At 71.9% G+C, this 57,090-nt stretch carries 45 protein-coding genes and 1 tRNA gene (1 of these 46 running past the window's edge); 23 read left to right on the forward strand and 23 right to left on the reverse strand.

All coding sequences use genetic code 11. From position 1 onward, the window contains the following. Window positions 1–366: 366 nt before the first annotated feature. From ACFYY2_RS21990 to ACFYY2_RS22005, 4 genes are all read left to right on the forward strand, one after another. Window positions 367–912, forward strand: a complete 546-nt coding sequence (locus ACFYY2_RS21990; protein WP_388745375.1) for a methylated-DNA--[protein]-cysteine S-methyltransferase — start codon at window positions 367–369, stop codon at window positions 910–912. A 60-nt stretch (window positions 913–972) separates the two neighbouring features. Then, complete coding sequence (locus ACFYY2_RS21995; RefSeq protein WP_388745377.1) at window positions 973–2,289, forward strand: MFS transporter; 1,317 nt, start codon at window positions 973–975, stop codon at window positions 2,287–2,289. 65 nt (window positions 2,290–2,354) lie between these two features. After that, window positions 2,355–3,314 (forward strand): pseudouridine-5'-phosphate glycosidase, encoded by a 960-nt coding sequence (locus ACFYY2_RS22000; RefSeq protein ID WP_388745379.1) that lies wholly within the window; start codon window positions 2,355–2,357, stop codon window positions 3,312–3,314. Beyond that, window positions 3,311–4,249, forward strand: a complete 939-nt coding sequence (locus ACFYY2_RS22005) for a carbohydrate kinase family protein (protein ID WP_388745381.1) — start codon at window positions 3,311–3,313, stop codon at window positions 4,247–4,249. The genes ACFYY2_RS22000 and ACFYY2_RS22005 overlap by 4 nt, the downstream gene beginning before the upstream one ends. Here ACFYY2_RS22005 and ACFYY2_RS22010 read toward each other — a convergent pair whose 3' ends face one another. From ACFYY2_RS22010 to ACFYY2_RS22020, 3 genes are all read right to left on the reverse strand, one after another. Further along, window positions 4,250–4,891: a uridine kinase gene (locus tag ACFYY2_RS22010; RefSeq protein WP_388745383.1), complete on the reverse strand. Its 642-nt coding sequence runs from the start codon at window positions 4,889–4,891 to the stop codon at window positions 4,250–4,252. 95 nt (window positions 4,892–4,986) lie between these two features. Continuing rightward, on the reverse strand, window positions 4,987–5,514 hold the full coding sequence (locus ACFYY2_RS22015; RefSeq protein ID WP_388745385.1) for a cupin domain-containing protein: 528 nt from the start codon (window positions 5,512–5,514) through the stop codon (window positions 4,987–4,989). 40 nt (window positions 5,515–5,554) lie between these two features. Then, window positions 5,555–6,259 carry a winged helix-turn-helix transcriptional regulator gene (locus ACFYY2_RS22020; RefSeq protein ID WP_388745387.1) on the reverse strand — a complete coding sequence of 235 codons (705 nt, stop codon included), beginning with the start codon at window positions 6,257–6,259 and terminating at the stop codon, window positions 5,555–5,557. An 86-nt stretch (window positions 6,260–6,345) separates the two neighbouring features. Between ACFYY2_RS22020 and ACFYY2_RS22025 the strand changes: the two genes are divergently transcribed. Next, on the forward strand, window positions 6,346–7,557 hold the full coding sequence (locus ACFYY2_RS22025; RefSeq protein ID WP_388745389.1) for a pyridoxal phosphate-dependent aminotransferase: 1,212 nt from the start codon (window positions 6,346–6,348) through the stop codon (window positions 7,555–7,557). Here the strand turns inward: ACFYY2_RS22025 and ACFYY2_RS22030 are convergent. After that, entirely contained in the window at window positions 7,517–8,677 is a 1,161-nt protein-coding gene (locus tag ACFYY2_RS22030) for an RNA-guided endonuclease InsQ/TnpB family protein (RefSeq protein WP_388745575.1), read from the reverse strand. The genes ACFYY2_RS22025 and ACFYY2_RS22030 overlap by 41 nt on opposite strands. A 224-nt stretch (window positions 8,678–8,901) precedes the next feature. Between ACFYY2_RS22030 and ACFYY2_RS22035 the strand changes: the two genes are divergently transcribed. Continuing rightward, window positions 8,902–9,531 carry a peptidase gene (locus ACFYY2_RS22035; protein WP_388745391.1) on the forward strand — a complete coding sequence of 210 codons (630 nt, stop codon included), beginning with the start codon at window positions 8,902–8,904 and terminating at the stop codon, window positions 9,529–9,531. A 94-nt stretch (window positions 9,532–9,625) separates the two neighbouring features. Here the strand turns inward: ACFYY2_RS22035 and ACFYY2_RS22040 are convergent, their stop codons facing one another. The 3 genes from ACFYY2_RS22040 to ACFYY2_RS22050 all read right to left on the reverse strand — a co-directional run bounded on the left by ACFYY2_RS22040 (window position 9,626) and on the right by ACFYY2_RS22050 (window position 14,910). Then, on the reverse strand, window positions 9,626–10,903 hold the full coding sequence (locus ACFYY2_RS22040) for an SWIM zinc finger family protein (protein WP_388745393.1): 1,278 nt from the start codon (window positions 10,901–10,903) through the stop codon (window positions 9,626–9,628). Further along, window positions 10,900–13,794, reverse strand: a complete 2,895-nt coding sequence (locus ACFYY2_RS22045) for an SNF2-related protein (protein WP_388745394.1) — start codon at window positions 13,792–13,794, stop codon at window positions 10,900–10,902. The genes ACFYY2_RS22040 and ACFYY2_RS22045 overlap by 4 nt, the downstream gene beginning before the upstream one ends. Window positions 13,795–13,923: 129 nt before the next feature. Beyond that, window positions 13,924–14,910 (reverse strand): SPFH domain-containing protein, encoded by a 987-nt coding sequence (locus ACFYY2_RS22050; RefSeq protein WP_388745396.1) that lies wholly within the window; start codon window positions 14,908–14,910, stop codon window positions 13,924–13,926. Window positions 14,911–15,157: 247 nt separating this feature from the next. Here ACFYY2_RS22050 and ACFYY2_RS22055 point away from each other — a divergent pair, with 247 nt between their 5' ends. After that, window positions 15,158–15,511 (forward strand): hypothetical protein, encoded by a 354-nt coding sequence (locus ACFYY2_RS22055; RefSeq protein WP_388745398.1) that lies wholly within the window; start codon window positions 15,158–15,160, stop codon window positions 15,509–15,511. A gap of 25 nt (window positions 15,512–15,536) precedes the next feature. Here the strand turns inward: ACFYY2_RS22055 and ACFYY2_RS22060 are convergent, their stop codons facing one another. Beyond that, on the reverse strand, window positions 15,537–16,241 hold the full coding sequence (locus tag ACFYY2_RS22060; protein WP_388745400.1) for a class I SAM-dependent methyltransferase: 705 nt from the start codon (window positions 16,239–16,241) through the stop codon (window positions 15,537–15,539). 37 nt (window positions 16,242–16,278) lie between these two features. Then, window positions 16,279–17,427 (reverse strand): ADP-ribosylglycohydrolase family protein, encoded by a 1,149-nt coding sequence (locus ACFYY2_RS22065; RefSeq protein ID WP_388745401.1) that lies wholly within the window; start codon window positions 17,425–17,427, stop codon window positions 16,279–16,281. Window positions 17,428–17,509: 82 nt separating this feature from the next. Between ACFYY2_RS22065 and ACFYY2_RS22070 the strand changes: the two genes are divergently transcribed. Next, window positions 17,510–17,836 carry a DUF6343 family protein gene (locus ACFYY2_RS22070; RefSeq protein WP_388745403.1) on the forward strand — a complete coding sequence of 109 codons (327 nt, stop codon included), beginning with the start codon at window positions 17,510–17,512 and terminating at the stop codon, window positions 17,834–17,836. A gap of 32 nt (window positions 17,837–17,868) precedes the next feature. Here the strand turns inward: ACFYY2_RS22070 and ACFYY2_RS22075 are convergent, their stop codons facing one another. The 4 genes from ACFYY2_RS22075 to rpsA form a co-directional block, all read right to left on the reverse strand. Then, on the reverse strand, window positions 17,869–18,237 hold the full coding sequence (locus ACFYY2_RS22075) for a tetratricopeptide repeat protein (protein ID WP_327119677.1): 369 nt from the start codon (window positions 18,235–18,237) through the stop codon (window positions 17,869–17,871). A gap of 74 nt (window positions 18,238–18,311) precedes the next feature. Then, the gene (gene coaE, locus ACFYY2_RS22080; protein ID WP_388745405.1) at window positions 18,312–18,914 is read right to left on the reverse strand and encodes a dephospho-CoA kinase; all 603 of its coding nucleotides are present in this window, start codon (window positions 18,912–18,914) and stop codon (window positions 18,312–18,314) included. Between the two features lie 156 nt (window positions 18,915–19,070). Then, complete coding sequence (locus tag ACFYY2_RS22085) at window positions 19,071–20,009, reverse strand: PAC2 family protein (RefSeq protein WP_388745407.1); 939 nt, start codon at window positions 20,007–20,009, stop codon at window positions 19,071–19,073. A gap of 468 nt (window positions 20,010–20,477) precedes the next feature. Then, window positions 20,478–21,995, reverse strand: coding sequence for a 30S ribosomal protein S1 (gene rpsA, locus ACFYY2_RS22090; RefSeq protein WP_327119668.1), 1,518 nt, complete (start codon window positions 21,993–21,995; stop codon window positions 20,478–20,480). A 395-nt stretch (window positions 21,996–22,390) separates the two neighbouring features. On the opposite strand from rpsA, the gene ACFYY2_RS22095 reads away from it, so the two are divergent. Then, window positions 22,391–23,215, forward strand: coding sequence for a class I SAM-dependent methyltransferase (locus ACFYY2_RS22095; RefSeq protein ID WP_388745410.1), 825 nt, complete (start codon window positions 22,391–22,393; stop codon window positions 23,213–23,215). 77 nt (window positions 23,216–23,292) lie between these two features. Continuing rightward, complete coding sequence (hrpB, locus tag ACFYY2_RS22100) at window positions 23,293–25,794, forward strand: ATP-dependent helicase HrpB (RefSeq protein WP_388745412.1); 2,502 nt, start codon at window positions 23,293–23,295, stop codon at window positions 25,792–25,794. Between the two features lie 107 nt (window positions 25,795–25,901). On the opposite strand, the gene ACFYY2_RS22105 is transcribed toward hrpB, so the two are convergent. Next, window positions 25,902–27,593, reverse strand: coding sequence for a lytic transglycosylase domain-containing protein (locus tag ACFYY2_RS22105; protein ID WP_388745414.1), 1,692 nt, complete (start codon window positions 27,591–27,593; stop codon window positions 25,902–25,904). Window positions 27,594–27,781: 188 nt separating this feature from the next. Between ACFYY2_RS22105 and ACFYY2_RS22110 the strand changes: the two genes are divergently transcribed. Beyond that, the gene (locus ACFYY2_RS22110) at window positions 27,782–28,657 is read left to right on the forward strand and encodes a DUF4184 family protein (RefSeq protein WP_388745416.1); all 876 of its coding nucleotides are present in this window, start codon (window positions 27,782–27,784) and stop codon (window positions 28,655–28,657) included. A gap of 4 nt (window positions 28,658–28,661) precedes the next feature. Here ACFYY2_RS22110 and polA read toward each other — a convergent pair whose 3' ends face one another. Beyond that, window positions 28,662–31,373: a DNA polymerase I gene (gene polA, locus ACFYY2_RS22115; RefSeq protein ID WP_388745418.1), complete on the reverse strand. Its 2,712-nt coding sequence runs from the start codon at window positions 31,371–31,373 to the stop codon at window positions 28,662–28,664. A 217-nt stretch (window positions 31,374–31,590) separates the two neighbouring features. Here polA and ACFYY2_RS22120 point away from each other — a divergent pair, with 217 nt between their 5' ends. From ACFYY2_RS22120 to ACFYY2_RS22150, 7 genes are all read left to right on the forward strand, one after another. Next, entirely contained in the window at window positions 31,591–33,861 is a 2,271-nt protein-coding gene (locus ACFYY2_RS22120) for an FdhF/YdeP family oxidoreductase (RefSeq protein ID WP_388745420.1), read from the forward strand. Window positions 33,862–33,978: 117 nt separating this feature from the next. Continuing rightward, complete coding sequence (locus ACFYY2_RS22125; RefSeq protein ID WP_388745578.1) at window positions 33,979–34,449, forward strand: PaaI family thioesterase; 471 nt, start codon at window positions 33,979–33,981, stop codon at window positions 34,447–34,449. Window positions 34,450–35,044: 595 nt separating this feature from the next. After that, a complete protein-coding gene (locus ACFYY2_RS22130) occupies window positions 35,045–36,280 on the forward strand; it encodes a branched-chain amino acid ABC transporter substrate-binding protein (protein ID WP_388745422.1) in 1,236 nt (411 codons plus the stop codon). A gap of 99 nt (window positions 36,281–36,379) precedes the next feature. Then, entirely contained in the window at window positions 36,380–37,312 is a 933-nt protein-coding gene (locus ACFYY2_RS22135) for a branched-chain amino acid ABC transporter permease (RefSeq protein WP_014156835.1), read from the forward strand. Window positions 37,313–37,317: 5 nt separating this feature from the next. Next, window positions 37,318–39,054 carry a branched-chain amino acid ABC transporter permease gene (locus ACFYY2_RS22140; protein WP_388745580.1) on the forward strand — a complete coding sequence of 579 codons (1,737 nt, stop codon included), beginning with the start codon at window positions 37,318–37,320 and terminating at the stop codon, window positions 39,052–39,054. Between the two features lie 5 nt (window positions 39,055–39,059). Further along, window positions 39,060–39,977: an ABC transporter ATP-binding protein gene (locus ACFYY2_RS22145; protein WP_388745582.1), complete on the forward strand. Its 918-nt coding sequence runs from the start codon at window positions 39,060–39,062 to the stop codon at window positions 39,975–39,977. Beyond that, entirely contained in the window at window positions 39,974–40,690 is a 717-nt protein-coding gene (locus ACFYY2_RS22150) for an ABC transporter ATP-binding protein (RefSeq protein ID WP_329036356.1), read from the forward strand. Before ACFYY2_RS22145 ends, ACFYY2_RS22150 begins: the two co-directional genes overlap by 4 nt. Window positions 40,691–40,765: 75 nt before the next feature. Here the strand turns inward: ACFYY2_RS22150 and ACFYY2_RS22155 are convergent, their stop codons facing one another. Beyond that, window positions 40,766–41,422, reverse strand: coding sequence for a response regulator (locus ACFYY2_RS22155; protein WP_329036359.1), 657 nt, complete (start codon window positions 41,420–41,422; stop codon window positions 40,766–40,768). A 97-nt stretch (window positions 41,423–41,519) separates the two neighbouring features. Here ACFYY2_RS22155 and ACFYY2_RS22160 point away from each other — a divergent pair. Next, window positions 41,520–41,594 (forward strand) — tRNA-Leu (locus ACFYY2_RS22160). Between the two features lie 458 nt (window positions 41,595–42,052). Here the strand turns inward: ACFYY2_RS22160 and pyk are convergent. Further along, on the reverse strand, window positions 42,053–43,486 hold the full coding sequence (gene pyk, locus ACFYY2_RS22165; RefSeq protein WP_329036363.1) for a pyruvate kinase: 1,434 nt from the start codon (window positions 43,484–43,486) through the stop codon (window positions 42,053–42,055). 257 nt (window positions 43,487–43,743) lie between these two features. Here pyk and ACFYY2_RS22170 point away from each other — a divergent pair, with 257 nt between their 5' ends. Next, on the forward strand, window positions 43,744–45,555 hold the full coding sequence (locus ACFYY2_RS22170; RefSeq protein WP_388745584.1) for a bifunctional metallophosphatase/5'-nucleotidase: 1,812 nt from the start codon (window positions 43,744–43,746) through the stop codon (window positions 45,553–45,555). Window positions 45,556–45,805: 250 nt separating this feature from the next. Here the strand turns inward: ACFYY2_RS22170 and ACFYY2_RS22175 are convergent, their stop codons facing one another. The 5 genes from ACFYY2_RS22175 to ACFYY2_RS22195 form a co-directional block, all read right to left on the reverse strand. Beyond that, on the reverse strand, window positions 45,806–46,144 hold the full coding sequence (locus tag ACFYY2_RS22175) for a hypothetical protein (protein ID WP_388745425.1): 339 nt from the start codon (window positions 46,142–46,144) through the stop codon (window positions 45,806–45,808). Between the two features lie 110 nt (window positions 46,145–46,254). After that, entirely contained in the window at window positions 46,255–47,685 is a 1,431-nt protein-coding gene (locus ACFYY2_RS22180; protein ID WP_388745427.1) for a lysine N(6)-hydroxylase/L-ornithine N(5)-oxygenase family protein, read from the reverse strand. After that, entirely contained in the window at window positions 47,682–49,082 is a 1,401-nt protein-coding gene (locus ACFYY2_RS22185; RefSeq protein WP_388745429.1) for a pyridoxal phosphate-dependent decarboxylase family protein, read from the reverse strand. Before ACFYY2_RS22185 ends, ACFYY2_RS22180 begins: the two co-directional genes overlap by 4 nt. A gap of 246 nt (window positions 49,083–49,328) precedes the next feature. After that, a complete protein-coding gene (gene pepN / locus ACFYY2_RS22190; RefSeq protein ID WP_388745431.1) occupies window positions 49,329–51,881 on the reverse strand; it encodes an aminopeptidase N in 2,553 nt (850 codons plus the stop codon). A 174-nt stretch (window positions 51,882–52,055) separates the two neighbouring features. Further along, the gene (locus tag ACFYY2_RS22195; RefSeq protein ID WP_388745433.1) at window positions 52,056–52,379 is read right to left on the reverse strand and encodes a chorismate mutase; all 324 of its coding nucleotides are present in this window, start codon (window positions 52,377–52,379) and stop codon (window positions 52,056–52,058) included. A 153-nt stretch (window positions 52,380–52,532) separates the two neighbouring features. Here ACFYY2_RS22195 and ACFYY2_RS22200 point away from each other — a divergent pair, with 153 nt between their 5' ends. Then, on the forward strand, window positions 52,533–54,341 hold the full coding sequence (locus ACFYY2_RS22200) for a beta-galactosidase family protein (RefSeq protein WP_388745435.1): 1,809 nt from the start codon (window positions 52,533–52,535) through the stop codon (window positions 54,339–54,341). A 6-nt stretch (window positions 54,342–54,347) separates the two neighbouring features. On the opposite strand, the gene ACFYY2_RS22205 is transcribed toward ACFYY2_RS22200, so the two are convergent. Then, on the reverse strand, window positions 54,348–55,124 hold the full coding sequence (locus ACFYY2_RS22205; RefSeq protein WP_388745437.1) for a S1 family peptidase: 777 nt from the start codon (window positions 55,122–55,124) through the stop codon (window positions 54,348–54,350). Between the two features lie 248 nt (window positions 55,125–55,372). On the opposite strand from ACFYY2_RS22205, the gene ACFYY2_RS22210 reads away from it, so the two are divergent. Both ACFYY2_RS22210 and ACFYY2_RS22215 read left to right on the forward strand, forming a co-directional pair. Continuing rightward, window positions 55,373–56,275, forward strand: a complete 903-nt coding sequence (locus tag ACFYY2_RS22210) for a hypothetical protein (RefSeq protein WP_388745439.1) — start codon at window positions 55,373–55,375, stop codon at window positions 56,273–56,275. A 38-nt stretch (window positions 56,276–56,313) separates the two neighbouring features. After that, on the forward strand, window positions 56,314–57,090 hold the 5' portion of the coding sequence (locus ACFYY2_RS22215; RefSeq protein WP_388745441.1) for an ankyrin repeat domain-containing protein. The gene runs 294 nt beyond the window's last position; 777 of the gene's 1,071 nt are visible here — the first part of the coding sequence; the start codon lies at window positions 56,314–56,316; its stop codon lies off the right edge, out of view.

The following is a 57,090-nucleotide window of genomic DNA, read 5'->3' on the forward strand; positions in this document are numbered from 1 at the left end:
CCGCCCCTCGGAGGGTGGCCGGGGGCCTCCGCGCACCCGGGTCCCGACGCGGGCGGCGGGCCGCGCCGCACACGGCACGGCCGCCGGGAACAGCTTCCGGAGATCGAGCACCCCGAGGCTCCGGCGCCCCTCACGGCGCGGGACGCCGGACGACTCCCCCTGGGTGCCGGGGTCGCGACCGCGCCCGCGTCCCCCGGCCGGCCGGACCTCGGTGCAGAGAGTGTGAAAGCTGTCGCCCGGACCTCGTCACCGGCTTCCGCGCGCCCCGGGTGGAGGCCGGCCCCGGCGGCCGCCCGGAACGGTGCGGGACTCCACCCCGCGGCCCCGCACCGGGGTGTTGTCGGTGGCCGGTCGTACGGTTGGCCCATGGAGAGCAGCGAGCAGGTCGTGGAGTGGTCCGTCGTGCCGAGCGCCATCGGGCCCCTCCTGCTCGCCGCGACCCCGGCGGGGCTGCTGACCGTGGCCTTCCACGCGCGCCCGGCGGTCCGGGACAGGACACTCGCGCAGCTGCGGACCCGGCTCGGCGCGGAGCCCGTCCGGGCGCCGGATTCCGCGCTGCTGGCCGAGCCGGTGCGCCAGCTCGCCGCGTACTTCTCCGGGGACCTGCGGAAGTTCTCGCTCCCGCTGGACTGGTCACTGGCCTCGGGCTTCCACCGTGAGGTCCTCCGCGAGCTCGCGTCGAGCGTGCCGTACGGGGCGGTCGTGGGGTACGGCGACCTGGCCGCCCGGGTCGGCCGGCCCGACGGGGCGCAGGCCGTGGGTGCGGCCATGGGGTCCAACCCCCTGCCGGTGGTGGTGCCCTGCCACCGGGTGGTGGAGAGCGACGGAGGCCTCGGCGGGTTCGGCGGAGGGCTGGAGACGAAGCGACAGCTGCTGGCCATCGAGGGCGTGCTCCCGCAGCCACTGTTCTGAGCCCGGCGGGGCGGCGAGGCGGCCCGGCGCCTTTCACCCGGGGCCCGGGCGAAAGGCCCGATGTCGCACGCGGGTGCGAGCTGGCACACTGCGGCGGTGACGACAGCCTCTTCCGCCTCCCGGATCACCGCCGCCGATCTGCCCGCGCTCCAGCGCCGGACCTCCGCCGTGCTGATCGGCAGCCAGATACTCGGCGGCCTCGGCGTGGCCGTCGGAATCGCCCTCGCCCCGGTGCTGGCGGCCGACGTGAGCGTCTCCGAGGCCCTGTCGGGGCTCGCGCCCACCGCGTCCGTGGCGGGCACGGCGCTCCTGTCGCTGCCCCTGGCCGCTCTGATGGCGTCACGGGGCAGGCGCCCGGGACTCGTCCTCGCCTATCTGGTGGGGTCGGCCGGGGCCCTCCTGGTGGTGACCGCCGCCGTGGTGGGCAGTTTCCCGCTGCTGCTGCTCGGGATGGCCGGTTTCGGGGCCGGCTCGTCGGCCAACCTCCAGGCCCGGTTCGCGGCCGCCGACCTCGCGGAGCCCGACCGGCGCGGCCGCGCGATCGCCACCGTCATCTGGGCCACCACGATCGGTTCCGTGCTGGGTCCCAACATCGCCGCCCCGGCGAGCCACGTCTTCAGGGACACCTTCGTGCCGGAGACGGCGGGGCCCTTCGCCTGGGCATCGGGGATCTTCCTGGTCACCGGCGTCCTGGTCGCCGTGCTGCTGCGCCCGGACCCGCTGCTGACCGCCCGGGCACTCGCTCCCCAGGACACGGCGAGCGCCGCGAACCGCTCGCTGCGGGCGGGCGTCGCGGCGGTCCGGGCCTCTCCGATGGCGAGGCTGGCCCTGGTGACCGTCGCCGTGTCCCACACCGCGATGGTCTCCATCATGGTCATGACGCCCGTGCACCTCGGGCACCACGGGGCGGACATCCAGCTGATCGGCCTGGTGATCAGCGGGCACATCGCGGGGATGTACGCCTTCTCCCCCGTGATGGGCCGGCTCGCCGACCGCGCCGGACGACTGGCCGTGATAGGGCTGGCAGCCGGACTGCTGTGCTGCGCGGCGCTGCTGGCCGGCACGTCGGGCGGCGGGCACGCCCGGACGGCGGCGGGTCTGTTCGTCCTGGGACTCGGCTGGTCCGCGGGGCTGGTCGCCGGTTCGGCACTGCTCACGGACTCCGTGCCGCAGGCCGCCAGGGCGGCCGTGCAGGGGCTCTCCGATCTCACAATGAACACGGCGGCGGGCGTGGGCGGCGCCCTGGCCGGGGTGATCGTCTCCCGGCTGGGATACGGCTGGCTCAACGCGGCCGCCGCGTGCCTCCTCCTGCCGATGGCCGCGCTGGCGCTGCGCAGGTCGCTCGCACGGCCGGACGGGGACGCCGCGAAGGCGTGACCTCCGGTCGCGAATGACCCGGCCGTACGGGTTTGCGGCCGTGACCCCCGCGACAGGGATGGGGCATGCCTCTGAACCCATCGTCATCGACGACGTCGGACCATCAGAAGACCGGCCCCTGGACCCCGTTGCTCTCCGCCGAGGTGCGCGAAGCCCTCGGCGCGGGGGCACCCGTCGTCGCCCTGGAGTCGACGATCATCGCGCACGGCCTGCCACGCCCCCGCAATCTCCGGGTCGCGGAGGAGCTGGAGGAGGCGGCACGCGAGGAGGGAGCCGTGCCGGCGACGGTCGCCGTGCTGGACGGACGCGCGCACGTGGGCCTGACCGCGGCCCAGTTGGAGCGGGTCGCCGTGGACCCGGAGGTGCGCAAGCTGGGCCACCGCGACCTCGCGCCCGCGCTGGCCCTGGGCGCGAGCGGGGCGACCACCGTGTCGGCGACGGCGTTCCTCGCGGCCGGGGCGGGCCTGCGCGTCTTCGCGACCGGCGGGCTCGGCGGTGTGCACCGCGAATGGGCGCAGACCCAGGACGAGTCCGCCGACCTCCGCCTCCTCGCGCGTACCGGCATCACGGTGGTGTGCGCGGGCGTGAAGTCGGTCCTGGACGTCCCGGCCACCCTCCAGCGCCTAGAGACGCTCGGCGTGGGTGTGCTGGGTTACGGCACGGCGTACTTCCCCGGCTTCTATCTGAGCAGTTCGGGCGAGCCGGTCGACTGGACGGTGCGCACGCCCCAGGAGGTGGCGGACGTGATGCGGGTCCGGGAGGGGCTGGGCGGCGCGCAGGCCGCCCTGATCGTCGCCAATCCGGTCCCGGAGAAGGAGCAGTTGGATCCGGAGCTGCACGACCGGGTGCTCGCCCGCGCCCTGGACGCCTGCCGGAGCGAGGGCGTCACGGGGCAGGCCGTCACCCCCTTCCTCCTGGAGTACCTGATGCGGGAGACCGGCGGTGCCTCCCTGGAGGCCAATCTCGCGGCCGTACGCGGGAACGTGCGGCTGGCCGCGCGGATCGCCGTCGCGGCGGCTCGATGAGCGACGGTGCGGCGAGCGGCGGCGCGGTGGGCGGCGGCGGGCTGCTCGTCGTCGGGGAGGTGGTCACCGATGTGGTCGTCCGGCACGCCTCGGCACCGGTCCACGGCACGGACACGCCCGCGCGGATCACGACGCTGCCCGGTGGCGCGGGTGCCAACGTGGCCTGCTGGGCGGCGCGTTCGGGGTGCCGGACCGTCCGGCTGCTCGCCCGCGCGGGTGCCGAGTCGGCGTCCTGGCACGGTGAGGTGCTGCGGAGGGCGGGTGTGTGCCCGTCGCTGGCCGTGGACGCCGAGGTACCGACCGGCACGGTGGTGGCCCTCGTCGACCCCTCGGCGGAGCGCACCTTCCTCTCCGACAGCGGCGCGGTCCTGCGCCTGAGTCCCGGCGACTGGTCCCCCGCTCTGCTCGACGGTGTCGCCCGCCTCCACGTCTCGGGTTACCTCCTGTTCGGGGAGCCCAGCCGGACGACGGCGCTGCGGGCCCTGCGCGAGGCACACCTCCGGGGCGTACCGGCGAGTGTGGACCCGGCGTCCGCGGGCTTCCTGGCGGAGCTGGGCGCGGGGGCGTTCCTCGGCATGGTCGGCGGTGTGGACCTGCTGCTGCCCAACGCGGACGAGGCCCGTGAGCTGACCGGACTGCCGGACCCCGCGGACGCGGCCCTCAAGCTGAGCCGTCACGTCGGCCGGGTCGCCGTCACACTCGGGGACCGGGGTGTCGTCCTGGCGTCGGGCGGCGCCGTGACCGCTCGCGTGCCCGCCGCGACGGGAGCGGTGCCGGTGGACTCGACGGGGGCGGGCGACGCGTTCACCGGGGGCTTCCTCGCGGCCCTCGTCGCCGGGGCGGACGAGGTCTCGGCGGCCGCGGCGGGCTGCCGGGCGGGGGCCGAGGCGGTGGCCACGGTGGGCGGGCGTCCGGGGCCGGTCCGGCCCGCTTAGTCACCCGCCGAGCCCGGTCCACGCCGGATGCCGGGGGTCGTCGGCGCGTACGACCACGTCCGCGCGGGCGGCCGGCGCGACCTCGGCGTCGTACCGGGCGAAGGCGGGCAGCGTCCATCGCTCGTCCTCCGCGGTGCGCCGTCGCAGCGCGCCCGGGGTGAGGCTCAGGTGGATGCCGAGGTCGAAGGGGAACCACTGGCCGAGGAGCAGCGGGCCGTGCAGGACGAGCACCCCGCCCTCGGGCAGCTCGACGTACGGACTGCGGGTCGCCCGGTCCGTGACGGGGTCCCAGAGGTCGGGCAGCACGCGTCCGCTGCCGCCCGGGTCCAGCGGACGCAGCACCTCCCGCCACAGCGCGCCGTTGTCGAACCAGCCGTCGGCGTACGTGTCGGGGTCCTTCTTGCCGTACTCGTAGCGCAGGCTGGCCGGGCGCAGGAAGCCGCCGGTGGAGACGGTGAGCACGGGGCGCCCGAGGGAGCGCAGCGCCTCGGCCAGGCGCGCGGCGGGCTCCTCCGGGCGGGCCGCGGGCGCACCGTCGACCCCGATCCGCAGCCAGGGCCCGCCGTCGGCCGGTTCGAGCGCGTCGGCGTGGGCCGCGAGGGCGCCGGCCAGCTTGTCCCAGGTGATGGCTTCATATCGCACGTACGCATCATCGCCCCCTGCCGCCTCGTGGTGCGCGGGGACCTCGCGTCCGCCCCGCGGCGGGGCCGGGGCGGTCCGCCCCGGCCGTCAGTGGCTCAGCCGGCGGACGCGCCGCGGGCGGCAGGACAGTCCACCGCGTCCGCGTCGTCGGAGAGCGCGCTGCCCGCGGGGAGCAGGTAGGTCACCCACAGCACGACGGGCTCCGTCCCGAGGTTCTGTCCGATGTGCCGGTGGCGGGTGCCGGACGGCTCGATGAAGGACGTCCCGGCGGGTGTCACCTCGACGGAGCAGTCGTCGAGGGTCCTGGTCAGCGTCCCGGACTTGACGACGGCGATCAACTGCCCGCTGTGGGTGTGCCAGCCGGTGGACCCGCCGGGCGCCACGGTGATCTCCCTGAAGGTCACGTCGGTACGGCCCTTCGGCGTCCTGACCTCCAGCTTGGCCCGGGACGTGCCGACGGCGACGACCGTCGCGCTCACCCCGCTGCCCGGTGTGGCGACCGCGGCCGCCGGCACCAGTCCCAGCACGCCGACAACCGCACCGACGAGCAGGGCTCTGCGTCCCGCCCGCAGGTTCCTCGCACCGCTCCCGCTCTTCGCACCGATCGTCCCGCCGAACCCCATGACCGACTCCTCAGCATCCGCGCCCGTGAACGCCCACACGCTACAGCCGAGTTGGGCTCAGGCCGTCAGGCGCGCTGCCGTCGTCCGCCCGGAGTCCGTCGGCGAGGGGGCCGTCGCCGAGCACCTGCGCGGTTCCCTCCCGCACCGCTTCGGCGAGCGTGCGTTCGCCGCGCCCGATGGCCAGGGCGACGTCGGTGGTGAGCGTGATGCAGGCGTCCGGCTGCCCGGCCGGGCCGTAGCCGTACACCTCGACACCGGCCGCCCGGGCGCCCGTACGGATGTGGAACTCGCCTTCCTCCAGCCTGACTTCGACGACCCCTTCGTGGATGACGCCGTCCAGGGCGCGCAGCAGGGGCAGCGCGAACCAGTGCGCCCTGACCGCGTCGGTGGGCCGGCGTTCGGCGAGCGCGGGCGCGCCCCACCGGGCGAGCGCCGTGAGGACGGGGAGCAGCCCGCGGCCGTGCTCGGTCAGTTCGTAGACCGCCGCCGCGGCGGGAGGCGGAAGCCTGCGGCGCACGGCGAGGCCCCCCTGCTCCATGTCCTTCAGCCGGGAGGCCAGCACATCCGTGCTCACACCGGGCAGATCGGCGTGCAGATCGGTGTACCGGCGCGGGCCGGCCAGCAGTTCACGGACGATCAGCAGCGTCCACCGGTCACCGACCGAGTCGAGGGCCCGTGCGGCGGCGCAGAACTGGTCGTAGCTCCGGCGGCGGGCGGGGCGTGCGGGCTGTTGCTGACGAGGCATGAGACGCAGTCTAGACATGTTGTTGGACTTTCCAAGCCCGAGCTTGGTAAAACCAAGTATCGCAATCAGGGTTGGGGAGGCACCGCATGGAGTTCCGGCAGTCCAGCAAGCTCGACGAGGTCTGCTACGAGATCCGGGGTCCGGTCATCGAGCAGGCCAACGCCCTTGAGGAAGCCGGCCACAGCGTCCTGCGGCTCAACACCGGCAATCCGGCGCTCTTCGGTTTCGAGGCACCCGAGGAAATCGTCCAGGACATGATCCGGATGCTTCCCCGGGCGCACGGCTACACCGATTCACGCGGCATCCTGTCCGCGCGCCGCGCCGTGGCCCAGCGCTACCAGGCGATGGGGCTCGCCGACGTCGACGTGGACGACGTCTTCCTCGGCAACGGTGTGTCCGAGCTGATCTCCATGGCCGTGCAGGCGCTCCTGGAGGACGGCGACGAGATCCTGATCCCGAGCCCCGACTACCCGCTCTGGACCGCGGTCACCACTCTGGCGGGCGGCAGGGCCGTCCACTACACCTGCGACGAGGGGGCGGACTGGAACCCCGACCTCGCCGACATGGCCTCGAAGATCACCGACCGCACCCGGGCCCTGGTGATCATCAACCCGAACAACCCGACGGGCGCCGTCTACTCCCGCGAGGTCCTCGACGGGATGCTCGACCTGGCCCGCAGGCACGGCCTGATGGTCTTCGCCGACGAAATCTACGACCAGATCCTCTACGACGACGCCGAGCACCACAGCGCTGCGGTCCTGGCACCGGACCTGCTCTGCCTCACCTTCAGCGGGCTGTCCAAGACGTACCGCGTCGCCGGGTTCCGCTCGGGCTGGATGGTCGTGTCCGGGCCACAGCAGCACGCCCGGAGCTACCTGGAGGGGCTGACCACGCTCGCCTCCATGCGGCTGTGCCCCAACGCCCCCGCGCAGTACGCGATCCAGGCCGCGCTCGGTGGCCGGCAGTCCATCCGGGAACTCGTCGCCCCGGGCGGCAGGCTCCGCGAGCAGCGCGACCGGGCGTGGGAGCGTCTCAACGAGATCCCGGGGGTGTCGTGCGTGAAGCCGAGGGGCGCGCTGTACGCGTTCCCGCGCATCGACCCCGAGGTGCACCCCATCGTGGACGACGAACGCTTCGTCCTCGATCTGCTGCTGCGTGAGAAGATCCAGGTGGTGCAGGGCACCGGCTTCAACTGGCCCCGCCCGGACCATTTCCGCATTCTCACACTGCCGCACGCCGACGACCTGGACGCGGCGATCAGCCGGATCGGCCGCTTCCTGAACGGATACCGCCATTGACATCCTCCCCGCCCTGAAGGACGGGGATTCCTGGCTCACGTTGGCCGGGGACCAGCGGTCCGCCGGCTCTTACACGATCAGCACCAGCCGGGTTGAGACCAGCCCGGACCAGCATCACGCGGGCGGAGTTCTTGTCCCGGGGGGACACGGCTCCGCACGCAGTGCAGGCGTAGGTACGTTCCGAAAGGGGCAGTGCGTGCTTGGTTCTCGCTCCGCACGCCGCGCAGTCCATGGTGGTGTGCGCGGGGTTTACGAGGCGGATGTCCCGCCCGTGCTTGCGACCCATCTCGATCAGGGTCGCCTTGGTGGCGCCGATCGCGGCGTCGGCGGCCTTACGGGCCATGGTGGACTTGGCGAGGAACTTCGGGCGGAAGTCCTCGACGGCGATCACGTCATGGTCGCGGACGACGGCCTTGGCCCACTTGCGGCCGGTGTCCTGGCGCTGCCGGGCGATCTTCCTGGAGACCTTCGCGGCGGCGGTGCGGGCCTTGCGGTAGCCGGCGGTGTCGGGCCGGTTCTTCGGGGTGGCGCGGCGGGCCATTATCCGCTGGTAGCGGGTCAGCTTCGCCGCGGCGGACTTCCCGTGCTGCGGGTGGGGGAGGTCGTGGGCGTCGGAGGTGGTGGTGGCTGTCTCCCTGACGCCCCAGTCGATGCCGATCACCCGGCCGGTCGCGGGCAGCGGCTGCGTCTGGACGGCGACGACGAACGAGGCGTACCAGTGGCCGAGGCTGTCGCGGTGGACGCGAACCGATGTCGGTTCGGTGGGCAGGTCACGGGACCACACCACCGTCAGGACGATCCCGCCGGCCAGGTGCAGGCGCCGGTCCTTGAGGCGGAACCCGCGGCGGGTGTAGTTCAGCGACGGCGCGGCCTCGCGCTTGCGCTTGATCCTCGGCATTCCGGCCCGCTGCCGCATCGGCAGACCGGCCTTGATGTCGCCCAGCGCCTTGGCGCGGGACTTGGCGAAGTCCCGGATGATCTGCTGCTGAGGGACAGACGCGCCCTCACGCAGCCAGGTCATCGACTGCCGGGCCTCAGTCAGCAGCCTGTCGAGCTGCGCCGGACCGCACGTCGTCTTCTCGGCGGCGCCCCGGTTCGCGGCGTGGACCTTGCGGGACATGGCCACACACTCGTTCCACACCCACCGGCAGCGCGCCCACTCGGCCTCCAGGCCCGGCCCATCGGTCACTCAACTCCGAGATCGTCCACCGACTCGAGGGCGACCGTGCCACCGCCCGGGATCACACCGAATCGCCCTGACAGCGATTCGACTTTCCCCGCCCTGCTCCGCAGGAGTCCGATTCCTCCCCGACCTGAAGACCGGGGCACCCTCGAAGGAACCCAGTGACGACCTGCCGGACCTGTCGCACCCCCGTGCTCACGCAGTTCGCCTCGCCGGACCTGGTGGGCGCGATCGTGGAGGGCGGCCTCGACCCGGCGCAGGACCCCCGCTGGGCGGAGTCGGGCGCCTCGTCACCCGCCGAGTACGCCCGCTGGTCCCGGCATCTGTGCGGCATGACGTGCATGCGTATGGCACTGGGCCCGGACTCACCGGACCTGTTCGCGCTGCGGGACGGGGCGGTGAAGTACGACGCCTACACCGAGGACGGCGACGGCGTGATCAAGGGGCTGGTCTACGCGCCCTTCGCCCGGTACGCGTCCGAGGTGCACGGCCTCGACGCCGTCGTCCACCGCGAGCTGTCCCCCGCCGGGCTGCTCGGACTGCTGGACGAGGGCCGGAGCGTCATGGCATCGGTGCACCACGGCATCAGGCATCCGCGGACACCGGCCCCCGGGCGGGGCGGCCATCTCGTGCTGGTCACCGCCCGCGGGCCGGACGGGGACGGCGTGCACTTCCACAACCCTTCGGGGACAACGGCGAACACGCGTACGGCGACCCTTCCGCTGCCCGTCTTCGAGCGGTTCTTCGCCGGCCGCGGGGTCTCGCTGCCCGGCCGTACGGACACCTGCTGACGGCCGGTGCCGCGAACCGGCCGTGCGAGCGGCCGTCACGACGGCCGGGCGCCGTCGGGGTCGCGTCGCTCCATGCCGCCGGGGGCCGGACGACTCAGCGCCGGAGCGCGCCCAGGGCGGCGACCGGGTCCGGGTCCGGTGCGCCGCGGGGCCACCAGTCGTCCTCTCCGGGGTCCGACTCGTAGCCGTACCACCGGCCGTCGTGGCCGAAGCGGAGCTGGAGCGTGCCCGCCGCGTTGGTCAGGTGGTTGCGCCGGGGCTGGAAGCGCGGGAGGTCGGCCGCGGCGAGGGCCGGTCTGGCCCGGTCGAACGGGCCGGCCGGCGGGTCCCAGGGGGTTTCCAGCACCGCGAGCCCCTCGGCGCCGCCCTGCCGCCAGGCGGCCACCGCCCGGGCCAGGTCGGTGGTGCTGCGGCCGGTGGCGAAGGCGAGCTCGCGATACAGCGCCCTGGTCGTGGCGGTGAGCCCGGCGGTGGGCCTGGACGCGGCGATCCGCACGGCGTCCTGCCAGGTACCGAAGCCGGCGAGCGGGTCCTCCCCGGTGGTCAGGAGGGCATGGGCACGGGCGGCCGCGTCGGAGGCGAGGTGTTCCAGGCCGAGCGGGTCGCGGGCACCGGGCAGCTCCGGGTAGGCCGGCGGTTCCCCTGGATACGGCGGGACGGGCAGCGGCGGGGGAAGAGGCGGCAGGAAGCGTCCGGCCCACGCCTCACCGGCGGGGACGGAGGGCATCATGGCGGCTTCGGGACGCTCGCGGGCGGAGTGTTCGGCGTTGCGGCGGCCCAGCTCGTCGATGAGTTCGCGCTCGCCCCGGCCGCGCATCAGCAGCAGGACGAACGGATCGCTGTCCAGCAGCCGTGCCGTCTGGTAGCAGAGCGCCGCCACGTGTTTGCAGGGCCGGCCCCGGTCCGGGCACGAGCAGTCCGGGTCCAGGTCACCGGCGGTGGGCAGCAGCCGGATACCGATCCCGTCGGCCGTGTCCACCAGGGAGTGCGGCATCTCCTTGCCGAGCAGTGCGGAGATGTGCCCGGGCCTGGCCGCCACGGCGTCGAGGAAGGTGTCCCAGTCGGCCGCCGAGAACGCACGCAGGTTGAGCTCGGCCCGGTAGGGGCGGGGGCGGCTGCCGTGGACGTAGGCGATGACCCTGCCGGGGGTGACGGTGACGGCGGCGACGTGACCGCCGTCGGCGTACGCACGGCCGCGGGCGAGCCTCGCCCCGTCCATCGACAGGGACTCCAGGGCGTCGACCCAGGCCCGGCCCCACCAGCTGTCCGCGAAGGGCCCGTCGGCGGCCACGGCACGGGCGGGCACCGCCTCGAAGGTGCGCCGCAGACCGTCCGGGCCCGGACGCGCCGCCGGGCCGGCGCCGGGGCTCACGGGGTCCGCCTCAGCGACACGAGGTCGGCCAGGTCGCGGTCGCTGAGCTCGGTCAGCGCCGCCTCGCCCGAGCCGAGCACGGCGTCGGCGAGGGCCCGCTTGGACTCCAGGAGCTCGCCGATCCGGTCCTCGACGGTGCCCTCGGCGATCAGCCGGTGCACCTGCACGGGCTGGGTCTGCCCGATGCGGTACGCACGGTCGGTGGCCTGCTCCTCGACCGCCGGGTTCCACCACCGGTCGTAGTGGATGACGTGGGCGGCCCTGGTCAGGTTCAGTCCGGTGCCCGCCGCCTTGAGGGAGAGGAGGAAGACGGGGACCTCGGCGGACTGGAAGCGGTCCACCATCAGCTCCCGTTCGGCCACCGGTGTGCCGCCGTGCAGCAGCTGGGAGGGGATCGCTCGGGAGGCGAGGTGTGCGGAGAGGAGCCGCGCCATCGACACGTACTGGGTGAAGATCAGGACGGAGCCGTCCTCGGAGAGGATCGTGTCGAGCAGCTCGTCGAGCAGGGCGAGTTTGCCCGAGCGTCCGGCGAGCCGGGTGGGCTCCTCCTTCAGATACTGCGCGGGGTGGTTGCAGATCTGCTTGAGCGACCCCAGCAGTTTCATGATCAGCCCACGCCTGGCGATGCCCTCCGACTGCTCGATGAACGCCATCGTCTCGCGGACCGCCGCCTCGTACAGCGTGGCTTGTTCCCGGGTGAGGAAGACGGGGTGGTCGGTCTCCGTCTTGGGCGGCAGCTCGGGTGCGATACCGGGGTCGGACTTCTTGCGGCGCAGGAGGAAGGGGCGCACCAGCCGGGAGAGCCGGTCGACCGCTTCCTCGTTGCCCAGGCCGGCGGCCGTGCCGGTGTTCTCCACGATCCGGGCGTGCCGGGAGCGGAAGGCCTTGAGCGGGCCGAGCAGACCGGGGGTCGTCCAGTCGAGCAGGGCCCAGAGCTCGGAGAGGTTGTTCTCGACGGGGGTGCCCGTCAGGGCGACGCGAGCCGGGGCGGGGATGGTGCGCAGCGCTCTGGCCGTGGACGAGTGCGGGTTCTTGACGTGCTGCGCCTCGTCGGCGACGACGAGCCCCCAGGTGTGGCCGGCCAGCTGCTCGGCGCTCGACCGCATCGTGCCGTAGGTCGTCAGCACGAAGCCGCCGTCGGTGCCGTCGAGTGTGCGGTCGGCGCCGTGGAAACGGCGGACGGGCACGCCGGGCGCGAAGCGGTTGATCTCGCGGTGCCAGTTGCCGAGGAGGGAGGCCGGGCAGACCACCAGGGTGGGGGCGGTGTGCGCACGGTGCAGGTGGAGCGCGATGACCGTGATCGTCTTGCCCAGGCCCATGTCGTCGGCCAGGCAGCCGCCGAGGCCGAGGGACGTCATCCTGTCCAGCCAGGCGAGGCCGCGCAGCTGGTAGTCGCGGAGGGTGGCGTCGAGGCCGGGCGGGGCGGGAAGGGTCGCGTCCTCGTCGAGGATGCGTGCGCGCAGGGCGGCGAGCGCCCCGGCCGGCACCGCCTCGACCTGCCGGCCGTCGACCTCCGCGGTGCCGGTCAGTGCGACGGCCAGCGCGTCGACGGGGTCGAGGAGACCGAGCTCCCGCTTGCGTGCCTTGCGGACGAGGGCGGGGTCCACGACGACCCACTGGTCCCGCAGCCGCACCACGGGGCGGTGCGCCTCGGCCAGGGTGTCCATCTCCGCCTCGGTGAGCGGGTCGTCCCCCAGGGAGAGCTGCCAGTCGAAGGCGAAGAGCTGCTCGGCGTCGAAGAACGAGGTGCCGTCGGTGGCGGAGCCCGGCGCGGGCCGGACCACGGCCGCCGCGGTGAGCGAGCGGGCGAGCTCCCGCGGCCAGTGGAGCGCGACCCCCGCGTCCGCGAGGCGGGCTCCCGCCGGGCCGATCAGCTCGTAGAGCTCGTCCTCGGTGACGGCGAGCACGTCGGGCACGGGCTGGTCGAGCAGCCGCTCCAGTGGCGGCCAGACGCGTGCGGCGCGGCGCAGCGCGAGCACGGCGTCGATCCGCGCCCTCGGCCCGAACGGCTCCCCCGCCGCACCGGCCCACAGCGCGGCGGCGTCGGTGACGTACGTCGGATCGGCCAGGCTGTGCACCTGGGTGACGGCCGCGGCGGCGTGCCGTGCGGTGCCCGCGCCCTCCCCCGCCCCCTCCGGAGCGTCTTCGGCCGTGTCGAAGAGGTCGTAGGACGACAGGTCCAGGCGGAGCGAGATCCGCACTCCCGCGTCGAGTCCGGCGGCCACGTCGACGGCCCATGCGCGGGCGTCCGGCAGGTGCTGCGCCTCGCGGGCGGCGAAGGGCGCGCCCATGGCGTGGGCGGCGGCCGGTGTCCGCGGCAGGGTGTCCGCGACGGCGTCGAGGAACGCGCCGAGCAGCGCGCGGGGTTCGGGGACGCTCAGGGGTGCGGTCCGCATCGGGACGGCGTGCCCCTCGGGCGGCATCGCGGCGGCGACGGCTCTCAGATGGGCGACGTCCTCGGCATCACGCGGTCCCGCCCGCCACGCGTCGTGGTCGCCGGCGGTCAGGCCCGGCAGGAGCCTGCCGCGGGCCACGAGGGTGAGGGCGTGCAGCGCGGCGGCTCCCCAGGCACGGGTCGCGGGGTGGGCGACGGCCCGGTGCCGGGCACGGGCGAGCAGCGGGACCGCGTCCGCGAGGGGGAGTTCCACGGCGGGCACCGTGCGGGTGCGGGCACCCCCGTCGCCGTCGGGCACGACGACCGTGAGCTCGGTGACGGTGTACGGGGTCCCGCCCGGGGCCGGCTCCCCGAAGAGGCTCATCGGGCCGACCGTCCCGTCGGGGTCCCAGAAGGCGACCCGGCCGTCCCTGGGCAGCACGTCCGGCACGAACACGGCGGCGCACCGCAGCAGCCGGTCGGCGGTCTCGTCGTATCCCTGCCGCGCCACGTGCACCACCCCCTCCTGCCTCGGTCCGGTCGCGCTTGTCCTGTCCGGACGAGTCTAGGCGGGGGCTGTGACAGCCTTCCGCCCCGGCCGTGACCCCCACGGGCGGGGCGGGTGGGATCCACTGGCCGGCGAAGGTCAGTGGTGGGCGAGGGGTCGCGCGCCGGCCTCCCGCTCCGCGGTGGACTCCGGTTGATCCGGGGGGCCGAATTCCGGCAGCCCGTCCGCCTCCGGCCCGGCCCCGTCGAAGGCCGGCACCACGTCGGAGAGATCCGGTGCGGCGGAATCCGGCGGTGCGGCGGAATCCGGCGCCGGTCCGGTGGGCCGCGCAGCCCGGACGGCGTCCCCGGACGCCTGGGGCAGGTCCTGCTGCGCGCGCTCCAGGAAGCGGAGCAGTTCCACGGGGAAGGGCAGCACCAGCGTGGAGTTCTTCTCCGCGGCGACCGCGACCACGGTCTGCAGCAGCCTGAGCTGCAGCGCCGCGGGCTGGGTGGACATCTGCCGGGCCGCCTGGGCGAGCTTCTTCGACGCCTGCAGCTCCGCGTCGGCGTTGATGACCCGTGCGCGCCGCTCACGGTCGGCCTCGGCCTGCCGGGCCATGGAGCGCTTCATCGTCTCCGGCAGGGAGACGTCCTTGATCTCGACCCGGTCGATCTGCACGCCCCAGCCCACGGCCGGGCTGTCGATCATGAGTTCCAGCCCCTGGTTCAGCTTCTCCCGGTCCGACAGCAGGTCGTCCAGGTCGCTCTTGCCGATGATCGACCGCAGGGACGTCTGTGCCATCTGGGAGACCGCGAACCGGTAGTCCTCCACCTGGATGACCGCACTCGCGGCGTCGACCACCTTGAAGTAGATGACCGCGTCCACCCGCACCGTGACGTTGTCGCGCGTGATGCCGTCCTGGGCGGGCACGGGCATCGTGACGATCTGCATGTTGACCTTGCGGAGGCGGTCGACACCCGGGACGATCATGGTCAGTCCCGGGGGGCGCACCTCGTCGTGGAGCTGCCCGAGCCGGAGCACGACACCTCGTTCGTACTGCTTGACGATCCGCATCGCGGCCATCGCGTACAGCGCGCAGACCGACAGCACCGCCACCACCGCGATCACGAGAACCTGGACCATCACGGCCCCCTGCGTCCGGGAGCGCGTCGCGGTACTCCCGTCCGGGAATGCGCTGCCGCGCTCTTCCATCTCGCCCCTATTACCACGATATGCCCGATCTCCGCATCCTCGAACCCCTGTCCGGGTGTCACCTGCCCCGGCCGGCCGCCCACCGGATGCCGAGACCGGGCGGACCGGGCAGGGTGGCCAGCGCCAGCACGTCTCTGTGACGTACCGATGAGCCGGACGAGCAGATGAGGACCCGCCCATGTCCCTCAGCGCGACCCCCACCGTTCTCCGCCGACGTACCCGCATCGCGGTCGGCGCGGCCGTCCTCACCCTGACCGTCACGGGCTGTTCCGGCCTCGGACGCACCGCGGTCGGCCCGGTCAGCTACGTCACCGAGGGGGACGAGGTCGTCACCGTGCACAGCCCGTCGGTGAAGGGCTGCCACAAGCTCACGCCAGGCGGTGCGAGCAAGGTCGACAACCAGACCCTGATCGACATGGTCATGTACCCCACCCGCGACTGCTCCGGGCGCGGCACCGCCTATGTGGCGACGACTTTCACCGACACCAACACCCCGCGCACCCTGTGGCGCAGCTACCGCTTCATCCACTGACCGGCACCGGCCTCCCGGGGCGCGCTCAGCGCTCCCCCGGCCTGGCGAGCGCCCAGACGCCGTCCGGGGTGAGATAGCGGTCGACGACGAGGCCGGCTTCTCCCAGATACGCCTCGAACCGCTCCACGGACAGCCGCCGCGACCGGAAGGTCTGGGTCCAGCGCGCGTCCGCGAAGACGTACTCCGCGCGCACCTCGTCCACCCCGTCGCCGACGGGGTCCGCGGACAGGATCCGGATGACGCAGCCGGCCCCGGAGTCCTCCCGCTCCCGGGGCACGTCCGTGTGGTAGTCCGCGCCCTCCCGCTGCACGAGCACGACTCCGTCGTCCTTCACGTACGTACGGCAGGTCCGCAACAGCCCTTCCCGGACCCGGTGTTCGCTGCTGTGGACCAGGAAGGACCCGAGCACGACCGCGTCGAAGCGCTCCGCCCCGAGGTCCAGCGACTCGATGGGGCTCCGCACCGTGCGGGCGCCACGGACGCGTTCCAGCATCTGCGCCGACTCGTCCACCGCCGTCACGGCACAGCCGAGTGCGACCAGCGGATGCGTCACCCGGCCCGCTCCGCAGCCGAGTTCGAGCACGCTCGCCCCCGGCGGCACGGCCGATCGGATCACCTCGGGTTCCGTACCGGCGGACAGGCGGGCGTACAGCTCGACCGCGCAGCCGTCCGGGGTGATCGAGCCGGGCCCGGTCCCCGCGTGCCCCTGACGTGCCTGGTGTCCAGTCATACCGTCACAACGTCCCGGCGTTACGCGGCGTTCCCTCTCAGCACTCCGGGTAGCGGCCCTCCGGCCACGCGACCGGGTGCTCGAACTCCATGCACAGGTCGTCCGCGAGCTCCGCGATCACGGACCTTCCCTCGGTCGCCGCGAGCCACGACGCCGGCAGCTTCACGTCCCCGTGGAGTGCGCCCAGCAGGTTGCCGCAGACCGCGCCGGTGGAGTCGCTGTCGCCCGAGTGGTTGACCGAGAGCAGCAGGGCCTCGGCCACCTCGCCGGCCTCCGGCAGCGCCAGCATGCAGTACACGGCGATGGCCAGGGCCTCCTCGGCGACCCAGCCCGCGCCCAGGGTCTCGACCCGCTCGGCCGTCGGCCGGCCGCGCGCCGCCAGGCCGACCGCGGCCCGCAGCGCGGCGGTCGTCTCCTCGTGGCCGGGGTGGCGGCCCAGCAGTTCCAGGGAGCGCAGCACGGCGCCCTCCGGGGAGTCGCCCTCCAGGAGGTGGGTGACGATCGCCGCGAACGCACCCGCCGCGTACGCCCCGGTGGGGTGGCCATGGGTGATCGTCGCGCACCTCGCGGCCAGGGCGAAGCCGGTCGCGGCGTCCTCGCCCAGCAGACCGAAGGGCGCCGACCGCATCACGGTGCCGCAGCCCTTGGAGTGCGGGTTGACCGGTCCGGGCAGCGCGAGCGGCGCCTCCGGGTCCGGTGCGCGGCCGGACGCCAGCCCGGTGAGGCACGCGTTGCCGGGGGCCCGGCGCGCGTACAGCCAGGGCTGCTGCCTGAGCCACCCGTTCCGTACGCGGTTCTCGCCGCCGCGCAGCGGGGGTGACGGGTGGTTCTGGGTGTCGAGCCAGCGCAGGTAGGCGTTGCGGACGAACGGGGCCTCGGCGCCCGCGACGCCCGTGGAAGCTGCGTGGACATGGGCCCTGATCAGGCCCTCGACGGTGAAGAGGGTCATCTGGGTGTCGTCCGTGACGCGCCCGGTGACGCCGTCCTCGTCGGGGACGAGTCCGCGTACGCCCCGCTCGCCGTGCGCGCGGCGGATCCCGGCCAGCGAGAGGAATTCGACCGGGTTGCCCAGCGCGTCCCCGACCGCGCCGCCCAGCAGCGCGCCCCGGACCCCGGCCCGCCGGACGGCGGTATCAGCCCTCGATGCCGCACCCGGCGCCGCACGTCCTCGTCCCGCAGCCGCCACAGTCCGCTCCCCGCCGTCGTCGAGCCCTCATCGGTTTCCCTGCGCAGCTCCGCGGGGTCATGCTGGAGGGGAGGCGATGGCGATGCGTACCGGAAGTGAACCGTCCACTGCGCGCAGCCCCCTGCGGATGCGGCTCTGGCTGAGTCTATGGGGCATGCTCTGGGCCGCGTTCGGCCTGGCGGCCTTCCTGGCCGTCGACCGCGCCGGCTGGGCGACCGCCTGCGGCGTGCTGCTGGTGGTCACGGTCACCGACTTCTGCCTCGTGGTCCGCCACATGCGGCAGGGCGCGCGCTTCCAGCCCGGCAGGGACGTCCCTCCGTACGTCCCCGACCCGGTCGGCCGGAGCCGCCACGGCCGGGGGAGCCCGCCCCGTCGGGTGAGCGCGGGAGGCCCCGGCCGGCAACCGTGAGCGGGCCGCCGGACCACGCGTCGCGGTGGCTGTCAGGGCCTGTCGTCGAAGCGCGCGGCCTGGAGGTACTCCGGCTTCGGGTCGAGCGCCGCGGCCAGCCGGAAGTGGCGCATGGCCTGCTCCGGGCGGCCCGCCCGCTGGAAGGTCCGGGCCAAGGCGAAGTGCGCGAAGGCGTTGTCGGGTTCGCGCTCCAGGACGAGCTCGAATTCGAGCTCGGCCGGACGCAGTTGAGCGGCGGCGAAGAAGGCCCGGGCTCGCAGCAGCCTTGCCGCCGTGTTCTCCGGGTGGGCGGCGATCACGGAGTCGAGCAGTTTCACCGCACCCCGGGGGTCCCGTGCGGCGAGCAGCTGCTCCGCCGCGCGGAAGTCGATGACATGTGTTTCCGGGTTGCTCTCGGGCACGGTCCTATCCTTCCCCTCGCGTTCCGCTTCTCAACATCCGGTCGCGGGCCGGTATTCCGGGCCGGGTCGTGGGGTCAGGTGGCGGCGGCCCTCGTGGTGAGCTCCGACCAGAGCGTGCGGACCTGCGGTTCGAGCTCGTCGAGCGGGCCGTCGTTGTCGACGACGAGATCGGCGACGGCCAGCCGCTCCTCCCGGGTGGCCTGCGCGGCCATCCTGGCCCGCGCGTCCGACTCCGTCATGCTGCGCAGCGTGACGAGCCGGTGGAGCTGCGTCGCGGGACTCGCGTCTACGACCACCACGAGGTCGTAGAGCGGGGCCAGGCCGTTCTCGGTGAGCAGCGGCACGTCGTGGACGACGACGGCGCCGGCCGCCGCGGCCCGTTCCAGCTCGGCGGACCGGGCCCCGACCAGGGGGTGCACGATGCCGTTGAGCGTGGCCAGGCGGCCGGAATCGGAGAACACGATCGCGCCGAGCGCGGGACGGTCGAGCGAGCCGTCGGGCCTGAGGATGTCCGCCCCGAAGGCCTCGACGACGGCCGTGAGCCCCGGGGTGCCGGGTTCGACGACCTCGCGCGCGATCCGGTCGGCGTCGATCACCACGGCCCCCAGATGTGCGAGCAGCCGTGACACTTCGCTCTTGCCGGCGCCGATCCCGCCGGTCAGGCCCACTTTCAGCATGCGCCGAGCATAGGGGCTGTCCTCCATCGCTCCGCCGGGACACCCCCTGGTCTCCCGGCCGGGGAGCGGAGCGGGGGCGTCGGTGACGGCCGTCCCGTCACCGGGAGGCGGGGGTGGCGCGGCGGGCGTGACCCGCCGCCGGCCGAACGCCCGGGCTCAGGAATCACCCTCGCGTTCGGCGAGGAAACGCTCGAATTCGAGACCGATCTCGTCCGCCGACGGAAGGTCGACCGGCTCCGCCACCAGGTTGCCGCGGCTCTCGGAACCCGCCACCGCGTCGTACTGGTGCTCCAGCCCCTCGACGAGCGAGACGAGCTCCTCGTCGCCCTGGCCGATCTGCCGCTCGATCTCGGTCTGGGTGCGGTGCGCCTCGGTGCGCAGCGCGTGTGCGATGGCCGGCAGCACGAGGCCCGTCGCGGCGGTGATCGCCTCCAGGACGGTCAGCGCGGCATCGGGGTAGGCGGACCGGGCCACGTAGTGCGGGACGTGGGCGGCCACACCGAGGACGTCGTGCCCGGCCTCCATCAGCCGGTACTCGACGAGCGCCTCGGCCGAGCCCGGTACCTGCGCCTCGTCGAAGGGGCTGCGGTGCCCGGGCATCAGGTCGGTGCGGTTGCCGTGCGGGGTGACACCGACCGGGCGGGTGTGCGGGACGCCCATCGGGATGCCGTGGAAGTTGACCGCGAGGCGCACTCCGAGCCGCTCGACGATCTGTTCCACCGCGGCGGCGAACCTCTCCCACTCCACGTCGGGCTCGGGCCCGGACAGCAGCAGGAACGGGGCGCCGGTGGCGTCCTGCACGACCCGGACGTCCAGCGTGGGCGCCTCGAACGCGGTCCACCTGTCGCGCTTGAACGTGAGCAACGGGCGGCGTGCCCGGTAGTCGACGAGCCGGTCGTGATCGAAGCGGGCCACGACCTGGTGCGGCAGCGTCTCGAGCAGGCCGTCGACGATCTGCTCGCCGGTCTCACCCGCGTCGATGTATCCGTCGAAGTGGTAGAGCATGACCAGACCGGCCGACTCCTGGGCGAGCGCCATGTCGACGACGGCCAGGCCCTTCGGCTCCCATTCGTACAAACTCTGCGGTTCAGGCACGGTTACCGCTCCTCCTTGTGTTCCCCGACAAGAACACCCCGCCTGGCCACGGCATTCCCGCCCTGACGTCATTCACACGCGGGTCGCGCGACGACGGGGCTGTGCGAGACGGGTGTACGGCCCGGTGGCGGCGGGCGGGGCGCAGGAGACGTGTCCGGCCCGCCGGGTGCCCGCCCGGCAGGCCTGCCCGCCGGCGAAGTCCGCGCGCGAGCAGGCGTGTTGGGTGGACCCGAAGCGGCCCGTCGCCGGAACCGCGCGGCCCACCGGCGGAGTTGTGCCACCGGGCGTGCGCCCTGTGCGCGGCGCGGGCGGCGTCCTCACGGGTGCCGCAGCGCCTTTACGGGGGCCGCGGAACTCGTCGTCCTCCCCCGCCGACCCGGAAACGAGTGAGGCCCGCCCCCCGAAGGGGACGGGCCTCACCTACAGCTCTACAGCTACCGCAGCCGATGAGCGGTCGGGGTCAGAGCGTCAGCTCTGGCCGCCGGCCAGCTTCTCGCGCAGCGCGGCCAGGGCCTCGTCCGACGCCAGGGCGCCGGAGTTGTCCGCGGACTCCGAGGAGTACGAGCCGCCGCCGCCACCGCTGCCGCCGGAGGCGGCCGGGGCAGCGCCGGCCGGGGCTGCAGCGCCCTCGGCCGCAGCGGCCTCGTCGGCCTCGCGGGACTTGATGACCTGGGCCTGGTGCTGCTCGAAGCGCTGCTGCGCCTCGGCGTACTGCGTCTCCCAGACCTCACGCTGCGACTCGAAGCCCTCGAGCCAGTCGTTGGTCTCGGGGTCGAAGCCCTCGGGGTAGATGTAGTTGCCCTGGTCGTCGTAGGACGCGGCCATGCCGTACAGGGTCGGGTCGAACTCGACCGAGGCCGGGTCCCCACCGAAGGCCTCGTTGGCCTGCTTCAGCGAGAGGCTGATGCGACGGCGCTCGAGGTCGATGTCGATGACCTTGACGAAGATCTCGTCGTTGACCTGGACGACCTGCTCCGGGATCTCCACGTGGCGCTCGGCCAGCTCGGAGATGTGGACCAGACCCTCGATGCCCTCGTCGACGCGCACGAACGCACCGAACGGAACGAGCTTGGTGACCTTACCGGGAACGACCTGCCCGATCTGGTGCGTGCGGGCGAACTGCTGCCACGGGTCTTCCTGCGTCGCCTTGAGCGACAGCGAGACGCGCTCGCGGTCCATGTCGACGTCGAGGACCTCGACGGTGACCTCCTGGCCGACCTCGACGACCTCGGAGGGGTGGTCGATGTGCTTCCAGGACAGCTCGGAGACGTGCACGAGACCGTCGACGCCACCCAGGTCCACGAAGGCACCGAAGTTGACGATCGAGGAGACGACGCCGGAGCGGACCTGACCCTTCTGGAGGGTCGTGAGGAACGTCTGGCGGACCTCGGACTGGGTCTGCTCGAGCCAGGCACGGCGGGACAGGACCACGTTGTTGCGGTTCTTGTCCAGCTCGATGATCTTGGCCTCGAGCTCCTTGCCCACGTAGGGCTGGAGGTCGCGGACGCGACGCATCTCGACGAGCGACGCCGGGAGGAAGCCACGGAGGCCGATGTCGAGGATGAGACCACCCTTGACGACCTCGATGACGGTACCGGTGACGATGCCGTCTTCTTCCTTGATCTTCTCGATGGTGCCCCAGGCACGCTCGTACTGAGCGCGCTTCTTCGAGAGGATCAGGCGGCCTTCCTTGTCCTCCTTCTGGAGAACCAGGGCCTCGATCTCGTCGCCGACCTTGACGACCTCGTTCGGGTCGACGTCGTGCTTGATCGAGAGCTCGCGGCTCGGGATGACGCCTTCGGTCTTGTAACCGATGTCGAGGAGGACCTCGTCCCGGTCAACCTTGACGATGACGCCGTCAACGATGTCGCCGTCGTTGAAGTACTTGATCGTCTCGTCGATCGCCGCGAGGAACGCGTCCGCGTCGCCGATGTCGTTGACCGCAACCTGCGGAGTGGTGGCGGTGGTCTCGGTGCTGCTCGTCATGTGGGAAAGGGCTCCGGTACGGACAGTGAGTCGTAGGTACTGCTACGCCGAAAGCCCGTATCGCCTCTGCGGAAGCCGGACAGCCGGGAAAGCACCTGCCCGTTTCCGGAAAGGCGCCTCGACAACCGAGGGGACAGCAACAGACGCGAGCGCGGCCTGCTAGGTCTGAGGCGCGCAGGCTCGCAGCGCAACTTGTAGCATACGGGGGCAGCCGGACAGGGTCAATGCGCGAAGGCGCACACCCGGGGCAGAACGCCCCATTCCCGGCACAACTCACGTTCACCGAGGCCACATCGGCCGCGGAGAAGTGTCGCGCGCACGCGGGCGTACTCACCCGTACGGTCCGTGGAGGCACCGCGCGCAGCGGGTGAAGGCAAACTACAACGACGGGCACGATGAGCCAAGACATCCACGGGTCCGAACCCGAAGCAACCCGCCGGGAGGCCGGCGGGGCCGAGAGCAGCCGGGCGAACCGCGGCTGGTGGGACCGCAACGCCGACGAGTACCAGAGCGACCACGGGGCCTTCCTCGGCGACGACCGCTTCGTCTGGGGCCCGGAGGGCCTGGACGAGGCCGAGGCCGCGCTGCTGGGGCCCGCAGCCGCCCTGAAGGGGCTCGACGTCCTGGAGATCGGCGCGGGGGCGGCCCAGTGCTCCCGCTGGCTCGCCGCGCAGGGGGCCAGGCCGGTGGCCCTGGACCTCTCCCACCGGCAGCTCCAGCACGCCCTCCGCATCGGCGGCGACGTCCCCCTGGTGGAGGCCGACGCGGGCCGGCTCCCCTTCCGCGACGGCTCCTTCGACCTGGCCTGCTCCGCCTACGGCGCGGTGCCCTTCGTCGCCGATCCGGTGCAGGTGTTCCGGGAGGTGCACCGGGTGCTGCGGCCCGGCGGGCGCTGGGTCTTCTCCGTCACCCACCCGATCCGCTGGGCTTTCCCCGACGAACCGGGGCCCGAGGGCCTCTCCGTCGCGGCCTCCTACTTCGACCGGGTGCCGTACGTCGAGCAGGACGAGGCGGGTGACGCCGTGTACGTGGAGCACCACAGGACGCTCGGCGACCGCGTGCGGGACGTGGTGGCGGGCGGTTTCCGCCTGCTCGACCTGGTGGAGCCGGAGTGGCCCGCCTGGAACCACCAGGAGTGGGGCGGCTGGTCCCCGCTGCGCGGCAGCCTGATCCCCGGGACCGCGATCTTCGTCTGCGAGCGGGACGGGCGGGCCGGCTGAGGCATCCGCAGGCGCCGGCGGACCCGCCTGCGGCACCGGCCGCCGGCCTCGCGGGCACGGCGTACGAGACTGGGGGCGTGATCCGTAGCGACGCCCTGGACCGGCTGCCCGTCCGCACCGCTGTGCCCGCGCTGGAACTGGCGCTCGACGAGCACGGTTCCGCGGTGCTCTGCGCCCCGCCGGGGACCGGCAAGACGACCCTCGTGCCCCTGGTGCTCGCCGGCCTGACCGGGGACGGACCCGCCCGCCGTGTGCTCGTCGCCGAACCGCGCCGGATCGCGGCCCGGGCGGCGGCGCGGCGGATGGCGTGGCTGCTCGGCGAGCAGCCCGGCGGCCGGGTCGGGTTCACGGTGCGCGGGGAGCGGGTGGTGGGGCCCGGGACCGTGGTGGAGGTCGTGACCACGGGTGTGCTGCTCCAGCGCCTGCAGCGCGACCAGGAGCTGGCCGGCACCGATGTGGTGGTCATCGACGAGTGCCACGAACGCCACCTGGACGCGGACACGGCCGCGGCCTTCCTCCTCGACGTACGCGGGACGATCAGGCCGGAGCTCCGGCTGGTCGCGGCGTCGGCGACCACGGACGCGGAGGGCTGGGCACGGCTGCTGGGCGACGCCCCGGTCGTGGAGGCGCAGGGGGTGGCCCATCCGGTGGAGGTGGTGTGGGCGCCGCCGTCCGCGCCGGTGCGGCCGCCGCACGGGATGAGGACCGACCCGGCCCTGCTGACGCATGTGGCCGCCGTGGTGCGCCGCGCCCTCGCCGAGCGGGACGGCGACGTGCTGTGCTTCCTGCCCGGCGTCGGGGAGATCGCCCGCGTCGCCGGGATGCTCGCCGGGGCGGGGGCCGAGATCCTCCAGGTGCACGGCCGCGCCCCGGCGGCGGTGCAGGACGCCGTGCTCGCGGGGTCGTCGGGCGGGCGCCGGGTGGTCCTGGCCACGTCCGTAGCCGAGTCGTCCCTGACGGTGCCCGGGGTGCGGGTCGTCGTGGACGCGGGGCTGGCCAGGGAGCCGCGCACCGACCACGCGCGGGGGCTGAGCGCGCTGACGACCGTACGGGCGTCACGGGCCGCAGGCCGCCAGCGCGCGGGCCGCGCGGGGCGTGAGGCCCCGGGCACGGTGTACCGCTGCTGGGACGCGGCGGAGGACGGGAGGCTGGCCGCCTACCCCTCCCCCGAGATCAAGGTGGCCGACCTGGCGGCGTTCGCGCTGCAGGCGGCGTGCTGGGGCGACCCGGACGCCTCCGGGCTCGCGCTCCTGGACGCCCCGCCCGCCGGGGCGATGGGCGCGGCGCGCGAGGTGCTGAGTGCGGTCGGCGCGGTGGACTCCGCGGGCCGGGCGACGGACCGGGGCGTACGGATGTCCCGGCTCGGTCTGCACCCCCGGCTGGCCCGCGCCCTCCTGGACGGCACGCGGGAGGTGGGCGCGCGCCGGGCGGCGGAGGTCGTGGCCCTGCTGAGCGAGGAGCCTCCGCGCGAGTACGGCGACGACCTGGCACACGCGTTGCGCACGGCGCGGCGGGGCGGGGACGCGTACGCCGCGCGGTGGCGGCAGGAGGTGCGGCGGCTGTCGCGGTCCTCCGGCCCGGGGAAGGACGACGCGAGCGGTACGGACGACGCCGCGGCGGGTCTGGTCGCGGCGCTGGCGTTCCCGGAGCGCGTGGCGCGCGCCCGGGGCGACGGGGCCTTCCTGATGGCGTCGGGGACGGGCGCCGAGCCGGGTACCGGCTCGCGGCTGCGCAGCGCCCCGTGGCTGGCCGTCGCGGTCGCCGACCGGCCGGCCCACGCGGCCTCCGCGAGGGTGCGCATGGCGGCCGTCATCGACGAGGACACGGCCCGGCTGGCGGCCGGGCACCTGCGGTTCTCCGGCGAGGAGGTCCGCTGGGCGGACGGCGACGTCGTGGCGCGGTCCGTGGAACGCCTGGGCGCGATCGACCTGTCGGTGCGCTCCCTGCGCCGGCCGGCGCCGGAGCTGGTGCGCGGGGCGCTGCTGGCGGGCCTGCGCCGCGAGGGCCCCGGGCTCCTGCGGTGGAGCAGGGACGCCGAACAGCTGCGGTTGCGGCTCGCGTTCCTGCACCGCGTGCTCGGCGCGCCGTGGCCCGACGTGTCCGGCGAGGCGCTGCTCGCGCGTGCCGACGAGTGGCTGGAGCCGGAGCTGTCGCGGGCCGGGCGCCGCGCGGATCTGGGGCGGATCGACGCGGGGCAGGCGCTGCGCAGGCTCCTGCCGTGGTCGACGGGGGACGCGGCCCGGCTCGACGAACTCGCCCCGGAGCGGATCGAGGTGCCGAGCGGCTCCAGGATCCGTCTCGACTACGCCGGTGAGCAGCCCGTGCTCGCGGTGAAGCTCCAGGAGCTCTTCGGGCTGCGGGAGACGCCCCGGGTCTCCGGGGTGCCCCTCCTGGTCCACCTGCTGTCGCCCGCGGGCCGGCCCGCCGCGGTGACGGCGGACCTGGCGTCGTTCTGGCGGGAGGGGTACCGGAGCGTGCGGGCGGAGCTGCGGGGCCGCTACCCGAAGCACCCGTGGCCGGAGGACCCGGCGACGACGGAGGCGACCCGCTTCACCTCGGCGCGGCTGCGCCGGGAGTAGGCGGCACAGGATGCCGCCGGGCCCCGGTGCGGCCCGCCCCGGGGGCGTACCGGAGAACGGCCGGGGGCGCCCGGCGGTGGAGCCGGGCGCCCCCGTGTCCTCGCGGATCAGGCCGCCGGGGCGGCCACGACCTTCAGCTCGACGACCAGGGTGACGCCGTTCGCCGTGGTGAGCCGCAGCTTGAAGGTGCCCTCGACGTCGTCGGCGTAGATCTCCGGGAGCTCCAGGAGCCCGTCGGCGCCGGTGGTCAGGTCCAGGGTGCGTACGGCCTTGCCGTCCGCGTCCTTGAAGTGCGGTCCCTTGTCGTTCTCGGCGGGCGTCTCCGCGTCCGTGATCATCGTGGCGGTGACGGCGGTGTCCGCGAGCCCCTTGTCCCGGTAGGTCGCCCGGACCTGGACCCGGTCGGCGAACCGGGCGCCCGGAGCGGCCGTCAGTGCCGTGTCGTCGGTCCGTGCGAGGGCGTCCGCCTGCCGCGCGGTGACGCTCGCCGTGTAGGTGAGGGTGCGCGGTTTGACGGTGCCGGCGACGGCCGTCACCTTGAACTCGCCGGTCTTCTCACCCGCCGTCAGGAGCGGCGCGGTGACGGTGCCGTCGCTTCCGGTGCTGGCGGTGACCATGGTCCGGCCGCCGGCGAAGCGGGCGTCCGTGTCGCCGACGACGGTGAACGTGACCGGCGCCTTGGCGAGCGGGGCGCCGAGGGTGTTCCTCGCACGGACCTTGACGCGCTGTGCGAACGCGTCGCCCGCGGTGGCCTTCAGAGGTGCCGTACCCGCGTTCTCCAGGCTGCCGAGGGTCGGCTGTGCGGGCGGCGTGGTGGGCGGCGTCGTCGGAGGGGGCGTCGTCGGAGGGGGCGTCGAGGGGCCGGTGCCCGGGGGCTTGCCGCCACCGTTGTGCGCCGGCGGCTTCGGGCCGCTGCTCGGCGGAGGTGTGCTGCCGCCGCCCTGCCCGGACGGGGGTGTGACCGGCGGGGTCGTGGCGCCGCCGCTCGTGCCCACCGGGAGGACGCCGGTGCCGTCGGGGACCTCGTGGGTGCCCCGGTTGTAGAAGTCGAACCAGGAGCGCACCGTGCGCAGGTACTCCTGCGAGTGGTTGTAGCTCAGCACCGCCCGGTCGAGGTCCGGGGCGAGCGACAGGTCGCGGTCGCCGGCGCAGAGGTAGCGCCCGGCGGCCAGCGCCGCGTCGTAGATGTTGTTGGGGTCCTTGCGTCCGTCGCCGTTGCCGTCCTGGCCCCAGGTCTCCCAGGTGGACGGGATGAACTGCATCGGGCCGACCGCACGGTCGTGGGTCGAGTCCCCGTCGTACGCACCGCCGTCGGTGTCCTTGATCAGCGCGAAGCCCTGGCCGTTGAGGGCGGGGCCGAGGATCGGGGAGAAGGTCGTGCCGTTCGCGTCGACCTTGCCGCCGCGGGCCTGGCCCGACTCGACCTTGCCGATGGCCGCCAGGAGCTGCCAGGGCAGCCGGCACGCGGCGTCGGTGCTCGCGAGACCCTGCTCGGCCTTCTTGTAGGCCGCCAGGATCGAGGCGGGTATCCCTGATTCGGCGCTGCCGGTCACCGGGAGATTCGACGACGCCCCGGGCTTGTCCGGAGTGACGAGCGGCGGAAGGTCCGTGTGGTAGGGGGAGTTGCCGGTGGCTGCGCTGTCACCGGAGGGTGCCGTACCGGCCGCCGTCTGGTCGCCGGCGCTGTCGGGCTGAGGTGCCGCGGGAGCCTGCGAGGCGGACAGGGCCGCCACGGCTGCCGCCGCCACCGCGGTGGTCGTGGCCCCCCTGCGCAGCCTGCGGCCGAATTGCGCTGCCATACGTGTCGGTCCCTCCCCGTCGACGGCTGCCCGCGCTCCCCAGCGCGAGGACTCAGGCGACCCTACGGCAACTCCCGCTGCCCGGACACCGGCCCCCCACCGGTTCTCACCGTTTCTTCAGCTTCGCGTCGCCAAGTCGTCGCTTCACCCGGGACGGATGACGTGTGCTCACCCGCATACTTGCCGCCATGCCGTTCACGCTCAGCCATGCCGCCGCAGTTCTCCCGGGTGTCCGCCGGTCCGGGAGCGGCCGGGGTCCTCTGGTCGCATCCGCGCTCGTCGCGGGGTCGTTCGCACCGGACTCGGCCTACTACGCGGACAGCATCGTCCCGGGGGCGATGGAGTTCGGCGAGGTGACACACGCGGCGTGGGGGGTGTTCAGCGTCGACGTCCTCGTCACCGGCGTCCTGGTCGCCCTGTGGCTGCTGCTGCGCGAACCCCTCGTCGCACTGCTGCCCGGGGCGTCGCAGGGACGCGTCCACGGCTTCGTACGGGGGCGGCGGTGGGAGCCGGACTGCCCGATCCTGCCTACGGCGGCGTGGTTCGCCGTGTCCGCGGTCATCGGCTCGGGCACCCACGTCGTGTGGGACGCCTTCACCCATCACGACCGGTGGGGCACGGAGCTGATCCCCGTCCTCGGCCGGAGCGCCGGCGGCTTCCCCGTGTTCCAGATCGTCCAGTACGGCAGTTCGGCGGTGGCCGCGGCGGTGCTCGCGTTCTTCGTGCACTCGGGGCTGCGGAGCGCCGGGCCCGCGCCCCGGCCGGAGTGCGTGCCGGTGCTTAGCCGGGCCGAACGCCTGGGTGTGTGCTCGTTCCTCGCCCTGTGCGCCCTGCTCGGCGCCGTCCACCGGTGCGCCCGCTGGTACGCCCGTTCCGAGCGGATCGGCAGCCCTCTGGACCTCGTCCCGACGGCCTGCTTCGGGGCCGGGGCGGGCCTGGCGGCCGGCCTGGTGCTCTACGGGGCGTGGATGCGGCTGCGCGGGCGGCGGACAGACGCCGGCCGGCCGGAGGGGCCCGGTGCGGAGACCGCACGGACCGGTCCGGCCGGCCGGGACGCCGGCTGAGACGTCAGTGCGCGGCGGTCTCCCAGTCCGTGCCGACGCCGACCGAGACGTCCAGTGGTGCGCGGAGTTCGACCGCCGTGGACATCTCGCGGCGCAGGATCTCCTCGACCCGGTCCCGCTCACCCTTCGCGATCTCCAGGACGATTTCGTCGTGGACCTGGAGCAGCATCCGTGACGTCAGCCGCGCCTTCGTCAGCGCACGGTCCACGTTGAGCATGGCGACCTTGACGATGTCGGCGGCCGTGCCCTGGATGGGGGCGTTGAGCGCCATCCGCTCGGCCGTCTCGCGGCGCTGGCGGTTGTCGCTGTTGAGGTCGGGGAGATACCGGCGGCGGCCGAAGACCGTCTCGGTGTAGCCCGTGGACCTGGCCTCCTCGACGACCCGGCGCAGGTAGTCGCGCACTCCGCCGAACCGCTGGAAGTAGGTGTCCATCAGCCCGCGGGCCTCGCCGGCCTCGATGTTCAGCTGCTGGGAGAGGCCGAACGCGGAGAGCCCGTAGGCCAGTCCGTACGACATCGCCTTGATCTTGCGGCGCATCTCGGCGTCGACGGCCGTCTTCTCCACGCCGAACACCTGTGAGGCGACCGTCGTGTGCAGGTCCTCGCCCGAGTTGAACGCCTCGATCAGCCCGGCGTCCTCGGAGAGGTGTGCCATGACCCGGAGTTCGATCTGGCTGTAGTCGGCCGTCATCAGCGTCTCGAAGCCCTCGCCGACGACGAAGCCCCTGCGGATCGCACGGCCCTCGTCCGTACGCACGGGGATGTTCTGCAGGTTGGGGTCGGTCGAGGAGAGCCGGCCGGTCGCCGCGACCGTCTGGTTGAACGTGGTGTGGATGCGGCCGTCCGCACCGATCGTCTTGATCAGGCCCTCGACCGTGACCCGCAGCTTCGCCTGCTCCCGGTGGCGCAGCATGAGGACCGGCAGGTCATGCTCGGTCTGCGCGGCCAGCCAGGCCAGGGCGTCGGCGTCGGTCGTCCAGCCCGTCTTCGTCTTCTTCGTCTTGGGCAGGGCCAGCTCGCCGAAGAGGATCTCCTGGAGCTGCTTGGGCGAGCCGAGGTTGAACTCCCGTCCCACCGAGGCGTGCGCCTCCTTCACCGCCTGCTGCACCGAGCCCGCGAACTGCTGCTCCATGCCCTCCAGATGGGCGCGGTCCGCGGCGATGCCGTGCCGCTCCAGGCGGGCCAGCATGATCGACGTGGGCAGTTCCATGTCGTGCAGCAGCTCGGTGGCACCGACCTCCCGCAGCCGTTCGGTGAAGGCCTCACCGAGGTCCAGCACGGCCCGTGCCTGCGCCATCAGGGCGTCGGCCTCGGCGCGGTCGTCCGCGCCGAAGGCGAGCTGCCCGTCGGCCGAAGCGGCCGGCGCCAGCTCGCGGCCGAGGTACTCGACGGTCAGCGCGTCCAGCGCGAAGGAGCGGCGGCCCGGCTTCACGAGATACGCGGCCAGGGCGGTGTCCATGGTGATGCCGTCCAGCCGCCAGCCCTGCTCGGGGAAGACCCGCAGGGCGTTCTTGGCGTTGTGCATGACCTTGGGGCGCTCCGGGTCCGCGGCCCAGGCGGCGAACGCCCGGTCGTCCGACTCGTCGAGAGCCGCCGGGTCCAGCCAGGCCGCGGACCCGTCGGCGGCGGCGAGCGCGATCTCCGTGACCGTGCCGACGCCCAGCGACCAGGTGTCCACCGTCATCACCCCGAGGGGCTGCCCGCCGTGCTCCTCCAGCCACGGGGCGACCTCGCCCGCTCCCAGCACCGCGCCGTCCAGGTCGATACCGGCCGCCGGCTCCGGCGGCGCCGCCTCCTCCGCACCGGGGTCGACGGCGAGGAGCCGCTCGCGCAGGCTCGGGTTGCGGATCTCCAGGACGTCCAGCACACCGGTGACCGCCGTGCGGTCGTAGGGGGCGCGCTCCAGCTCGGAGGGGACCTTCGGCAGCTCCACGTCGCGGACCATCTCGGTCAGCACACGGTTCATCTTCACCGCGTCCAGATGGTCGCGGAAGTTCTGGCCGGCCTTGCCCTTGACCTCGTCGGCCCGCTCGACCAGCTCCGCGAAGGAACCGAACTGGTTGATCCACTTCGCCGCGGTCTTCTCCCCCACGCCGGGAATGCCCGGAAGGTTGTCCGAGGGGTCACCGCGCAGCGCCGCGAAGTCCGGGTACTGGGCGGGCGTGAGGCCGTACTTCTCCTCGACCTTCTCCGGGGTGAAGCGCGTCAGCTCGGAGACGCCCTTCGTCGGGTACAGCACCGTCACGTTGTCCGTGATCAGCTGGAAGGAGTCCCGGTCCCCCGTGACGATCAGGACCTCGAAGCCCGCCGCCTCGGCCTGTGTGGCCAGCGTCGCGATGACGTCGTCCGCCTCGAACCCGTCCACCGCGAACCGGTCCGCGCGCATCGCGTCCAGCAGCTCGCCGATCAGCTCGACCTGCCCCTTGAACTCGTCCGGGGTCTTGGAGCGGTTCGCCTTGTACTCGGGGAACTCCTGCGCACGCCAGGTCTTGCGGGACACGTCGAACGCCACCGCGAAATGCGTGGGCGCCTCGTCGCGCAGCGTGTTCGCCAGCATCGACATGAAGCCGTACACGGCATTCGTCGGCTGCCCCGTCGCCGTCGTGAAATTCTCCGCGGGCAGGGCGAAGAACGCCCGGTACGCCAGGGAGTGCCCGTCCATGAGGAGCAGGCGCGGTCGGTTGTCTGCCGTCTTCTTCGATGCCGTCTCAGCCACGCCCCCGATCCTGCCACGTACCACCGACAATCCGGACCGGCCGCCGCTCGTCCCCGGCTCGGGCGCCGCTCGGCCCCCGCCGCCGGGAACCCCCCGTTCCCACCCGCCGCCCCGGCCCACGTGCATGACAGGATCGAAGGACAGTGGAAGCGCGGGAGGACGCGCCGGGACGCCGCCCGGACGAGCCCGCGCCAGCAAGCGCTCGAAGGGGAGCACCATGGCCACCAAGCCCCCGACCGGTGACCCGGTCCAGGACGCACCGCACGTCGAAGGGGCCCAGCACGCCGCCGCAGGGCTACCGGCCGTCGCCCACACCCTGCGCATCGCGCAGCAGCAGATGGGCGTGCGCCGCACCGCGCAGACCCTCCTCAAGGTCAACCAGAAGGACGGCTTCGACTGCCCCGGCTGTGCCTGGCCCGAGGGCGACAAGCGGCACACCGCCGAATTCTGCGAGAACGGCGCCAAGGCCGTCGCCGAGGAGGCGACGCTGCGCCGGGTCACCCCCGACTTCTTCGCCGCCCACCCCGTCGCCGATCTCGCGACCCGCAGCGGCTACTGGCTCGGCCAGCAGGGGCGCATCACCCAGCCCGTGTACCTGCCCGAGGGCGCCGACCGGTACGAGGCCGTGACCTGGGAGCGCGCCTTCGCGATCATCGCCGAGGAGCTCACCGCGCTCGCCTCCCCCGACGAGGCGCTCTTCTACACCTCCGGCCGCACCAGCAACGAGGCCGCGTTCCTCCTGCAGTTGTTCGCCCGGGAGTTCGGCACCAACAACCTGCCCGACTGTTCCAACATGTGCCACGAGTCCTCCGGCTCGGCGCTCACCGAGACGATCGGTATCGGCAAGGGCAGTGTCAGCCTCGAAGACCTCCACCGGGCCGACCTGATCATCGTCGCCGGCCAGAACCCCGGCACCAACCACCCCCGGATGCTGTCCGCCCTGGAACAGGCGAAGTCCTCCGGCGCGAAGATCATCTCGGTGAACCCGCTGCCCGAGGCCGGTCTCGAACGGTTCAAGAACCCGCAGACCGCCCGCGGCATGCTCAAGGGCGCCGAGCTCACCGACCTGTTCCTCCAGATCCGCATCGGCGGCGACCAGGCCCTCTTCCGCCTCCTCAACAAGATGATCATCGAGGCGGACGGGGCCGTCGACACCGCGTTCGTCGACGCGCACACCCACGGCTACGAGGACTTCGCCGAGGCCGCCCGCGCGGCGGACTGGGACGAGACCCTCGCCGCCACCGGCCTCGACCGGGACGCCATCGAGCAGGCACTCGCCATGGTGCTCGCGTCCGAACGCACCATCGTCTGCTGGGCCATGGGCCTGACCCAGCACAAGCACTCCGTGCCCACCATCCGCGAGGTGGTCAACTTCCTCCTCCTGCGCGGCAACATCGGCAGGCCCGGCGCGGGCGTCTGCCCCGTGCGCGGCCACTCCAACGTCCAGGGCGACCGCACCATGGGCATCTTCGAACGCCCCGCCCCCGCCTTCCTCGACGCCCTCGACCGGGAGTTCGGCATCACCTCGCCGCGCCACCACGGCTACGACGTCGTACGGTCCATCCAGGCGCTCCGCGACGGCGACGCCAAGGTCTTCTTCGCCATGGGCGGCAACTTCGTCGCCGCCACCCCCGACACCACCGTCACCGAGGCCGCGATGCGCCGCGCGCGGCTCACCGTCCACGTCTCCACGAAACTCAACCGCTCGCATGCCGTCACCGGCACCCGCGCCCTGATCCTGCCCACCCTCGGCCGCACCGACAAGGACGTGCAGGCCGGCGGGAAGCAGTTCGTCACCGTCGAGGACTCCATGGGCATGGTCCACTCCTCACGCGGCAACCTCACCCCCGCGGGCCCCCACCTGCTCTCCGAACCCGCGATCGTCGCCCGCCTCGCCCGCGCCGTCCTCGGCCCCGCCTCCACCACGCCCTGGGAGGACTTCGAGAAGGACTACGGGACGATCCGCGACCGCATCTCCCGCGTCGTGCCCGGCTTCGAGGACTTCAACGCCCGCGTCGCCCGGCCCGGCGGATTCACCCTCCCCCACGCCCCCCGTGACGAACGCCGCTTCCCCACCGCCACCGGCAAGGCCAACTTCACCGCCGCCCCCGTCGAGTACCCCGAACTCCCCGAGGGCAGGCTGCTGCTCCAGACCCTGCGCTCGCACGACCAGTACAACACCACGATCTACGGCCTCGACGACCGCTACCGCGGCATCAAGGGCGGCCGCCGCATCGTCATGGTCAACCCCGAGGACGCCCGCGCCCTCGGCCTCGCCGACGGCTCCTACACCGACCTCGTCAGCGAGTGGAAGGACGGCGTCGAGCGCCGCGCCCCCGGCTTCCGCGTCGTCCACTACCCCACCGCGCGGGGCTGCGCCGCCGCCTACTACCCGGAGACGAACGTCCTCGTCCCGCTCGACGCGACCGCGGACACCAGCAACACCCCCGCCAGCAAGTCGGTCGTCGTCCGGTTCGAGACCGCCTGAGGCACCCCGGGGGCCGGTACCCGGCCCCCGGGCACCCGCGGCCCTAAGCGCACGCTCAGCCGTCTGATAAGAACAGTGCACACAGCAACGGACGAGCACACGATCGGAGCCGGACCCATGGGCGAGCACACCGCACCCACGTTCCCCCAGGAGATCATCGACGAGTACGCGGCACTCGGCGTCGACCTCCCCGCCCTCTTCTCGGCGGGACACCTCGGCGAGCGCATGGGCGTCAGGATCGTCGAGGCCTCGGCCGAGCGCGTCGTGGGCACCATGCCCGTCGAAGGCAACACCCAGCCCTACGGACTGCTCCACGGCGGCGCCTCGGCCGTCCTCGCCGAGACCCTCGGCTCCGTCGGCACGATGCTCCACGGCGGCGCCACCCGGATCGCCGTCGGCGTCGACCTGAACTGCACCCACCACCGCGGCGCCCGCAGCGGCCTCGTGACCGGAGTCGCCACCCCCGTCCACCGCGGCCGCACCACCGCCACGTACGAGATCGTCATCACCGACGAGCACGACAAGCGCGTCTGCACCGCCCGGCTCACCTGCCTGCTCCGCGACGCGCCCCGCCCCGACGCGGGCTGACCGAACGCTCCCGACACCCCACTGCCCGGCCGGAAAACGCACCGCATTCCGGACCGGGCAGCCCCATATCCGAAGCAAAACACCGAAGTTGGCGGACACGCACGGTCAACACCCTTGACCGCCCATGTCGTTCCATGAGCCACTTCACCGGTCACACCGCCCCATGAGGATCTTCAAACACCTCCCACGGATGTAACACTCCGTAACATGTGTGCAATACACGAAAAAGCTCACGCGCCACGTGCGCGCGCATCGCGCCGACGCCCCTCGCGTCCCATGCGCCCCATTCGCGTGACAGCACCAAGATCACCCCAAGCCCCTTAGCAGAGCTGCGCGTTCTCACGATGCGGTCACCGCGCCACCCGCCGGAAAGCGGTACATGTCCACACAGTGACCACCAAGCCTTCCCCACGGCATAACAAGACAGTCACATCATCAGCGGACCCGTCCCGCACCCCCTCACCTGCCCTTAGAGTCACGGCCAGTCACCGCGCCGCCGGGCGCGTCTGCTGCACGGCCCTGTATCGGCCAGTACGGCCCGGCGATCGTTACGGCACCTCATGCAGAGGAGGCCGCGCCAGGGAAAGGACCTTTCGTGCGACACCGTTCTTTGATCATCCTCACAGCAGTGCTCACCACCGGTGCCCTCACGCTCACCGCCTGCGGGTCGCGCGACGACAACGGCAAGGGCGACAAGGGTGGCGACAGCAAGACCACCGTCGTCATCGGCGTCGACGCCCCGCTGACCGGATCCCTCTCCGCCCTCGGCCAGGGCATCAAGAACTCCGTGGACCTCGCGGCCAAGACCGCGAACAAGAACAACGAGGTCCCCGGCATCGAGTTCAAGATCGAAGCCCTCGACGACCAGGCCGTCCCCGCCTCCGGACAGGCCAACGCCACCAAGCTCGTCGGCACCAAGGAAGTCATCGGCGCCGTCGGCCCCCTGAACTCCGGCGTCGCCCAGTCCATGCAGGGTGTCTTCGAGAAGGCCGACATGGCCCAGGTCTCCCCCGCCAACACCAACCCCGCCCTCAGCCAGGGCGACAACTGGGGCAAGGGCGACTCCAAGCGCGTCTTCAAGACGTACTTCCGCACCTGCGCCACCGACGTCGTCCAGGGCAAGTTCGCCGCCCAGTACCTGTACAACGACGCCAAGAAGAAGAAGGTCTACGTCGTCGACGACAAGCAGACCTACGGCGCCGGCCTCGCCGCCATCTTCTCCGCGGAGTTCGAGCGCCTCGGCGGCAAGGTCGTCGGCACCGACCACGTCACGGTCAAGGAGACCGACTTCTCCAGCACCGCCGACAAGGTCAAGACCTCCGGCGCCGACTCCGTCTACTACGGCGGCCAGTACCCCGAGGGCGGCCTGCTCTCCGACCAGATCAAGAAGACCGGCGCCAAGATCCCCACCATGGGCGGCGACGGCATCTACGACCCCGCCTTCATCAGCGCCTCCGGTGAGGCCAACGACGGCGACTTCGCCACCTCCGTCGGCTACCCCGTCGAGGCCCTCCCGACGGCCAAGCAGTTCATCGCCGACTACAACGCCGGCGGCTACAAGGACCCGTTCGCGGCCTACGGCGGCTACTCCTACGACGCCGGATGGGCCATCATCCAGGCCGTCAAGGCCGTCGTCGCCGACAACGACGGCAAGCTCCCCGAGGACGCCCGCGCCAAGGTCACCGAGGCCATGGCCAAGGTCTCCTTCGACGGCGTGACCGGCAAGGTCTCCTTCGACGAGTTCGGTGACACCACCAACAAGCAGCTCACCGTCTACGAGGTCCAGAAGGGCGCCTGGAAGGACGTCAAGAGCGCCACGTTCGAGGACTGACCGACCAGCACCACCCCAGCACACGCTCCTGACCGCGCGAGGGCGCAAACAGCGCCCTCGCGCGGTGTCATATCCGACAAGCTCATCGGAGGCACTGCGGTGAACGAACTGCCGCAACAGCTGGCGAACGGCCTCGCACTCGGCGCGCTCTATGGCCTCATAGCCATCGGGTACACCATGGTGTACGGCATCGTCCAGCTCATCAATTTCGCCCACGGCGAGATCTTCATGATCGGGGGCTTCGGCGCCCTCACCACCTACCTCGCGCTCCCCAGCGGAACCTCGCTCATGGTGGTCATACCCCTCATGATCATCGGAGGCGCCATCGCCTCCGTCGCCGTGGCGACGGCCGCGGAACGCTTCGCCTACCGCCCCCTGCGCGGCGCACCACGGCTGGCACCCCTCATCACCGCGATCGGCCTCTCGATCGTCCTCCAGCAGCTTGTCTGGGGCTTCTACCCCGACGCGAAGAAGCCGCGCAGCTTCCCGGAGTTCAAGGGCGAGTCGTTCAAGATCTTCGACAACCTCTACCTCCAGCGCGCCGACGCCTTCATCCTCGTCCTCGCCCCCCTGTGCATGCTCGCCCTCGGCATGTTCGTCGCCAAGAGCCGCAGCGGCCGCGCCATGCAGGCCACCGCACAGGACCCCGACACGGCCAAGCTCATGGGCATCAACACCGACCGCATCATCGTGATGGCCTTCGCCATCGGTGCCGCGTTCGCCGCCATCGCAGCCGTCGCCTACGGACTCGACAAGGGCCAGATCAACTTCGAGATGGGCTTCCTCCTCGGACTCAAGGCCTTCACCGCCGCCGTCCTCGGAGGCATCGGCAACATCTACGGCGCCATGGTCGGCGGAGTCGTCCTCGGCCTCGCCGAAGCCCTCTCCATCGCCTACATCGAAGAGATCCCCGGCATGCAGCAGCTCGGCGGCGGCGCCTGGGCCAACGTCTGGGCATTCGTACTTCTCATCGTCGTCCTCCTCGTCAGGCCACAAGGCCTGCTCGGCGAGCGCGTCGCGGATCGGGCGTGAGAACCATGACAACCGACACCACCACCACCGCCGCCGTCCCCACCCCCGCCGACACCGGCTCCCGGACCACCGGCCTGCGCCGCCTCACCGCCCTCGGCGGCATCGCGACCATCGCCGCCACCTTCATGTCCTGGACCTACACCGACGAGTTCCCCGGCGACCTCACCGTCTACGGCTACCCCGGCGGCCTCCAGGTCCTCACCCTCGTCGCGGGCGCCCTCGTACTCCTGTACGCCCTCGCCTCCCTCGACATCCGAGGCCTCCGCTGGCTCGCCCCCACCGGCACCACCAAGGCCCTCCAGTTCCTCGCCGTCGGCGCCTTCGCCACCACCTGGTTCACCGTCATCGCCATCGCGGTCGAACTCGGCGGAGTCGTCAACCTGGAACCCGGCGGCTACGTCGCGGCAGCCGCCTCCGCCATCCCTCTCGTCGCCTTCCTGCTCCCCGACGACACACGCAAGGCCTCCCGCCCCAAGGAACTCCCCTCCTGGGCCGAGATCCTCATCATCGTCGCGGCCTTCGCGACCGGCCTCTTCGTCGTCACCTACGGCATCGACACCGAATACGCCGAACTCTTCACCGGCTACATGATCACCGCCGGCTTCGCCGTCGGCGCCCTGGCCAAGTCCGGCATCATGGCCCGGCTCTCCGCCCTCACCACCAAGTACCGCTCCATCGCCGTAGCCGCCGCGTTCGTCTCCGCAGCGGCGTTCCCCTTCACCCAGAGCACCGACCAGTACACCCTCATCGCGGTCAACATCCTCATCTTCGCGACCGTCGCACTCGGGCTGAACATCGTCGTCGGCCTCGCCGGACTCCTCGACCTCGGATACGTCGCCTTCCTCGGCGTCGGCGCCTACACCGCCGCCCTCGTCTCAGGCACTACCGCATCCGCCTTCGACGTCCACTTCCCCTTCTGGGCCGCCGTCCTCACCGGAGCCGCCGTCTCCCTGATCTTCGGCGTCGTCATCGGAGCACCCACACTCCGCCTGCGCGGCGACTACCTCGCCATCGTCACCCTCGGCTTCGGCGAGATCTTCCGCATCACCGTCGGCAACCTCGACGGCGTCTCCGGACCCCAGATCACCAACGGCCCCAACGGCGTACCCAACATCCCCGACCTCGTCTTCTTCGGATACGACTTCGGCGAATCCCACACGATCCTCGGCATCGAACTCGGCGGATACGCCAACTACTACCTGCTCATGCTGCTCGCGATGATCCTCGTGGTCCTCGTCTTCAGCCGCGCCGGCAGCTCCCGCATCGGCCGCGCCTGGGTCGCCATCCGCGAGGACGAGACCGCCGCCACCGCCATGGGCATCAACGGCTTCCGCGTCAAACTCATCGCCTTCGCCCTCGGCGCCACCCTCGCCGGCCTCGCCGGAACCGTCCAGGCCCACGTACAGAGCACCGTCGTCCCGGAGATGTACGTCTTCGCCGGCCCCGTGCCGCCCAACTCCGCCTTCCTCCTCGCCGCGGTCATCCTCGGCGGCATGGGAACCATCAGCGGACCCCTGATCGGCGCGACCCTCCTGTACATGATCCCCGCCAAGCTGCAGTTCCTCCAGGACTACCAGCTCCTCGGCTTCGGCCTCGCACTCATCCTGCTGATGCGCTTCCGCCCCGAAGGCCTCATCGCCAACCGGCGCGCCCAGCTCGAATACCACGAGACCGGCCAACTCGACACACCCGAGGGCACACTGCCCGACTCCGGCGTCGGCACCGTGAAGGCGGGGGCGTGAACACCATGACGACCACCACCGAAACGACCACCACCCAGACCACCACCACACCCGTGCTCGACGCCTCCGGCGTCACCATGCGCTTCGGCGGACTCACCGCCGTACGCGACGTCGACCTCAAGGTCAACGCAGGCGAGATCGTCGGACTCATCGGCCCCAACGGCGCCGGCAAGACCACCTTCTTCAACTGCCTCACCGGCCTCTACGTCCCCACCGAGGGCACGGTCCGCTACAAGGGCACCGTCCTGCCGCCCAAGCCCCACCTCGTCACCCAGGCAGGAATCGCCCGCACCTTCCAGAACATCCGGCTCTTCGCCAACATGACCGTCCTGGAAAACGTCCTCGTCGGACGCCACACCAGGACCAAGGAAGGCCTCTGGTCCGCCCTCCTGCGCGGCCCCGGCTTCAAGAGGGCCGAAGCCGCGTCCCACGCACGCGCCATGGAACTCCTCGAGTTCATCGGCCTCCAGGACAAGGCCGACCACCTCGCACGCAACCTCCCCTACGGAGACCAGCGCAAGCTGGAAATCGCGCGCGCACTCGCCAGCGACCCGGGCCTCCTCCTCCTGGACGAGCCCACCGCCGGCATGAACCCGCAGGAAACCCGCGTCACCGAAGAACTCATCTTCGCCATCCGGGACATGGGCATCGCCGTACTCGTCATCGAGCACGACATGCGCTTCATCTTCAACCTCTGCGACCGCGTCGCCTGCCTCGTCCAGGGCGAGAAGCTCGTCGAAGGCACACCCGCCGTCGTCCAGGGCGACGAACGCGTCATCGCCGCCTACCTCGGCACCCCCTTCGAAGCGGACACCGCCGAGAACGCAGGCACACCCGCGGAAACACCGGACACCACCGCAGCCGAAGCCCCCGCGGCCGACGACGCGGAGCGCACCACCAGCACAGAAGGGGAAACCCAGTGACCGCACTGCTCGAGGTCGAAGACCTCAGGGTCGCCTACGGCAAGATCGAAGCCGTCAAGGGAATCTCCTTCACCGTCGAAGCCGGCCAGGTCGTCACCCTCATCGGCACCAACGGCGCCGGCAAGACCACCACCCTGCGCACCCTCTCCGGCCTCCTCAAGCCCTCCGGCGGCCGGATCCTCTTCGACGGGAAGCCCCTCGCCGGCATCCCCGCCCACAAGATCGTGGCACTGGGCCTCGCCCACTCCCCCGAGGGCCGCCACATCTTCCCCCGCCTCACCATCGCGGAGAACCTCCAGCTCGGCGCCTTCCTGCGCACCGACAAGGCAGGCATCGAGAAGGACATCCAGCGCGCCTACGACCTCTTCCCCATCCTCGGGGAACGCCGCAAGCAGGCCGCCGGAACCCTCTCGGGCGGCGAACAGCAGATGCTCGCCATGGGACGCGCCCTCATGTCCCAGCCCAAACTGCTCATGCTCGACGAGCCCTCCATGGGACTCTCCCCGATCATGATGCAGAAGATCATGGAGACCATCGTCGAACTCAAGGCGTCCGGCACCACGATCCTGCTCGTCGAACAGAACGCCCAGGCCGCCCTCTCCCTCGCGGACCAGGGCCACGTCATGGAGGTCGGCAAGGTCGTCCTCTCCGGCACCGGCGCCGACCTCCTCCACGACGAGTCGGTCCGCAAGGCCTACCTCGGCGAGGACTGAGCACCCGCCCACGCGAAAGGGCCCGCCCACGGAAGAACATCCGGGGCGGGCCCTTTCGTGCAGGCGGCCGACGACCTACTCGGCCGACTTCTTCTTCTCCTCGGCATCCTCGATCAGCGCCTCCGCCAGCTGCTGCATCGACATCCGGCGATCCATCGACGTCTTCTGGATCCAGCGGAACGCGGCAGGCTCCGACAGCCCGTAATCCGTCTGCAGAATGCTCTTCGCCCGGTCCACCAGCTTCCGCGTCTCCAGCCGCTGCGAGAGATCCGCGATCTCACCCTCCAGCGCCTTCAGCTCCGCGAACCGCGACACCGCCATCTCGATCGCCGGCACCACATCGCTCTTGCTGAACGGCTTCACCAGATACGCCATCGCCCCGGCGTCCCGGGCCCGCTCCACCAGATCCCGCTGCGAGAACGCCGTCAGCATCAGAACCGGGGCGATCGACTCCTCCGCGATCTTCTCCGCGGCCGAGATCCCGTCCAGCACCGGCATCTTCACGTCCAGGATCACGAGATCCGGGCGGTGCTCCCGGGCCAGCTCGACGGCCTGCTGACCGTCCCCGGCCTCACCGACGACCGAGTAGCCCTCCTCCTCCAGCATCTCCTTGAGGTCCAGGCGGATGAGCGCCTCGTCCTCGGCGATGACGACGCGGGTCGTCAGCGGCGGGACGTGCGACTTGTCGTCGTCGGCGGCGTCTACGGGCTGGGGCGACTCGGGGGTGGTCACGGGGCTCCTTGTTTCAGGGCAGGCACTGCTCCCTTGAGCCTACCCACCTGCGGTATGGTGGTCGCGCAGCGGGTCGGGGAAACCTTGGATTCCGCGAGCCCCGGTAGCCCAATTGGCAGCAGGCAATGGATTCAAAACCCATACAGTGTCGGTTCGAGTCCGACTCGGGGCACTTCTCCTTGGATTCCAAGGTCGCATAGGAATTAGCGAGACTTCACGCGCACGGGAAAGCAAAAGGCGCATTCCCAGGAAATTCCGGGCGGTTGACCCGGAATCGTCAGGCGGTATCACCTCTATACGCACCGGCACATTCAGGAAATCGGCGCACAGGACGTCCGCCCGAACTCCGTGAGCCGGCCGACGGCGTTCTCCCGCACAACCGTCCGTCGCCGGAGCGAACGGAATGGAACTCGCGCCCAGCACCCATGACCGGGCCAACGAATGCTCTCAAGGCTTCTGCGCCGACGAGTCCGGCGATATCCGCCGGACCTTGCAGCGGCACACACCCGCGGTCACAGATCGATTGGACGCACCGCTCCCGCACGGGGAGAGCACGACGACATCTCCGTAGCCCGACGGGCGTCCGTGGCTCTCATGGACGCTCACGTCGGGCCGAAGTACTGACGACCGTTACTTCGGGCTGTCGTCCTCGCCGATGTGGTGCACCCGTACCAAATTCGTCGAGCCCGCGACTCCGGGCGGCGAGCCGGCGGTGATGACCACGATGTCGCCCTTCTTGCAGCGCCCGATCCGCAGCAGTTCCTCGTCGACCTGCGCCACCATCGCGTCCGTCGAGTCCACGTGCGGCCCGAGGAAGGTCTCGACGCCCCACGTCAGATTCAGCTGCGCGCGGGTGGCCTGGTCCGGGGTGAAGGCCAGGAGCGGGATCGGGGAGCGGTAGCGGGAGAGGCGCTTGACCGTGTCGCCGCTCTGGGTGAAGGCCACGAGGAACTTGGCGCCGAGGAAGTCGCCCATCTCTGCTGCGGCGCGGGCGACGGCGCCGCCCTGGGTGCGGGGCTTGTTGCGGTCGGTGAGGGGCGGGAGGCCCTTGGCGAGGATGTCCTCTTCGGCGGCCTCGACGATGCGGGCCATGGTGCGGACCGTCTCGACGGGGTACTTGCCGACGCTGGTCTCGCCGGAGAGCATCACCGCGTCGGTGCCGTCGATGACGGCGTTGGCGACGTCGGAGGCCTCGGCGCGGGTGGGACGGGAGTTGTCGATCATCGAGTCGAGCATCTGGGTGGCGACGATGACCGGCTTGGCGTTGCGCTTGGCGAGCTTGATGGCGCGCTTCTGGACGATGGGGACCTGTTCCAGGGGCATTTCGACGCCGAGGTCGCCGCGGGCGACCATGATGCCGTCGAAGGCGGCGACGATGTCGTCGATGTTGTCGACGGCCTGGGGTTTTTCGACCTTGGCGATGACGGGGAGGCGGCGTTCCTCCTCGTCCATGATGCGGTGGACGTCGTCGATGTCGCGTCCGGTGCGCACGAAGGAGAGGGCGATGACGTCGGCGCCGGTGCGGAGGGCCCAGCGGAGGTCGTCGATGTCCTTTTCGCTGAGTGCGGGGACGGAGACGGCGACGCCGGGGAGGTTGAGTCCCTTGTGGTCGGAGACCATGCCGCCTTCGATGACGGTGGTGTGGACGCGGGGTCCGTCGACGTCGGTGACTTCGAGGGTGACGCGTCCGTCGTCGATGAGGATGCGTTCGCCGGTGGTGACGTCGGTGGCGAGTCCGTCGTAGGTGGTGCCGCAGGCGTGGCGGTCGCCTTCCATGGGTTCGACGGTGATGGTGAAGGTGTCGCCGCGTTCAAGGAGTACGGGGCCTTCGGCGAAGCGGCCGAGGCGGATCTTCGGGCCTTGAAGGTCGGCGAGGATTCCTACGCTGCGGCCGGTTTCTTCGGAGGCTTTGCGTACGTGGTTGTAGCGCTCTTCGTGTTCGGCGTAGGTGCCGTGGCTGAGGTTGAGGCGGGCGATGTCCATTCCCGCTTCGACGAGTGCCTTGATCTGCTCGTATGAGTCGGTGGCGGGTCCCAGGGTACAAACGATTTTTGCTCGTCGCATGGTTCGAGCCTAGACCTTACCTATGGGTAGGTATTTGTCTCTGCATGACTGTTCAACAGCCTTTGTGTGAAGGGTTATTGACAACTGTTGAATTGTGCGGCGGCGCGCTCCGATGAGCGTGCGCGGGGGTGGCGCGGGGTGGTGGTCCGGGGCGGCGGGTGGCCTGGTCATCAGATCGAAACCTGTGGGGGGTGTTGCGGGTGGTCGCGGCTGGGCCAGAATCTACGCGCGTTGTTCGCACGAACGAGGAGTCAAGGATGCCGTTGAACCGTAGGACGTTTCTGGGCCGGTCGGCTGTGGCCGGCGCCGGTGTGGCGCTTGCCGGTGGGGTCGGTGCGGGGTCCGCGGAGGCCGTGGGGCCGAAGGGGCACGGTCACGGGCGTCCGCCGAAGCGGTACTCGTTCACGGTGATGGGGACGACGGATCTGCATGGGAACGTCTTCAACTGGGATTACTTCACGGACAAGGAGTTCGACGACAAGGCGCACAACGACGTCGGTCTGGCGAAGATCTCGACGTTGGTGAACCGGATCCGTGAGGAGCGGGGGCGTGGCAACACGCTGCTGATCGACGCGGGCGACACGATCCAGGGCACGCAGTTGTCGTACTACTACGCGAAGGTCGATCCGATCACGGCGCGGCGTGGTCCGGTGCATCCGATGGCTCAGGCGATGAACAAGATCGGTTATGACGCTGCCGCGCTCGGTAACCACGAGTTCAACTACGGCATTCCGGTGCTGCGCAAGTTCGAGGAGCAGTGCGACTTTCCGCTGCTCGGTGCGAACGCGCTGGACGCGAAGACGCTGCGGCCGGCGTTCGCCCCGTATGTGATCAAGCGGGTGCGTACGCCGCACGGGCGCGATGTGCGGGTGGCGGTGCTGGGGTTGACGAATCCGGGTATCGCGATCTGGGACAAGGCGAATGTGGGCGGGAAGATGGTGTTCCCGGGTCTTGAGGAGCAGGCGGCGAAGTGGGTGCCGAGGCTTCGTTCGATGGGCGCGGATGTGGTGATCGTTTCTGCGCACTCGGGTTCGTCGGGCACTTCGTCGTACGGGGATCAGCTGCCGTACGTCGAGAACGCCGCGGGTCTGGTGGCGGAGCAGGTGCCGGGGATCGACGCGATTCTGGTGGGTCACGCGCATTCGGAGATTCCCGAGTACTTCGTGACGAACAAGGAGACGGGGAAGCGGGTCGTCCTCTCGGAACCGCTGAAGTGGGGCCAGCGGCTGACGCTGTTCGACTTCGACCTGGTGTGGGAGAAGGGCCGCTGGGTGGTCGAGAAGGTGGGCGCTTCGGTGCTGAACTCGAACACGGTGCCCGAGGACCCGCGGATCGCGTCGATGCTCGGGGACGAGCACAAGAAGGTCGTGGCGTATGTGAACCAGGTGATCGGTACGTCGGTGGCGGCGATGTCGACGGTGGACGCGCCGTGGAAGGACGAGCCGGTCATCGATCTGATCAACCTGGTGCAGGCGGAGACGGTGAAGGCGGCGCTGGCGGGTGGGGAGTACGCGGCGTTGCCGGTGCTGTCGCAGGCTGCCTGTTTCTCGCGTACGGCGGCGATTCCCGCGGGTGAGGTGACCATCAAGGACGCCGCGGGGCTGTATCCGTTCGAGAACACGCTGGAGGCGCGGCTTCTGACGGGTGCGCAGTTGAAGGACTATCTGGAGTTCTCGGCGAAGTACTACGTGCAGACGGCTGCGGGGGCGCCGGTGGATACGTCGAAGCTGACGAACGCGGAGAGCATTCCGGACTACAACTATGACGTGGTGTCGGGGGTGTCGTACGACATCGACATCGCGAAGCCGGCCGGTTCGCGGATCGTGGGGTTGTCGTTCGAGGGGGCGCCGGTGGATCCGGCGGCGCAGTTCGTGTTCGCGGTGAACAACTACCGGGCGAGCGGTGGGGGCAACTTCCCGCATGTTCCGGGTGCGAAGCAGTTGTGGGCGAATTCGGACGAGATCCGGAACACGATCATCGGTTGGGTGAAGGCGAAGGGTTCGGTGGATCCGGCGGAGTTCGCTTCGGTGGACTGGCGTCTGACGCGTGAGGGTGTGCCGGTGTTCTAGTTCCGGTCGTATCGCTCGTCCTCGGGTCCCCGTCGGTTCGCCGGCGGGGGCCCGGTGCGTTCCGGGCCGCGCTCGGGGCACCGGGATTGGGCGGGGATTCCGGCTTTCCGTGCTCGCCGCCCGAGTCGAGGTGTCCCTCGGGCGTCAGAGTTGCGCCGGGGCGCTTCTTGGACGGATCTCGCCACGTGGGGCTGCTGTGGTCCGCCCGCCCCTTCCGTGGTCAGGCTGCGGGAGGGGCGGGCGGGGCGCCTCAGATGGTGACGCAGATGCCGTCCTCGATGACGCGGCCGTCGCGTTCCAGGGCCCCGCACACGAGGCTGGCGTTGGCTTGCTCGTAGCCCACGGCCCAGCGGTGGCTGGCGGCCCCGACCCGTCCGGAGCGGAACTCTCCCCAGTAGGCGCGCAGGGTGCCGGAGTTTCCGTCCCTGGTCTGGACGGTGATGTCCTGGACGAACCTGTTGTGGTGGGCGGTCATGACGCAGATGTACTGCCCGCACTGGCTGTCGACTGCGGCGTTCGCGGGGGCGGCGGCGATCAGGGACAGGGCGCCGGCCGCGAACAGTGTCGCGAGCTTCCTCATGTTGATCATGCTTCCTCAACGATCATGCGGCGCATCCGTGACGGCTTGTGGTGAGGCTTCGCTTTTCCGGTGCGGCGGGGTGCGGGCGTGGCCTCGCCGGTCGGGCCGTCCGTGTCGTGTCAGTGGCCCTGCGCGAGGGGGGTCAGGGTGGGGTTCTGGCCGGGGATCGCGGGGGCGGTGCGGGGGGTGAGGCCGAAGGTGGTGAAGGCGGTGCGCTGCGGCAGGGGGTAGGGGGTGGTGCCGGTGAGGTTGTTGAGGATGGTGGCGCTGCGCCAGGCGGCGAGTCCGAGGTCGGGGGCGCCGACTCCGTGGGTGTGGCGTTCGGCGTTCTGTACGTAGATGTTGCCGGTGAGGGCGGGGTCGAGGTCGAGGCGGAAATCGGTGTGGATGCGGGGGCGTCCCTGGGTGTCGCGGCGGATGTGGGGGGCGATGCCGGTGAGGAGGGTGTCCAGGGGGCGTTCGCGGTAGCCGGTGGCGAGGACGACGGCGTCGGTGGTGAGGCGGCTTCGGGTGGCCTGCTGGGTGTGTTCGAGGTGGAGCTCGATGCGGTTTCCGCTGCCGGAGATGCGGCCCGCGGTGCGGACGCCGACCCCGGGGGTGAGGGTGGCGTCGGGCCAGCCGCCGTGGAGGGTGCGCCGGTAGAGCTCGTGGTGGATGGCGGCGATGGTGTCGGTGTCGATGCCCTTGTGGAGCTGCCACTGCTGGGGGACGAGGCTGTCGCGTACGTGCTCGGGGAGTGCGTGGAAGTAGTGGGTGTAGTCGGGGGTGAAGTGTTCGAGGCCGAGTTTCGAGTACTCCATGGGCGCGAAGGCCTGGGTCCGGGCGAGCCAGTGGATTCTCTCGACGCCCTGGGGACGGGCGCGGAGGAGGTCGAGGAAGATCTCGGCGCCCGACTGGCCGGAGCCGATGACGGTGATGTGCCCGGCTTCGAGGAGTTGGTCGCGGTGGTGGAGGTAGTCGGCGGAGTGGATGACGGGGACGCCGGGGGCTTCGGCGAGGGGCCGGAGGGGTTCGGGGATGAAGGGGGCGGTGCCGACGCCGAGGGCGATGTGGCGGGTGTGGGTGTGGCCGTGCGTGCGGGTTTCGCCGTCGGGGCCGAGGTGGGTGTAGTCGACTTCGTAGTGGGCCCGGTCGGTGTTCCAGCGGATGGAGTCGACCTGGTGGTTGAAGTGGATGGTGGGGAGTTGCTCGCTGACCCATCGGCAGTAGGCGTCGTATTCGGCGCGGTGGATGTGGAACTGCTCGGCGAAGTAGAAGGGGTAGAGGCGGTCGCGGGTGCGGAGGTAGTTGAGGAACGTCCAGGGACTGGTGGGGTCGGCGAGGGTGGTGAGGTCGGCGAGGAAGGGGACTTGGAGGGTGGCGCCCTCGATGAGGAGACCGGGGTGCCAGTGGAAGGCGGGGCGCTGCTCGTAGAAGGCGGTGGTGAGCGGCCGGTCCGCGGTGGTGGGGATGCCGTGGGCGAGGGCGGCGAGGGAGAGGTTGAAGGGGCCCAGGCCGATGCCGATGAGGTCGTGGGGCCGGTCGCCTGCGGGGGTGGTCCGGTCGGTCATCGGGGTGTGCTGCCTTCCTTGGTGGCGCCGGCGTGGGCGTGGGTGACGTGGTCGAGGAGGCGTTGGAGGTCGGTGGGGGTGGTGTGGGGGTTGAGGAGGGTGGCTTTGAACCACAGGCCGTTGTGGGTGCGGGCGCGGCCGAGTACGGCGTGGCCTTGGTCGAGGAGGGTGCGGCGGATGGTGGCGACGGTGGTGTCGTCGGCATGGGTGGGGCGGAAGAGGACGGTGCTGATGGTGGGGCGGTCGTAGAGGTCGAGGGCGGGGTGTCGGTGGATGAGGTCGGCGAGGTGGTGGGCGGAGGCGACGGTGCGGTCGATGAGGTCGGCGAGTCCGTCGCGGCCGAGTGCTTGGAGGGTGACGGCGATCTTCAGGGCGTCGGGACGGCGTGTGGTGCGCAGGGAGCGGCCGAGGAGGTCGGGGATGCCGGCTTCGGTGTCGTCGTCGGCGTTGAGGTAGGGCGCGTGGTGGTGCAGGGGGTGGAGGTCGTGGTGGTGGGGAACGGCGAGGATGCCGGCCGATGCGGGCTGCCAGCCGAGTTTGTGCAGGTCGAGGGTGACGCTGTGGGCACGGTGGAGGCTCTTGAGGGTGTGGCGGTGGGTGGGGCTGAAGAGCAGGGGACCGCCGTAGGCGGCGTCGATGTGGAGTTCGGCGCCGTGGGTGGTGGTGACGTCGGCGATGTCGGTGAGGGGGTCGATCTGGCCGGTGTCCGTGGTGCCGGCGGTGGCGGTGACGAGGAGGGGGCCTTGGAGCCGGGTGAGGGTGTTGTGGAGCGTGAGGGGTTCGATGGTGCCGGTGGGGGTGGGGATGACGACGGGTTCGGGGAGGCCGAGGAGCCAGGCGGCGCGGGTGATGCTGTGGTGGGCGTTGGCGCCGCAGATGGCGCGGACGGGGCCGTGGCGTTCGCGGGCGAGCAGGAGGGCCAGTTGGTTGGCTTCGGTGCCGCCGGTGGTGATGAGGGCGTCGGGGTGGGGGGTGTGGGGGTAGATCTCGCCGGCGAGTGCGGTGGTGAGGGCGGTTTCGAGGGCGGAGGCGGCGGGTGCCTGGTCCCAGGAGTCCATGGAGGGGTTGAGGGCGGAGGCCGCGAGGTCTGCCGCCGCGGCGAGGGCGAGGGGTGGGGTGTGGAGGTGGGCGGCGCAGTGGGGGTGTGCGGGGTCGGCGGCGCCTTCCGCGAGTGCGGTGACGAGGGTGCGCAGGGCGTGGTGGGGGCCGGTTCCGTGGTCGGGGATGAGGGGGCCGGTGGTGCGGTGGAGGTGCTGGGTGACGTGGTCGGGGCCGCCGGCGGGGAGGGGGCCGTCGCGGCGGGCGGCGCCTTGGTGGAGTGCGTCGAGGACGGTGTCGAGGAGGGGGCGCAGGTGAGTGGGGCCGGCGGTGCCTCCGGCGAGGGGTGGGGTGGGCATGGGTGGTGTGGTCCTTCGGGTGCGCGGGGCGGTGGTGTCAGCCTGTCCGGTGTGCGGAGGGGGCGGCCGAAGAGCCCAACGATCTGAACCCGAAAGGGGTACTGCTGTCCGGTGTGGGCGAGGCGGGGGGTGTGGTGCTGGTAAAGGAGTTCGCTGTTCGCATGCCTGTGCCCGGCCCCTCGGGTGAGGGGCCGGGCACGGTTGTACCGGGGGTGCCGTGTGCGGCCGCCGCCGTGGGTCAGTGGGTCAGTGGGCGTTGCGTACGGCGAGTGCGCGGCGGAGGTCGTCGAGCTGGTCGGTGAGTTTGCGGCGGAGCGCGGGGGTGAGTGCGGGGTCGTTCAGGGCGTCGGTGCCGAGCTGGAGGCTGTGGGTGTCGACGGCGTGGGCGGGGAAGGCGTGGCGTCCGGCGGCTTCGGCGATGGCGGGGCCGCGGCGGGTGGCGAGCGCGGTGGCGTCGGGGTAGTAGCGGGCGATGTAGTCACGGGTGAGTGCGTGCTGTTCGGGCTGCCAGAAGCCTTGGGCGGTGGCGGTGAAGAGGTAGTTGGAGAGGGTGTCGTCGCTGAACATGGCGTGCCAGGCGGCGGCTTTGGCCTCGGGGGTGGGCAGGGCGGCGCGACAGCGGGCGGCGCCTTCCTGGCCGGTGGCGCTGGGGTCGCTGTCGAGTTCGCGCGCGATGGCGGTTTCGTCGGTGGCGCCGAGGACGGCGAGGCGGGTGAGGATGCGCCAGCGGAGTTCGGGGTCGAGTTCGGGTCCGCCGGGGACGGTGCCCTCGGCGAGCCAGTCCTGGATGGTGTCGGGCTGGGTGGCGGCGTCGATGAAGTGCCGTACGGCGGTGAGGCGGAGGCCGGGGTCGGGGCTGCCGGGGCGGGTGGTGTCGCGGCCGTGTTCCCAGTCCTTGGGAGTGAGGCCTTCGGTGCGGCGCAGGAGGTCTCGGCAGAGGGAGGTGAGGGTGGTGAGGGCGGTGTGGCGGTCTTCGGGCGGGAGGTAGCGGCCGGCGATGTGGGTGGAGGCGAATTCGAGTACGCCGTGGACGAGCGCGAGGTCGGTTTCGTAGGGGAGGTGCGTGCGGGCGGCGGTGAGGTGGACGGTGGGGTGGAGTTCGCCGTCGCGGACCATGTCGCGGGCGGTGTTCCAGATCAGGGCGCGGGTGAGGGCGTCGGGGATGCCGGAGAGGTGGGTGAGGGCGGTGTTCCAGGAGTCGGGGTCGAGGCGGACCTTGGCGTAGGTGAGGTCGTTGTCGTTGAGGACGACGAGGTCGGGGCGGGCGCCGGGCTGGGTGGTGGGGGTGTCCTGCTGGGGGACGTCGAGTTCGAAGCGGTCGCGCAGGATGAGCTGTTCGGTGCCGGTCTGGGTGTCGAGGCTGTGGTCGTAGGTGCCGACGGCGATGCGGTGGGGGCGGTTGCCGGCGCGGTCGACGGTGAGGTTCCAGCTGTGGCCGGTGTTCTCGACGTGGGCGGTGAGTGTGTCGGCGCCGGTGGTGCGGAGCCAGGCGGCGGCCCAGGTGTGGACGTCGCGGTCGGTGGCGCCGGCGAGGTTGTCGATGAAGTCCGCGAGGGTGGCGTTGGCGAACTTGTGCCGGGCGAAGTGGGCGTTGATTCCGGCGAGGAAGTCCTTCTCGCCGAGCCATGTGACGAGCTGGCGCAGCGCCGAGGCGCCCTTGGCGTAGGAGATGCCGTCGAAGTTGAGGAGGGCGGAGGCGGTGTCGGGGACGGCCTCGGGGTCGGGGGCGACGGGGTGGGTGCTGGGGCGTTGGTCCGCGTCGTAGCCCCAGCCCTTGCGGGCGACGCCGAAGTCGGTCCAGGTGCCGGTGAAGCGGGTGGCTTCGGTCAGGGTCTGGTAGCCCATGTATTCGGCGAAGGACTCGTTGAGCCAGATGTCGTCCCACCAGGTGAGGGTGACGAGGTCGCCGAACCACATGTGGGCCATCTCGTGGGCGATGGTCGTGGCGCGGGACTGGCGCTCGGTGTCGGTGACGGCGGAGCGGTAGATGTATTCGTCCCGGAAGGTGACGAGTCCGGGGTTCTCCATGGCGCCGGCGTTGAATTCGGGGACGAACGCCTGGTCGTAGGAGTCGAAGGGGTAGGGCTCGTCGAACTTCTCGTGGAAGCGGTCGTAGCAGTCGCGGGTGATGCCGAGGATCTCGTCGGCGTCGGCGTCGAGGTGGGGGGCGAGGGAGCGGCGGCAGTGGATGCCGAAGGGGAGGCCGGCGTGGGTGGTGGTGACCGAGTGCCAGGGGCCGGCGGCGACGGCGACGAGGTAGGTGGAGATGGGTGGGGTGGGTGCGATGGTCCAGTGGCCTTCGGCGCCCTGGGTGGCGGTGCCGTTGCCGAGGACGGTCCAGGCGGGGGGTGCGGTGACGGTGATATCGAAGACGGATTTGAGGTCGGGCTGGTCGAACGCGGCGAAGACGCGCTGGACGTCGTCGAGGAAGAGCTGGGTGTAGACGTAGGTCTCGCCGTCGGCGGGGTCGGTGAAGCGGTGCATGCCTTCGCCGGTGCGGGAGTAGCGCATGGTGGCGTCGACGGTGAGTTCGTGGGGGCCCGGGGTGAGGCGGTCCAGGGGGTAGCGGTTGCCGTCGAGGCGCTCGGGGTCCAGTGGCTGTCCGTCGAGGCTGAGTGAGCGCAGTGTCTCCGGCTTGATCTCGAAGAAGGTGTCCCCGGCGGTGTGGGCGGTGAACCGGATGACGGTCCGGGAGCCGAAGGTCTCCTCGCCCGTGGTGAGGTCGAGGCCGACGGCGTACCGGTCTACGTCGAGGAGCTGGGCGCGGGTCTGCGCTTCGTTGCGCGTCAGTACGGACATGGCGCCCATGCTGCCGTACGGCTGCCGGGCTGTGCAGTGGGGTTCTCGCAGGGCTGACGGACGGGCGGCGGGGCCGGGGCCGCGGGGTCCTCGGGGGCGGGGGCCCGGGTGGCTCGCGGGGCGGCGGGCGCGAGTCCCGGGGGTCCACAGCGCCCGCGGACGCCGGTTTCGGGGTCAGTCCTCCGTGCCGGCGGATTCCTCGGCGATGCGCTCGTGGTGGCGGATGACCTCGGCCACGATGAAGTTCAGCAGCTTCTCGGCGAAGGCGGGGTCGAGCCGGGCGCTTTCGGCGAGCTGCCTGAGCCGGGCGATCTGGCGGGCTTCGCGGGCGGGGTCGGCGGGCGGCAGGTGGTGCTGGGCTTTGAGGTGGCCCACCTGCTGGGTTGCCTTGAAGCGCTCGGCGAGCATGTGGACGACTGCGGCGTCGATGTTGTCGATGCTTTCGCGCAGCCGGTTCAGTTCGGCGGTGACGTGCGCGTCCGTGTTGCTCGTGGTCATGGTCGACGAGCTTAGACGTAACGGTGTGTGGGTGGCCGGGGTGGTGTCGGTGGCCGGGGGGCGGGGGCCCGGGATGCGGGGATGGACCGGGGGCCGGTGGGCGGCGATGCTGTGGGCCGGTACGGATCTCGGACACAGGGGTGCATGCGCGCGATGACTGACTTCGCTGTGGTGGGCGACGACTTCCTTCTCGACGGGAAGCCGGTGCGGTTGCTGTCGGGGGCGTTGCACTACTTCCGGGTGCATGAGGCCCAGTGGGAGCACCGGTTGTCGATGCTGCGGGCGATGGGCCTGAACTGTGTGGAGACGTACGTGCCGTGGAATCTGCACGAGCCGCGGCCGGGGGTGCTGCGCGACGTGGGGGCGCTGGGGCGGTTTCTGGACGCGGTGCAGCGGGCGGGGCTGCTGGCGATCGTGCGGCCGGGGCCGTACATCTGCGCCGAGTGGGAGAACGGCGGGCTGCCCGCGTGGGTGACGGGCAGGTTCGGCCGGCGCGTGCGGACGAGGGACGCGGAGTACGGGGCCGAGGTGGAGCGCTGGTTCGGGGAGCTGCTGCCCCAGGTGGTGCGGCGGCAGGCGGGGCGGGGCGGTCCCGTGGTCATGGTGCAGGTGGAGAACGAGTACGGGAGTTATGGCTCGGACGGGGTTCATCTGGAGTGGCTGGCGGGTCTTCTGCGGCGTTCCGGGGTGACGGTGCCGTTGTTCACGTCGGACGGGCCGGAGGATCACATGCTGACGGGGGGTTCGGTGCCGGGTGTGCTCGCGACGGCGAACTTCGGTTCGGGGGCGCGGGAGGCGTTCGCGGTGGTACGCCGTCATCGGCCTGCCGGGCCGTTGATGTGCATGGAGTTCTGGTGCGGCTGGTTCGTGCACTGGGGCGCGGAACCGGTGGTGCGGGACGCGGCGGAGACGGCGGAGGCGCTGCGGGAGATCCTGGAGTGCGGGGCCTCGGTGAATGTGTACATGGCGCACGGGGGGACGAACTTCGCGGGGTGGGCGGGGGCGAACCGGGCGGGTGAATTCCATGACGGGGCGCTGTCGGCGACGGTGACGTCGTACGACTACGACGCGCCGGTCGACGAGTACGGGCGGGCGACGGAGAAGTTCTGGCGCATGCGGAAGGTGCTGGAGGAGTACGCGGACGGTCCGCTGCCGTTGGTGCCGCCGGAGCCGGTGGGGTTGCGGGAGCCGGTGCGGGTGGCGCTGACGGGGGGTGCGCCGCTGGCGGGGGTGCTGGAGGTGCTGGGCGATCCGGAGACGGCGGAGTCGGGGGTGGCGCCGACGTTCGAGGAGCTGGGGGTCGATCGCGGTCTGGTGCGGTACCGGGTGGCGGTGCCGGGGCCGCGGCAGCCTTATCCGCTGGGTGTGGTGGGGCTGCGGGACCGGGCTGTGGTGTATGTGGACGGGGTGCGGGCGGGGGTGCTCACGGAGGAGGAGCACACGCTCGCGGGTCCGGTCGCGGGTCCGGCCGAGGTGGAGCTGTGGGTGGAGTCGCTGGGGCGGGTCAACTACGGGCCGCGGCTGGGTGAGCCGAAGGGTGTCACGGGTGGGGTGCTGCACGAGCGGCAGTATCTCCACGGGGTGCGGGCGCGGGCGTTGCGGCTGGACGCGTTCGACGAGCCCGGGGCGGTGGGCCGGGTGCCGTTCGGGGCCCCCGGGGAGGCGGGGCCGACGGGGTTGTTCCGCGGGTCGTTCGACATGAAGGACGCGGCGGGGACGGATCACGCGGGGCTGGAACTGCCGGGCTGGACCCGCGGGTTCGTCTGGGTCAACGGGTTCTGTCTGGGCCGGTACTGGTCGGTGGGGCCGGTGCGTCCGCTGTACGTGCCGGGGCCGGTGCTGCGTGAGGGTGCGAACGAGGTGTGGGTGCTGGAGCTGGAGGGGGCCGGGGACCTGTTCGTGGAGCTGGGTCCGGGGGCGCCCGTCGGGCCGGGCGCCCCCGGGGGCGTTGCTTCGGGGTGAGCGGTGTCAGAGGGTGGCGGCCGCGGACGCGATGGCCGAGGCGAAGGTGGACACCTGGGTGTACACGCCGGGGTAGCCGGGCCGGGCGCAGCCTTCGCCCCAGCTGACGATGCCGACCTGCGTCCATGCTCCGGCGTTGTCCTTGCGGAACATGGGGCCGCCGGAGTCGCCCTGACAGGTGTCGACGCCGCCGGTGCTGACGTATCCGGCGCAGATCTCCTCGCTGGGTACGAGGTCGCTGCCGTAGGCCTGCTGGCAGGTGGCGTCGGAGACGTAGGGGACGGTCGCCTTGAGGAGGTAGCGCTGCTGGCCGCCGCCCTCGGTGGCGGCGCCCCAGCCGGCGACGGTGAAGGTGCCGGTGTCGTAGGCGGTCGTGGTGGCGATCTTCAGGGTGGGCTGGTTGATGGGCTGGGCGAGTTTGATGAGCGCCCAGTCCTTGCCGGTCCCGTTGTAGCCGGGCGCCCGGAGGACCTTGGTGGAGCGGACCTTGACGGCGGCGGAGGACTGGAGGTCGACGACGCCTCCGGTGGCGGTGATGGAGGTGTTGTTGCCGGATCCGCTGACGCAGTGGGCGGCGGTGAGGACGACGTCCTGCCTGTAGAGGGCGCCGCCACAGCCCATGGAGAGCCGCACCATGAAGGGGAACTCACCTTGGGCGGCGCGGGTTCCGCCGACGACGGGGGCGGGGGCGGCGGTGGAGGCCGAGGGCTGGAGACTGAGGGCGGCGAGGGCCACCGCGGCTATGACGGAGCATCTCTTGAGGGTGCGCAGAAGCTGCTTCACGAGACGGCCTGCTTTCGTGTGGGGGGCCGGGCGGGGGGTGCTGCTGCAGGCGTGCGTGTCCTGGTCAGGGGCACGGCCACGTCATTCTCGGCATGCTCCCGACAAGAACGCCCCGATTATCGGGAAGCCGTCACCGCCGCCACAAGGCAGGGTTTCCGGCCAAGATCCCTCACCGTCCGCGGGCGGCCCTCCCCCGCGGACCGGCCTACAGTGAAGGTCCGTCGGGTGTCGTCGAGGGAGGGCCGGACGTGAGTGACGGCAGGAACGGCGGCGAGGTCGTCCACGGGTTCCCGCATCTGGACGCGGTCCGGTCCGCCATCACCGCGCTCTACCGGCGCGTCTCCCCCGAGGGTGTGCACGCCTACGCCACGAGCCTCCCCCCGGCGGACGCCGCCTTCTCCGACGTGGACGACCTGCACCTGGGCGCCCAGCGGGTGGCCGCCGCGCTCGTCGCCCACCTGCGTCTGCCGCAGGCCCGCGTCGTCGTCGGCTTCCGGCGGATGGAGCACGCGGCGAGTGTCGAACTCACTGCGGGGCCCGAGTACTTCATCGAGCTCAACGATCGTTTCCGCACGCACCGCAGGGACATCGGGGCGGCTCTGGCACACGAGATCACCCACGTGCTGCTGCACCGGCTCGGCCTGGAACTGCCCGGCACCCGCGACAACGAGATCCTCACCGACACGGTGACGGCGTATCTCGGTGCGGGCTGGCTCCTGCTGGACGCCTTCCGCCAGGACGCGGTGTCCAGCCAGAAGCTCGGCTATCTGACGCCCGAGGAGTTCGGGTACGTCCTCGCCAAACGGGCCCAGGCCTTCGGCGAGGACCCCTCCGTCTGGTTCACCAGCCCGCAGGCGTACACGGCGTACACCGAGGGGCGGGCCGAGGCGCTGCGGGACCTGCGGCGGCCGCCGCTGACGGCCGCCGGGTGGGCGGGCAGGCGCCGTTACGCCAAGGACCGCCGTGACGCCGAGGCCGCTCCGGGCACCGTCCGGGACCCGTCCGTGCCGTACGCCTTCGAGTCGGGGACGGACGGTCTGCGGGTGTCGTTCCCCTGCCCCACCTGCCACCAGCGCGTCCGCGTCCCGGTCCGGGGCAGGACACGGGCCAGGTGCGGGCTGTGCCGCACGGTGCTGGAGTGCGACACCTGACCCGGCGGCCCCCGTCCTGCCGGCCGTAGGGTCGGGGTATGACGAACGGTCCGGCCGAGGCTGCCACCTGCCTCTTCGACGCGCTGTACGACGGTGACGACGCCGTCGTGCGGGCGCTGCGGGCGGGCGCGTCCGCCGAGTCGCGCGACGAGGAGGGGACGACGGCGCTGTACCTGGCGTGCGTGCAGGACCTGCCCGGCACGGTGCGGATGCTGCTGGCCGCCGGAGCCGATCCGAACCGGGCGAGCGGGCCGGAGGACGGGGACCTGCCGCTGTGCGGGGCGGTGTGCGGCGGCCACACGGAGGTGGCGGAATCGCTGCTGGCCGCCGGGGCGGACCCCGACCTGCGCGAGGAGTTCGGGTTCACCGCACTGCACTGGGCGTGCGAGAGGGGCCTGGCGGAGGTGGCCGGCGTCCTCCTCGCGCACGGAGCCGATCCCGACCTGCCGGGCCCGCACGGTGAGCCGCCGCTGGTGGTCGCGGCCCGCCGGGGGTCCTCCCGCACCGTCCGCACCCTGCTCGGGCACGGCGCCGGCGCACTCTCCCCCGCCCTGGACGAGGCCGGGCGCGCGCTGGCGCTGGACGTGGAGCACGAAATGCGCGAGGGACTGCGCGCCCTGTACGGCGACGAGGGCCACGAGACGGTGGTGAGCCGCACACCGGTGGACGGCGGGGTGACGGTCTCCGTCGAACTGCGGCGGGACGGCGAGCCGTTCGCGGGCCAGGAGCGGCAGACGGGCCACGGGGCCGTCGCGACGCTCCTGGAGGAGGGGCTGGGGCTCCGGCGGCCGTTCGAGGAACTCGCGCTGCGGGCG

The organism is Streptomyces sp. NPDC001822 (assembly GCF_042892135.1).
Taxonomy (GTDB): domain Bacteria; phylum Actinomycetota; class Actinomycetes; order Streptomycetales; family Streptomycetaceae; genus Streptomyces.

What these genes read in the sequence shown, in the direction of transcription:
- ACFYY2_RS21995 (WP_388745377.1), top strand. Translation starts at nt 973, where the DNA reads ATGTCGCACGCGGGTGCGAGCTGGCACACTGCGGCGGTGACGACAGCC.
- ACFYY2_RS22025 (WP_388745389.1), top strand. Translation starts at nt 6,346, where the DNA reads ATGGAGTTCCGGCAGTCCAGCAAGCTCGACGAGGTCTGCTACGAGATC.
- ACFYY2_RS22105 (WP_388745414.1), bottom strand. Translation starts at nt 27,593, where the DNA reads ATGGCAGCGCAATTCGGCCGCAGGCTGCGCAGGGGGGCCACGACCACC.
- ACFYY2_RS22020 (WP_388745387.1), bottom strand. Translation starts at nt 6,259, where the DNA reads ATGCCTCGTCAGCAACAGCCCGCACGCCCCGCCCGCCGCCGGAGCTAC.
- coaE (WP_388745405.1), bottom strand. Translation starts at nt 18,914, where the DNA reads ATGCTGAAAGTGGGCCTGACCGGCGGGATCGGCGCCGGCAAGAGCGAA.
- ACFYY2_RS22175 (WP_388745425.1), bottom strand. Translation starts at nt 46,144, where the DNA reads ATGATCAACATGAGGAAGCTCGCGACACTGTTCGCGGCCGGCGCCCTG.
- ACFYY2_RS21990 (WP_388745375.1), top strand. Translation starts at nt 367, where the DNA reads ATGGAGAGCAGCGAGCAGGTCGTGGAGTGGTCCGTCGTGCCGAGCGCC.
- ACFYY2_RS22120 (WP_388745420.1), top strand. Translation starts at nt 31,591, where the DNA reads ATGGCCACCAAGCCCCCGACCGGTGACCCGGTCCAGGACGCACCGCAC.
- ACFYY2_RS22140 (WP_388745580.1), top strand. Translation starts at nt 37,318, where the DNA reads ATGACAACCGACACCACCACCACCGCCGCCGTCCCCACCCCCGCCGAC.
- ACFYY2_RS22195 (WP_388745433.1), bottom strand. Translation starts at nt 52,379, where the DNA reads ATGACCACGAGCAACACGGACGCGCACGTCACCGCCGAACTGAACCGG.
- pepN (WP_388745431.1), bottom strand. Translation starts at nt 51,881, where the DNA reads ATGTCCGTACTGACGCGCAACGAAGCGCAGACCCGCGCCCAGCTCCTC.
- ACFYY2_RS22030 (WP_388745575.1), bottom strand. Translation starts at nt 8,677, where the DNA reads ATGTCCCGCAAGGTCCACGCCGCGAACCGGGGCGCCGCCGAGAAGACG.
- ACFYY2_RS22185 (WP_388745429.1), bottom strand. Translation starts at nt 49,082, where the DNA reads ATGCCCACCCCACCCCTCGCCGGAGGCACCGCCGGCCCCACTCACCTG.
- ACFYY2_RS22200 (WP_388745435.1), top strand. Translation starts at nt 52,533, where the DNA reads ATGACTGACTTCGCTGTGGTGGGCGACGACTTCCTTCTCGACGGGAAG.
- ACFYY2_RS22170 (WP_388745584.1), top strand. Translation starts at nt 43,744, where the DNA reads ATGCCGTTGAACCGTAGGACGTTTCTGGGCCGGTCGGCTGTGGCCGGC.
- rpsA (WP_327119668.1), bottom strand. Translation starts at nt 21,995, where the DNA reads ATGACGAGCAGCACCGAGACCACCGCCACCACTCCGCAGGTTGCGGTC.
- ACFYY2_RS22060 (WP_388745400.1), bottom strand. Translation starts at nt 16,241, where the DNA reads ATGACTGGACACCAGGCACGTCAGGGGCACGCGGGGACCGGGCCCGGC.
- ACFYY2_RS22055 (WP_388745398.1), top strand. Translation starts at nt 15,158, where the DNA reads ATGTCCCTCAGCGCGACCCCCACCGTTCTCCGCCGACGTACCCGCATC.
- ACFYY2_RS22180 (WP_388745427.1), bottom strand. Translation starts at nt 47,685, where the DNA reads ATGACCGACCGGACCACCCCCGCAGGCGACCGGCCCCACGACCTCATC.
- ACFYY2_RS22070 (WP_388745403.1), top strand. Translation starts at nt 17,510, where the DNA reads ATGCGTACCGGAAGTGAACCGTCCACTGCGCGCAGCCCCCTGCGGATG.
- ACFYY2_RS22110 (WP_388745416.1), top strand. Translation starts at nt 27,782, where the DNA reads ATGCCGTTCACGCTCAGCCATGCCGCCGCAGTTCTCCCGGGTGTCCGC.
- ACFYY2_RS22145 (WP_388745582.1), top strand. Translation starts at nt 39,060, where the DNA reads ATGACGACCACCACCGAAACGACCACCACCCAGACCACCACCACACCC.
- ACFYY2_RS22125 (WP_388745578.1), top strand. Translation starts at nt 33,979, where the DNA reads ATGGGCGAGCACACCGCACCCACGTTCCCCCAGGAGATCATCGACGAG.
- ACFYY2_RS22005 (WP_388745381.1), top strand. Translation starts at nt 3,311, where the DNA reads ATGAGCGACGGTGCGGCGAGCGGCGGCGCGGTGGGCGGCGGCGGGCTG.
- pyk (WP_329036363.1), bottom strand. Translation starts at nt 43,486, where the DNA reads ATGCGACGAGCAAAAATCGTTTGTACCCTGGGACCCGCCACCGACTCA.
- ACFYY2_RS22095 (WP_388745410.1), top strand. Translation starts at nt 22,391, where the DNA reads ATGAGCCAAGACATCCACGGGTCCGAACCCGAAGCAACCCGCCGGGAG.
- ACFYY2_RS22050 (WP_388745396.1), bottom strand. Translation starts at nt 14,910, where the DNA reads ATGGTCCAGGTTCTCGTGATCGCGGTGGTGGCGGTGCTGTCGGTCTGC.
- ACFYY2_RS22000 (WP_388745379.1), top strand. Translation starts at nt 2,355, where the DNA reads ATGCCTCTGAACCCATCGTCATCGACGACGTCGGACCATCAGAAGACC.
- ACFYY2_RS22015 (WP_388745385.1), bottom strand. Translation starts at nt 5,514, where the DNA reads ATGGGGTTCGGCGGGACGATCGGTGCGAAGAGCGGGAGCGGTGCGAGG.